The following is a 57,671-nucleotide window of genomic DNA, read 5'->3' on the forward strand; positions in this document are numbered from 1 at the left end:
TGAATCATTCCTACGAAAACTTGGGCCTCTATTTGACCTGCCTATGTCATCATTTAGTCGCGGGGCTTATGCGCAAGACAACTTAATTGCCAATGACGTTCATATCTCACCAGCTATTTGCTTTGAAGTTGCATTTTCTAATCAGGTAAGAGCAAATATCTATCAAGGTGAACACGCCAGTGACTTAATACTCACCGTAAGTAATGACGCTTGGTTTGGTAACTCCCACGGGCCTTGGCAACATTTGCAAATAGCCCAAATGCGAGCCATTGAATTTGCCAAGCCTGTCATCCGTGTCACCAATAATGGCGTTACAGCAGTTATCGATGGATCAGGAATGCTTGTAAAAACACTACCTCAATTTGAAGCGGCCGTTTTAACCCATGACTTAAAGCTAACAACAAGTAATACCCCCTATTATCAATACGGGAACTTACCAGTGTGGTGTGTTATCGTAATCTTCATTGCAATACTGATCTTTAAAAGAAAAACATTACAACTCAAATAGAAGCAACCTAACACGCGCTACTAAATAGCAATATTGGTCGACCAACAATCTCTGTTCCGACCCACTTTTCCCTATTTAATAATACCTTAGTTGCTTAAATTTAATTATCTGGCTATTATTTGAACTAAATTAAATGACTAAAATAAATCGAGTGTAGGGAAGCCAATGTTAACGCCAAAATTAAATTTAGAAAACTTTACGATCCAAGACAATATCGACCATTCTTATATTGTAAATAAAAGTACTCAGCAAAAATATAAACTTGAACTAGCCGATACATTATTTTTACGTTGTATTGACGGTAAAAAAGATATCGACTCAATCAAAGCTGAAATTACCGAACTCCTAGACTTTGAGATTAGCAGTGAACTCGTGTGGAAAGCTCTCGATGCATTATCAGACATTGGTATACTAGAGTCTCGATTAGCGCCTCCTAGTGGTGGACAAGTTGCGTCTCGTCGAGGCTTTTTGACTAAAGTCGCTGCCACCTTAGCCTTCGGGTCCGTTGTTGGTACAGGACAAGTATTTGCCTTTGATGCTTCGCAAGAGGCAGCTGCAAAATCTGACAATGCAGAACAATCGTACAAAGGTAGTTCAGAGCCATCAAGCGCCCAAGAGCAATCGGTAAAAGCAAAAGCGGCTGAAGAAGGTGCGAAAACCTCTCAAGAACAATCAATTAAAGCTAGTTCTGAACAAGATACAAAAGTAAATGATGAGATTTCAAACAAAGAGTCTGCGGTCAAACTTTCTAGTGGAGGTAATGCAATTCCTGTGACGGCCCCTTCTACGACGTCGATATTTGCGCTTGGTTTAACCGCAACTGCATTATTGAAATTTAGACAACGAAGTAAATCTGTAGCAGATAAAGAACAATCCGAAGACTAAAAATTAAGGATCACTTATTTAAGTGATCCTGCTTTTTCAGCTAAGTAATCCACAATTTTACCGGCAACATCTATGCCGCCAATTTCCTGAGCATGCGCATAATAACAAGGAAAATTAGCCTCCAAAACATAGCACCTTCCACTTGGATGTCTAAGAATATCCACACCACCAAACTCATACCCCAAAACACTTACCGCCTTAATTGCTAACGCGTCTATTTCTGTACCTGCACTTTCAAAAACTTCATTTTTATCGGTTGTACCATAGGTTCTAAAGTCACCTTTATCCGGAGGATTGATATAGGCGGCAACAACCTTTTCACCAACGACAACACAACGCCAATGTACGGCATCGGGAATAAAAGAAGACAACAGGGGTGCGGTACCGTTAGCACATACAAAGTCAATGACTGAATATAGCGACTGCGCGCTTTCCAATTTCATTACACCAACACCACCGGAATAGCCCAAAACCTTTAGAATAACTGGATAACCACCAAGTTGTTCAACATAATAGTCTATGCAATCTCGTTGTTTATTGTATAAATAAAAGGTTCTTGGGATTGGAATGTCATTTAATTCAAACAAAGAGGTGGCGTTGTTGCAATTATGAAAAATTCCCAAAGGCGCTTTGTAAAATGTTGCGACACCTGGCTGAAACAAAAATTGTTCAACTTTAGACGCAGCTGAAGACACGGCCGGTCTAAACAGAATATCACCAGGTTCGGCTTTAAGTTCCGGAGTAAAAACAAATATACCTGCATGATGTTCAACATATTCCAAATCACGAACTTTACATGCATCGATAATTATTTGTTTTGAAATGTTTGGTACGCCATCGTCAACTAAATGAAATTTCATAGATTATTAACTCTCTTCCGTTGAATAGTTTTCTAGTAAAAAATGTCGAACAGAACTTGTCTCACTTTTTTCACCATAAAATAAATATATTGCGATTAGCTTTTCTCCGTCTTTCACGGTTTCGGCTTCATGTTCGGACAATAAATCTTCATTTCCATCATCTAGGTAATTAAGCCAAAAAATCAACTTATTACGCTTAGGTACAATTTTTATACCGTCTGACTTAGTGAAAGATGTTGCACCACCTTCTTCAGTGTCGCATAGGAAAAACACCGCCGTAAACAGTAGGTATTCATCGTTCAGTTCATAATGATCACAATGAGGTGGGTGCCCCTGCCCCGGATGATAATGTCGGATCCTTATGCTAGATGTTTTTGCAGACGTTATGCCGGTTTTCTCTTTTATCTTATTTTCAAGATGTGTTAATGGCGGCATAACATCCTTTCTTAATTCAAACGACAAACCTGTTTCGTCTAGCTTTACCGGGACACCTTGCTGCGCTAACCAATGCCTATTTTTTAACTTTAGGGATATTTCGGTCAACACACCTTGATCTAAAAGGTCTTCTATTTCAACAATTAATGGGCTTGATGTCAGCAAAGAGATGTTCAAAATATACCGCCGTTCGATCCTAAAATATCTTTCAATATTACCCATAAGTCGACTTGGATGGCAAATTTATGGGCAATTTAGAAGTAAGGGCAACTACACACAAAAAATATGGTTATTGCCACCGATAATAAAAGTAATAATCCTTTTACACGGTGCGACTATCCACTAAAATAAAAGCAATCGAAAAATGACAGTATGCCTTTAACGTAATACGTAACCACAAATCAATTTTATCTGGACCCATCCCCTTATGTTTAAGAAGTTAGTTAAGCTGTTATTCAGTAACTCTAAGAAAAAAGTAATAGAGAATAATTATTTCTATTTTGAAGATCAAAACAGCAAAACTAACGAAAATTCGACAAGTCAATCTGCGGCACAACCGCTCCCAGTCGCCACAAAACCAATTGAAGTTAAATCGGTAGAAGAGCTGCACCAAAAAGCATTTTATGACTACTTGTTTGGTCAAACGAGCCATGTTGAACAACATGATGAAATGTCATTGTATATTTCTCAGCAAGTTGAAAAATTGCTGAGAAGCCCACAAAGCATACTTAAAAACTTGCCTATTTTACCGCTTTCCTTAAGTACAATTTTAGAACAATTAAACAACGACGATTTTGATACCGAAAAGTTGATAGGCCTAATACAGCAAGAAGCTATCATTGCCGCTAAAGTGATCGAACTGGCCAACTCCTCGTTTTACAACAGAAGCAACAAAGAAATAAAAGATCTTAAAACCGCTTTTATGCTGCTTGGTGCCAACGGCCTAATGGAAGGTGTAATAAATGGGTTTGTGAGTAAGCTTGCGCCTCAATCGCCAATCTATTTCAAACAGTACGGTGCCAAAATTTGGCAACACAGTCTTTCAACCGGCGTGATTGCCAAGGCGCTTTTAAATAAATCACAGTATAAGTCAGAATCTGCACAGGGCTATTTGATTGGACTGATCTGTAATTTGGGTGACATGATCATCTATCAATTACTTATCGAATCCTTTTCTTTTGTTCATCCCGATTGCCAACCAAACTCATACGCATTTAAAGACTTAATGTATAAAAACTCGAAAAAGATCACCTACCATATTGCCAAGCATTGGAACTTTCCGGCTTCAATATTAGATGTACTTGCAGTTCAAACAAAACTAACAAAATCGGCGATGTTGTCTGTTTTGTTCGCAAAAAGGCCCATAGCTTGTTATGTATATGAGGCAAATATCTTGAGCGAGTTAGAATTGATGTTTGAGCACAATGAAATTGACGAAAATGAATTACTTACTGCAAAAAATCAGTTGGTTTTCAGTGCTGAGTCGCATCAATATATAGATAATTTGTTATTAGCTAAATTTAGTGACTAACAAGGTAATTTAACTAAATTACCTGTGGAACTCTTAGCAGCAATATCAAAAATAAAGCATAAAAAAACCCGTCTAAACGTGACGGGTCATTAACTCAATTTTCAAGAAAATAAATAGACATTTATAATTCTAAGCTTCCTGCGAACAGCTAAAGTACCCCATGGAATCCGCCAGGGATATAAGGTATTCCCTTATATTAATTGCCTAATGGTTTCTAATTTAGTTGTTCGTCGTTGCCCATAACCCACAACCATATGTTTTAAAAAACAATCTAGCCAATTTGGTACTTTCGGTAAAATGTCGGCTGATCTTGAGTACAACTAACAATATTAACGTTTTAGTCTGGCCACAGCGTCTTCTAACATTTCCCTTGGGCAGGCAAAGTTAATTCGCGTAAAGTTTTTCCAACCAAAATCTCGGCCCGGTGAAGGACCAACCCCCTTCGACTCCATGTAGGCATGGACATCATCAACACCCAAACCGCTCGCATCAATCCATGCTAAAAACGTTGCTTCGGGTCGAATAAACGTAAAGCCATCTAAGTCATTAATTTCTTTTTCTAAGTAATCCAAATTACCACGTAAATAATCTAATTGCTCTTGATGCCATTCATCACATTGTGTAAAGGCAACTTCAGTAGCGACTAAGCCCATAAACGTCACCCATGGCATAATACCAGCGGCGGCTTGAGTAAACTTACGACGCAAAGAGGCATCTGGAATAATTGCAAATGACGTTCCGAGGCCAGCCACATTAAACGTTTTGCTTGCGGCCATCAAAGTAATAGTGCGTTCGCCAATATCCGGCAACTTACCTGCTGGTATATGGGTTTTGCTTTGATCTAGAATTAAGTCACAGTGAATTTCGTCACTGCAGAGCACGACATCATGTTTAAGACAGATTTGTTCAACTCGTGTTAATTCTTCAGCTGTCATCACCGAACCGGTTGGGTTCATCGGGTTACACATAATAAAGAGTTTAGTTTTTGGATCTGCCGCTTTTTGCTCTAGCTGTTCAAAGTCCAATGTCCACCGACCATCCTGCTCAATTGTTTGGACATCTTCTCTGATAAGTTGATTTAAACCGGGTGCCGCCAACATCGGTGGATAGTTAGGTACTTGCACTAATACTTTGTCGCCAGGCTCACAGTTAGCTTTACAAGCCACATTAAAGGCAGGAACGACACCTGGTGTCCAAACTATCCATTGTGGTTCTATCTGCCAATCGTGTTTATCTGCTAACCATCGAACAACCGCCTGGTTTGCAGGTTCATATTCTACGGGAAGGTGGTAACCGTAAACGCCATGTTCCGTGCGGGCATGAAGCGCATCTATTATTGGCTGGGCGCATTTAAATTCAGAATCGGCAACCCATAATGGCAATATATCCTTGCCCTTGTAGCGTTCCCATTTAAAAGAAAAAGTTGATCTGCGATCAATTAACTGGTCAAAACTCATTTGTGTCCCCTTCTATGTTTGAATTCATTTAGCCATCTAAACTGCTAAATAACAAGGGTAATTTATAGATATTTTAAATATGAAGTATATCCATTTTCTCCACTATCATATTTACCGGCCATTGAAGCTATTTCAAATACATTTCAACAACCGGTATTTATGTTGTAGTCACTAAACGTTAATAAGCGACCCTTTTAAATGATACAACACTGCCTTTGTTTAATGTCACGATAAACAGTTCGCCAAATTGATCTTCAGCAATTTCTATTTTGTCACTCACACCCAACTGCGTAATTAGAGCTGGAGTTGTATTAGAGTGACCTACAACCAAAATATTTTGCCCTGAATGCATGTCAGTTATCAATCGGGCCATTTCGTGCGCAGGTAAAAATAGTTCAGTGATGTCCTTATCTTGCTGATTAGCAACCGCTTTAGCCGTATTGCGAGTGCGTTTAAAAGGTGTTGAGTAAATCACATCTAGATGACTATTTTGTAAATAAGTAGCTAATCGCTTTGCGGTTTCTTCCCCTTTAGCTGATAACTCTGGATCTTTAATTTTAGTAGGTTGCTTTTCTGCATGTCGTGTCAAATAAACTACGGTATTTGGCTTGTCTAAATCACTAGCTGTAATACCTTTTTGGTTTAAGGCATTTCCCAAATTTGTGCAAGACGAGACCACAACTGATAATACAATAGCGACGCTCGTGGACAAAACATGACGAAATATTGATGAGTGTTTAAATAAGTTAATTTTCACTATTTTTTTCCAGTTAATGTTTTTCAGACTTAATCAGTAACGAGTACATGACAGGCACGACAATCAAGGTTAGCACAGTTGCAAAACTTAGCCCAAACATGATAACCACCGCCATACTTTTAAAGAAGTCGTCCCCTAATAAAGGAACCATACCTAATACCGTCGTTATTGCTGCCATCGAAACCGGTCTTACCCGACTTATGGCGGCTTGAATGATGGCCTCTGTTTGTGACATCCCACTGAGTTTTTCTAAATTTATCTGTTCGACTAAAACGATACCATTTTTGATTAACATGCCTGATAAGCTTAATAAGCCTAACAAGCTCATAAAACCAAATGGTATACCGGTCGCTAAAAACCCGATAGTCACGCCAATAATTGCAAGTGGCACCGTTGACCAAATGACAGTGGCTATTTTTAACGAATTGAAAAGTAAAATGGTAATTATGAACATGACCGCAAAACCAAGAGGTAACGCCGAAAATATCGGAGTTTTGGCCTTTTTACTTGCTTCATATTCACCGCCCCAGGTTAGTTCATAACCATTGGGTAATTGTAGCTTTTCTAACTTAGGTTTCACCCGGGCAAATACCTGTGCTGCTGTTTCATCTGACAACAGGTCGTGATCGGCCATTACGGTTAATGTACGTTTCCTATCGCGGCGTTTAATTATTGGATCTTCAAACTCTAAATTAAACTCACTTATAACGTGTGTAATTGGAACATAGCGACGCAGAACTGGGCTATAGATTTGCAACTGTTCTAATCGTTCTATCGTTACCCTTTCTTCCTCTGGCATCCTAATGACAATCGGCAATCGTTCAGTCGCTTCTCGGTAAACACCAACGGTTTTACCGACGTACATCATCTGCAATAAGTTATCGACATCGGTTTTAGTTACGCCCATTTCCCTCGCCGCAACCGCATTAAATTTAGGTCTGATGACCTTAGTCATATTTTTCCAGTCATCTGTAATGTTTTTAGCCCCCGAATCCTGCCATAAAATCTGTTTGGCTTGATCAGATAGAGAACGAAGGATTAGCGGATCTGGTCCAGAAAAACGAGCTTCAATTTTTGCCGCCGTCCCAGGCCCAACATTGACTCTCAATATTTTAAACTCAACATCTGGGTATTCACTTTCTACATACTGTCTGACATTGGCGATTGTCGGGATTAGTGACGGTTTTTGTTTTACACGTACAATCAATTGACCGTAATTGGCGTAATTCATCTCCATATTATAAGTCAGCATAAATCTAGCTGCGCCACGACCCACAGTGGTTGAAACAAACTCAACATCGTCAATACTCATAACATATTGCTCTAATGACTTTCCAACAACGGATGTAGCGCGTATATCGGCACCTTCAGGTAATCGATAATCAAGATAAAAAACAGGTAAATTTGACGAAGGGAAAAAAGCCTGTTTAACAAAGCCAAACCCACCTACTGCAAATACAAACAGCACGAACATCAGCGCCATAGTCGATTTTGGAAATCGTAATGTTAACTTCAGTACGGATTGATATTTTGCATAAAGAACAGATTTGTATGGTTCGTCTTTATGACCATCTTCCGATTTATTATCTTGGTCAATTGGTTCAACAATCTGGTCTTTAAACAGTAAACTGGCAAAAAATGGGGTAATTGTTATCGCAGTTACCCAGCTCAATAATAGAGAGATCAGCAAGACATCAAACAACGATCCTGCAAACTCCCCCGTAGCATCTGGTGATAAACCTATAGGTGCAAAAGCAATAATTGAAATAAATGTCGCGGCTAACAGCGGCCATTTTGTTTGTTTGATAATTAAACTTGCCGCCTGAACTTTAGTTAATCGTTTCTGCATTCCGACTAAAATGCCTTCGACCACCACAATTGCGTTGTCAACTAACATACCTAACGCAATAATCAATGCACCTAAAGATACGCGATGCAACTCAATGCCCATCTGTTGCATAAAGACAAACGTACCTAATACAGTAAGCAGCAATATTCCACCGATAAGTAAGCCCGTTTTAACCCCCATAAACAACAATAAGATAACAATGACAATAACAACGGCCTCTAATAAACTTTGTATAAACCCAGCAACCGACATTTCCACTTCAACGGGTTGATTGTATACGGTGTTTATCTCCATACCGTAAGGCCTATTTTGGTCTAGTTCCTTTAGTTTCTCCTGAACTCGTTCACCAATTTTGACGACATTAGAGCCTGACATAAAAGACAACCCAACATAGATAGCGGGTTTAGAATTATGTCTCACTATGTGATTAGGGGTTTCAACAAAGTCCTTATAGATAGTTGCTATGTCGCTCAATATAATCCGCTTCGAAGAACCAGGAGGGCTGATCACTATATCCCCTAACTCTTCAACAGACGTAAATTCTCCAGTGGGGTGAAATCGAATATCTTCGTTTCCAACTCGAACAAAACCGGCATTGGAAACCACATTTTGCTGCGCCAATATTTGATATAAATACTCAGCGGATAAATCCAACGACACCATTTTATTATGGGAAATTTCTAGAATAACTTGTTCTTGAAGCTTTCCTTCCACTGTGACTTTGCCAACACCTTCCACTAGCACCAGTTCACGGCGAATGTAATCTACGTAGGAGTTAATTTCTTCGTTATTAAATCCATCACCGGTTACCGCCATCAATACACCGTAAACATCACCAAAATCATCTTTAATGATTGGCGTGCCAGATCCCGCAGGTAGTTTCGGAGTAAAATCATTGATCTTACGCCTCAATTCATCCCATATTTGTCTTAATTCAGTTTTACGATAAGTCGACTTCATCTCAACAATTATCTGTGACAGGCCTGACGACGTTATTGACTTCACGTTGTCCACAAAGGGCAACTTTTGAATTTCATTTTCTAGCGGATAGGTGATTTCTTCTTCAACTTGAACCGGGGATGCCCCTGGATATGTGGTGATTACAATTGCTTGCTTTAAAATAAATTCTGGGTCTTCTAATTGCCCCAGTTTAGAATAGGACAATATACCAGCGACCAACAAGATTAATGTAAACAACCAAGATGTGGTCTTTTGTTTGATAAAATAACCAGCGATATCAAATTCAGACTTCATGGCTATAACCCTCGCTCACGAACCCACGGGCGAACTTGCTGTCCAACCGTCAAAAAGTGACTGCCTGCAGCAATAATCTGGTCTCCAATCTGCAATGCAGACGGATCTACTGGCGTTATTTCGGCACCGTATTGAGCAATTTTTGATACATTAATTTCAACTAATGTCGTTTTATTTTGAGCATCTAATTTATAGATAAAATGTTTGTTTTGACCGGCGAATTTATTTGGGATAAATACGGCTTCAATTGGCACTAATAGCGCCGTATTATGTGTATTTAACACTTTATCTAATTCAACAGCCAACTTGCCCGTCATACCTGACAAAAGATTTAAGTCCGCTGGCGCGTCGAGTGAAAACACGACTCGATAAGTTTTAGTCGCTTTGTTCGCTGTAATATCATGTTCTTTGAATGTTACGAGGTAAGATTTTTCCGGTGCTGCATCGAGAAATAACAAAGGTTGATACAATTTCCCGTCTTCGTTTTTTGGTAAATGCACCATGAGTCTTTCAGGAACGTCAATCGATACGTCTACCTGATCACGGCCCTGTAGTTCAATTATCGGCTGTTTAGCCTGAATAAATTCATAATTTTCAATGAACATCTGTGCAACAGTGCCTGAAAAAGGAGCCGTTATCTTTGTATATTGTAAATTGCGTTGCGCAACTTCGAGTTGTGCTTGAGCAATATCAAACTGGGCAGCGGCCTCATCAAAAACTGACGAAGAAACTAACTTATCTTTAAATAGGGATTTTGCTCGACTAAATTGCGATAGGCTTAGGTCGTATTTAGCCTGAGCTTGTTTGACTTGTAATTTAAAGTCCTTGTCATCTAATTCAGCTAACACTTCTCCAAACTGGACATTTTGCCCAGCAACAATATTTAACGCTGCCAACTCACCATTTACTCTAAATGCCAATTGGGCCTTTACTGTAGGCTCAATTGTCGCCGGAAAATAACGTACGGCATTGGCTGAGTGAGGTTTTACAACAGCAACTTTGGCAGGTCGAATGAGTTTAGTTTCTGTTGCTTGCTGTTCATGTTTTTCACCACATCCGGTTAGACTAAAACCTAAGATGCCAATAAAAAAGAATACTAAATGTTGTTGCATAACCTTGCCTGCCTAATAAATTAACGCTCAATGTAAATTGTAAGTTAACCATCAAATAATTGATATTTATTAAAATTTAACTACTATATAAATATTATTTATTAAGTTTTAAACAAATTATAATGAACATTGATCAACTTAAAATACTACAAACGATAGTCCGAACCGGTTCAATAAATGAAGCGGCCAAAAAGCTTTTTAAGACCCAACCCGCATTAAGCATGGCAATAAAACGACTAGAATGCGAAATAGGATTCGAACTTTTTAATCGTAATAAGTATCGACTTGAGTTGAACGAACAAGGCACTATTTTTTATCAACGTAGTCAAAATATATTATCTGAACTGGAACAGCTAAAAAGCCTCAGCGACGCATTTAATCAAGGGATTGAACATGAGTTAACCATTAATATTGAAGGACCAGCGATGCTGCCACGGATATTCGATAGCGTAAAACGGGTACAGGAAAAGTTTCCACATACTCAATTGCAGATCCATACCGAAAAGCTATTACATGGATTAAAAAACTTAGCATCGCAAGACGTTGATTTAACCATCATCCCGTGGATTGACGCATTTAATCTCGAAGGGGAGTTTCAAACTAAGCCTATCGACTCTTTGGCGTTTACGTTTTGTATTCATAAAAAGTTGGCTGCAAATTTTGGCATTAGCGGTATTGATCAGATCACACCTGAAACCCTCAAACATATCCCGCAATTGAGCCCTACTGACATGGCATTTAACCTGTCGGATACGCCATTGTTAAGAAAAATAAGTCATTCAATTGTAAAAGTAGACGACATACATTGTTATATCGAATCACTAAAAGCACAACTTGGTTGGGGGCCTATGATGAGTATTATGGTGCCAACGCAAATAACAGATGATTTTTGGTTGTTTGATTTAGAACCCAAAGATACGCAGGTCAAAGTTGAAGTGCGCGTGGTCAAAAATAAAAACAAAATATTGGGGCCAGTCGCGCAGTTTTTATGGGATAGCTTGTGATTTACGCAACCAAATTAACAAGCAAAAAGGGTTAACGTTTTAGTTAACCCTTTAATACGATTTATAATAATGAGGAGTTACTTATTGGCGGGATCCGCACTGTACCTTCCATTAATATGCGAGCACTGCGGCTCATCGATACTTTTGCTATTTGCCATTTTTTGGTGACATTGTCGAGGTTTGCTTCAGCTCCAACTTTTAACGTTCCCGAAGGGTGCCCAAACGTAACCGATGTATCAGTTGTCGATGATGAGGCCAAATTAACTATTGTCCCGGGAATTGCAGCGGCAGCTCCAATTGCTACTGCGGCGGTGCCCATCATGGCATGGTGTAGCTTACCCATAGATACCGCTCTAACATTTAAATCAATAGCGTCAGCAGATATCGTTTTACCACTGGAAGATACAAATGATTTAGGCCCAGATACAAACGCAATTTTAGGCGTATGCTGACGAACTTCCGCTTCCTTAACGTCTTTAATAAGTCCCATTTGAACTGCACCATATGCGCGAATGGTTTCTAACTTAGCCAAAATTGCATCATCACCATTTATTGCGTCTTGCAGTTCTGTACCGTCAAACCCGAGTTCTTCTGCATTTAAAAATAAAGTCGGAATACCTGCATTTATAAATGTGGTCTGAAACTCTCCAATGTTGGGTACGTTAAGTGTGTCGATTAAATTCCCCGTCGGGAATAAAATTTCGCTTGGGTCTACTGGTTCGACAAAATCAATAACAACTTCTGCTGCTGGAAAAGTAACCCCATCCAATTCGAAGTCCCCTATTTCCAACACTTCACCTTCACACATAGGAACATGTGCGATGATTGTTTTACTAATGTTTTGTTGCCAAATCTTAATTTCAGCAATGCCATTTTTCGGGAGCTTACTCAGGTCAACTAACCCATTTGTTATGGCAAATGCGCCAACGGCAGCGGTTAAATTTCCACAATTACCACTCCAATCGATAAATGGTTTATCGATGGCAACTTGGCCAAATAAATAATCGACATCATGATCAGGTTGCTCACTTTTTGACAAAATAACTGTTTTACTGGTACTCGAAGTTGCACCTCCCATACCGTCAGTATGTTTACCATAAAGGTCAGGGCTGCCAATCACACGTAACAACAAAGCGTCACGATACGCGCCAGGCTGTTGGGCTTGTAGGGGTAATTCGTTTAGATTAAAGAACACCCCTTTGCTCGTGCCACCGCGCATATACGTCGCAAGCACTTTCATTTGTTTGGTTGGCAAAGGCATATCTCGTTGTTCATTCTGCATATTAGCTTACCTCAGAACCTAAAAAATCCTGTGCAAATCGTTGCAACACGCCACCGGCGGTGTATACCAATAATTCATCAGCTGTATCTAATCGACATGTCACCGGTATTGTAATTTGTTCTCCGTCCACTCTAGTAACAGCTAATGATAAGGTAGAACCTGGGTTAATATCGCCTAGGACATCATACGTCTCACTACCGTCGAGCCCGTAAGTATTGCGTGTATCACCCGTTAGGAATTGCAGTGGTAATACGCCCATGCCGACCAAATTGGTTCGATGGATACGTTCAAAACCTTCTGCTAGGATCACTTCAACACCCGCTAATCGAACCCCTTTAGCCGCCCAATCACGAGATGAACCTTGACCATAATCTGCGCCAGCGACAATAATTAGTGGTTGCTTACGTTCCATATAGGTTTCAATTGCTTCCCACATACGGGTATTGGTGCCTTCAGGTTCAATTCGAGCATAACTGCCCTGCATAATTTCACCATCTGAATTTCGACACATTTCGTTTAGTAACTTAGGATTAGCAAATGTCGCTCGTTGCGCGGTTAAATGATCACCTCTGTGCGTTGCATAAGAATTATAGTCTTCCTCAGGCAACCCCATTTTTGTTAGATATTCACCAGCGGCACTTGTTGCCATGATCGCATTTGATGGTGATAAATGGTCGGTCGTAATATTGTCGCCTAATACCGCAAGCGGTCGCATATTCTTTAATGTACGTGGGGCTGCTAACGCACCTTCCCAATATGGTGGTCGACGAATATAAGTGCTTTTTTCGCGCCAGTCATAAAGTGGATTATTGTCTTCACCATAATCTACACGCAGATCAAACATAGGTTCATAAATTGACTTAAACTGCTCTGGCTTAACATGTTTACTAACAATATTGTCAATTTCTTCATCTGTCGGCCAGATATCGGCAAGCTTTATATCGTTACCATTTTTATCGGTCCCTAATACGTCTTGTTCAATATCAAAACGCATTGTGCCAGCAATAGCATAAGCAACAACTAAAGGTGGTGATGCCAAAAACGCTTGTTTTGCGTAAGGGTGAATTCGACCGTCAAAGTTTCGGTTACCCGATAATACGGCTGTTGAGTACAAATCACGTGACACAATTTCTTGCTGGATTTCAGGATCTAATGCGCCACTCATACCATTACATGTCGTACATGCATAAGCTACAATACCAAATCCTAGCTTTTCCATTTCAGGTAATAAACCCGATTCTTCTAAGTATAACTTAGCCACTTTTGAACCTGGCGCAAAGGACGATTTTACCCAAGGTTTACGGATCAATCCGAGTTCATTGGCTTTTTTAGCGACTAAACCGGCGGCTACCACATTACGAGGATTGGACGTATTAGTACAACTCGTTATCGCTGCGATAATAACGGCACCATCAGGCATATTACCTTTCCAGTTGGCTAAATCGGGTTGAATAGTTGACGCCGTGATGCCTCGAGCTTGTAACTCATTCGTTGGCAATCGACGATGAGGATTTGACGGCCCTGCCATATTTCGACCGACTTTTGATAAGTCAAATTCTAGTACCCGTGGATATTCCGCGGCGACCATTTCGTCGGCCCAAAGTCCTGATTGCTTAGCATATGACTCAACGAGTTTTACTTGCTCAGGCTCACGACCGGTTAGTTTTAAATAATCAATAGTTTGCTCATCGATGTAAAACATGCCCGCTGATGCACCATATTCTGGCGTCATATTAGAGATAGTTGCTCTATCTCCAATCGTGAGGTTTTTCGTACCTTCACCAAAAAACTCCAAATAAGTTGATACCACTTTTTGGTTACGTAAAAATTCTGTAAGCGCTAATACAATGTCAGTCGCAGTAATACCTGGTTGACGATTGCCAATAATATTAACCCCAACAATATCTGGCAGTCGCATCATTGAAGGTCGACCTAACATGACATTTTCTGCCTCAAGACCACCTACGCCAATGGCAATTACACCTAATGCATCAACATGTGGTGTATGGCTATCAGTACCTACACATGTATCTGGAAAAGCGACGCCGTCCTTAACTTGAATAACAGGCGACATTTTCTCCAAATTAATTTGGTGCATAATACCGTTCCCAGCAGGGATTACGTCTACGTTTTTAAATGCCGTTTTGGTCCACTCGATAAAATGGAATCTATCTTCATTACGTCTATCTTCTATTGCTCGGTTTTTTTCAAACGCATCAGGTTCAAAACCCGCATGTTCAACCGCGAGCGAATGATCAACAATGAGCTGTGTTGGTACAACTGGGTTTACTTTTGCCGGGTCTCCCCCCATATCAGCAATAGCGTCTCGTAAGCCAGCTAAATCAACTAAAGCGGTCTGTCCTAATATATCGTGACAAACTACACGGGCTGGATACCAAGGAAAATCCAAATCCTGTTTGTTAAACACAATTTGTTCTAAACATGCTGTCAGTTGTGCCTGATCGCATCGACGAACAAGCTGCTCAGCGAGTACTTTTGAGGTATAAGGTAATCTCGCATACGCGCCAGGTGAAATAGCTTCGACAGCAGCTTTAGTGTCGACATATAAAAGATTGGTGGAAGTGAGCGGAGTACAAAATTCAGTGTTCATGCTGACACCTAAAGTTAAATTTATTTAATATATGTTCTGCAGAAACGCAGGGTTAACGCCGTTTTTTGGATGTAATCATTGATTCAACAACAATAACAACAAAGACAAATCAGTAGTGACCCCAGGTCATATTAAAAAGTGACTGGGGGTCACAACTAAAAATAAGCCTTAACCGCGTTCAGCCATTGTTGGAACTGGGCGTAAATCTTCACCCGTATATTCTGCTGAAGGACGGATAATGCGATTATCTGAACGTTGTTCCATAACATGTGCAGCCCAACCCGTTAATCGCGACATAACAAAAATTGGTGTAAACAATTTTGTTGGGATGGCCATAAAGTTATAAGCAGAGGCATGGAAAAAATCGGCATTACAAAATAGCTTTTTCTCGCGCCACATGACTTCTTCACAACGAACAGATACGGGATAGAGAACGGTATCCCCAACATCTGCAGCAAGTTTTTCAGACCAAGTTTTAATGATTTCATTACGAGGATCAGAATCGGCATACACTGCGTGACCAAATCCCATTATTTTTTCTTTACGTTCAAGCATGCCCATCATTTCTGCTTCAGCGTGATCCGCAGAAGTGAACTTTTCAATCATGTCCATCGCAGCTTCATTCGCACCACCATGTAAAGGACCACGCAGGGAACCAATAGCGCCAGTAATACAAGAATGCATATCAGAAAGGGTTGAAGCACAAACTCGAGCCGTAAATGTAGAGGCATTAAATTCGTGTTCAGCATATAAAATGAGTGAAACGTGCATAACTTTTTCATGCAGTTCATTTGGTTTTTCGCCCGTCAACATATGCAAGAAATGTCCGCCGATTGAATTGTCATCGGTCGCAGTTTCAATTCGAACACCGTCGTGGCTAAAACGGTACCAGTAACAAATGATACTTGGGAATAAAGCCAACATACGGTCGGTAACTTCTTGTTGCTGTGAAAAGTCTGCTTCGCCTTCCAAGTTCCCCAACATTGAACAGCCTGTACGTAATACATCCATCGGATGTGCATCGGCCGGAATTCGTTCTAATACTTCTTTTAATGCTTCAGGCAGTGAACGAAGTGACTTTAACTTCGCTTTATAACTTGTTAATTCTTGTTGGTTTGGTAAATGCCCTTTTAAAATTAAATGGGCGACTTCTTCAAATTCACATTTGTCAGCTAAATCTTTTACGTCATATCCAAGATACGTTAAACCTGAGCCCGAAACGCCAACAGTTGAAAGTGCTGTTTTTCCAGCAACTTGACCACGCAAACCTGCGCCACTTAATACCTTCGCCATAAGATGTTCTCCACATTGTAGGGTGTGTAAATATTGTTTATTGCCACTTGATGCGGCTTATTATAAATAATTTAATTTGTGTTCTATTTGTTCGAAATTGCTACTTGTTTTTACCTTCTGCAAATAATGCATCGAGCTTTTGTTCATATTCGTGATAACTAAGGTAATCGTACAATTCCATTCTAGTTTGCATTTGGTCAATAACCGCTTTTTGATCGCCGTTATCCAAAATTGACTTGTAAACATTTTCCGCCGCTTTATTCATCGCTCGAAACGCACTTAATGGATAAAGCACCATAGCCACCCCCCAATCACTTAGTTGGTCGCGATTCCACAATTCTGTTTTGCCAAATTCAGTAATATTAGCGAGAATAGGAACGCTCAGCGCGCTTGAAAATGCCCGATAATGTTCTTCCGTTTGGATAGCCTCAGCAAAGATCCCGTCAGCCCCGGCCTCAACATAGGCTTTTGCACGTTCAATCGCTGCATCTATTCCCTCTTGAGCAAATGAGTCTGTTCTCGCCATAATGAAAAAGTCAGGATCCGTTCTTGCGTCCACTGCCGCTTTAATACGGTCAACCATTTCAGAAGTTGGTACGATCTCTTTATTTGGCCTATGACCACAACGTTTTTGAGCGACTTGGTCTTCCATATGTACTGCAGCCGCGCCGGCTTTTTCCATATCTCTTACCGTTTTAGCAATATTAAATGCGCCTCCCCATCCTGTATCAATATCTACCATAAGGGGTAGATCACAGGCAGACGTAATACGCTGAACATCAACCAGTACGTCGTTAAGCGATGTCATGCCTAGATCGGGTAAACCATAAGATGCATTTGCAACGCCACCACCAGACAAATAAATTGCTTTATGACCAATTTCTTTTGCCATCATGGCCGAATACGCATTAATAGTACCTACAATTTGCAATGGTTTAGCGTCAACCAAAGCTTGACGAAATTTTTTACCTGGACTCATAAGTTCTCTCGCTGTGTGATTTAATTATTATTAAGATTGCGACAATTTGTCAGCAATATTATTTTTTGAATAGGTGATGTGTCTTCTCATCAACATTTCCGCTAATTCTGCATCTCGGTTTTTAATTGCCATCGCTATGTACTTGTGTTCGTCAAAGGCTGTTGTTACCCGAGGCCCCGCCATTCCAAATTGAACCCTATACATTCGTACTAAATGGTAAATGCCTTCCACTAATATCGTGATCAATTGCTGATTTTTACTGCCCAAGATTATTCGATAATGAAAATCAACATCACCAGCTTCCTGATAATAAGATTCGCCGGGCTTAACAGTTGCAAAATGGGACTCAAGGAGTTGATTTAGATCAGCGATTTCTTGTTGAGTCATGTTTTGAGCTGCAAGTCTTGCAGCCATGCCTTCTAGTGATTCTCTTACTTGATAAAGCTCTATCAATCCATGTTCAGACAATTCAACAACTCTGGCACCAACGTTTGCTTTACGTTCAACTAAATGGCATGTAACCAAGCGATTAATTGCTTCTCGGATCACTGCGCGACTAACTTCATAGGTTGTCGACAATTCAGCTTCATTTAATTTAGATCCATGCTTAATTGATCCTTCCACTATCGCGTTACGTAGTAAGTAGAATATCTTATCTGAGCTGGTTATTGGTTGATCTGAAATCATGTGTGCTCGTCAATAATTACATCAAGTGTCGACAATCTAGTGGAGTTTTAATGAAAGATCAACTAAAAATAGCAATATTGTCGACAATGAGTAAATAAAAGATAAAATGCACGACACTGTGGATAAGCTGGGTAAAACCGGTGCAAAAGGTCTGCACAGTCTGTTTAGTAAACATACAAGTTGTTGATTTGCCCTCGATTAAAAAATATTCATTTAGGGCTTTATTTTAAGAATTTGTTGATCTAGACTGTCTCAACTCACCACATAAAGCTATGTTCTTTGAACCTTTATGTGAACCACTTTAGGTAGTGGTAACTGTTAGCGCACGGCTCTGTAGAGAGCCATTCCCCTAGCCCTGAGCAGGAATCGTTCAGGGCTTTTTTTTGCCTGCGATTTGATATATTCCATTTCGCATGGGTTTTGAATCCGTTTAGATACTAATAGTAGGTAGCTTATAAGTTAGTTGTAGAAAACAACTGCTTAAAATTATTTGTAGTAACGCTTGCCACTTCTTCAATTGGCACGTTCTTAAGTTTTGCAATAAATTCAGCAACGTGCCTAACATATGCAGGTTGATTTTGTTTACCTCGATAAGGAACTGGCGCAAGATAAGGTGAGTCAGTTTCTATAAGCAATCTATCTAGTGGCATTTTTCTAACCACATCTTGCAATTCAACTGCATTTTTGAACGTTACGATACCTGAAATTGAAATGTAAAAGTCTAAATCCATTGCTGCTTTCGCCATATCCCAGGACTCAGTAAAGCAATGCAATACGCCACGACATTCATTTGCTTTATTCGCTTTTAGGATGTCAATCGTGTCGGTACGTGCATCTCTAGTATGAACAATTACCGGTTTGCCCAGCTGACGACCAACTTCAATGTGGTGTACAAAACTTGCCTGCTGCTCTTTTATCGAATCTTTTGAGTAATAATAATCTAACCCAGTTTCGCCCACGGCGACGACACGTGGTGCATCCGCTAATTTACGTAAATCACTTAATGCATAATTTTTGTCTTCGCCAACATGACAAGGGTGAACTCCACAGGAGAAAAATACATTTTCTCTATGCTCTGCCGTTGCAACCATAGTTGGAAATTGATCCATTGAAATAGCAACACATAACATATGTGATACTTGGTTTGCCGCCGCATTATCAAATAATTGATCAAATTCAATTTTTTCTTTTTGTAAATCAATGCGATCAAGATGGCAATGCGAGTCGATTAATTGCAAAGTCATGTTATACCTTGGTAAAAATAAAATTAGCTTAATTATCCCAAATCAAACCGCAGAAACATAGCCATTTGACAAATTACTTTATATTGTAAGCGTAAATGGCCTTTCACTGTGTATTGCTGACTTAATCGCTATCGAATTAATACCGAATACCAAAAGTAGAGCCTCGCTCACGTCAGCCTCATTTTTTAATTATTTATCAATCATCTGAAGTGATCCAATACCTTTAGCAATTCGTATCAATAGACTTAAATTGGAAACGGATATTTTCCATTTGAGAACAAAAACTTTCTTTACAGACCGAGCGGTCGGTATTATGATCGAGTTCGTTGGAAGACATCCAAAATGAATGATAAAACACATCAATACGAGTCGAGGTCGAAATGTTAAAAAACTTAATTATTGCAGTAGCCATATTGGCTACCTTCTCCGCTGCAGCGGTTTCTAAAGATAACAACCCATTAAGTGGTAACGAGTATGTGCTAGAAAATACAAAAAAGTTAGCGCAAATTGACAGACAAGGGTCGCCTTACTTACTTGTTCAACAACTTGGTGAGACTTTGTTTGAATCAGTTACTCATATCAAAAGCATCAATGCTGACGAGTCAGCTGTAAGTACTGTTTCGATGCAAGACCTCGTTGAAGAACAATTAATGCCTTTCATAGACGTTACGTTTGCTTCATACAAAATTTTGGGGACACAACTAAAAAAATCGACAAAAGAAGAACGTGAAATGTTTGTCAATGCAATGCAACGATCACTAATTCAAACCTATTCTGGTGCTTTATCGCAATATACAAATCAAACAGTCGTTTATGAGCAAGATAAAAACGTTGATGGGAAAAAATCGGTAAATGTAAAAGCTGAATTAATGTCTGATAACGGCCCCACGTTAAGTATGATATTTAAACTTCGAAAAGGCCGTCAATCTGGTGAATGGAAAGCATATGACCTAATTGTTGAAGGCATCAGCTTAGTAGACTCTAAACGCGCAGAGTTATCTACGCCAATCCGTCAAAATGGCATTGAATATGTCGTAAATACGGTTTTAAACTGATTTAATTCGCGCTCTGCTAATTGCCCAATATATAGAATTCGACCTCATATATTGGGTATTTTATTTTATACAGCCTTCCCCTTCTATTTTTCAACCATAAAAACTCAATGTCACATGAGTCACTTTCCCTGCAAAAATTTAGTGTATTCTCTCACCGCTGACTAAGCTCTGAACCAACTAGATAGTTATGAGTATTTATAAGTCTTGGGCGCTCACTGACAACTCAGCAAAAAAAAGTGATAAGTCGGAAGTATTTCACAATGCGTCCATGCTTATTTTTATTGATCGTAATTTAATTGAATACATATTGATTCTTTGTATCCAAACCTCTAACACTTTAGGTCAAACAATATGAATTGCAGAATTGATTTATTAATCTGTTAAAATCTTTTTATGAATCGCAAATTCTCTGGTTTCACGTATTTGATTTTGATCTTTAATTGCCTTAATCATTTTAATTTTTTGCAGGTATTCCAGTGGCATATTTAATTCAGCCGCGCCAATTAGTACATGATTTAAATACCAGTCATAAGGTTTTAACTTATCGGCAGTCGTGAGGCCATAATACATTTGGGCAGTAACAAGCTCGCCATTTTCTCCGGTCACTTCGACACTTTTTATCCCATAACTGTGTCCAAGGCTTTCAGCCTTATCTAAAATGTTTTTTTCTGCGTCTTCTATTTCGTATAAAGCACCAAACACAACATCACTTGGATTATCAGTGAATAAGGCGTCGCACTTACCTGAACCGTCTGTGCTTCGCATATTAAACATGAGTTTATGCTTAGTTAATTTAAAAGTACCTAAACGCTTTGCACTTGGCGTTCTTCTTTGAATTCGGCTTAATGCCATATTGGAACCATACGCGTAATATAACAATTCATTCTCTCGGTTTTTGGAACTTGCTTATTCCATAGTTAATAACATGTTACGTCCAACCAGTAAATTAAACTAATTTAGATAAATCAAAATAGTTAGTGATTGTTAGCAGCAAGATTTTTGGTTTTCTATAAAAACAAGGCTTAAGGTAGGGCTGAACAACTTGCAGGGACGGTTTTACACGTTAATCCGAGGATCTAGATTTCAACTCGATCTAAAATCAAAACTGAATGCAACTGACAAATATGTTGAGCTTTCAGTCTAATTTAACAATATGCGTTAGCCTTCATACTTTTTGCCTAAAGCACGCATAATGTCACGCCAAGTTAAAATTCCTAATACCCTATTATCAGACGTAACGACAGGTAGACAGGAAACACTATTTTGATTAAATAATAATACTGCATCTTTAACTGTAGAGTCTTCGGTCAATACAACTAAATTACGACTCATAATCTGATGAGCACGTTTGTTTAATGCCGCCAACTCTTTAGTCGTCACAGCGACAGTATCGATATTTGGACTTAACGTTTTCAGTAAATCGCGATCTGATATAACGCCAACCAACTTACGGTGATCAACAACCAGAATGTGATGAAACGATTCTTCTTCAAATATCTTTTTAATAACGCTTAAGGATTCATCCAAGTGAACCGTTACAACTTCACTAGTCATTAATCGAGTGATTTTCATGATACTCCTTGACTCTAATCGCCGCCTTCTTGTGTCGACAGGAACCAACACCGGCTAAATCTACTTCATTATAATATTCAGTTGTTTATATATGCCAAATATTTTTCTTTTTAAGCCATAAAATAATGCTGGTAATAGCATAAATTCCACAAAGAATAAGATCAAACTCAACTTAAGCACATTGAGCCTGATCTAATAACAACGACCCTAATCTAACTCAAATGGCGGATAAGCTCATTAGGTGACATTTTCATTAAACTACGTGTGCTCAACGCACCTACTGTTGCCACAAATCCAGCGCCAATTGCAGGCCCTATCAACCAAAGCTCCCAATGCAGTGACCAGCTCATTTCAAAAATCCGCCATTGCAATAAAAACAAACTAAAGTCCGCCACTGTTGCGGCAATGATCCCAGCTATCGCGCCTAAACTTAAAAATTCTATTATTATCGCAGATTGAATTAGACTGCCTTTCGCACCTAATATTCTAAAAATAACAGTTTCGCGGCGTCGTTCGTCAAGTGAACTTTGCACCTGAGCTAACAACACTAACGTTGCGGCAAAAACCACCACTATTAACACGATCCGGATTGCAACAGCTACCTGCGCTATAGTCTGTTGGATTTGATTTAACATCGCCTCTACGTCAATAACACTTAGGGTTGGGTAGTCATGTAATAAATCATTCAACCACAACTTCTTCTCTGTTGGTAAGTAGAAAGAAGTAATGAAAGTCGCAGGAAAATCACTCAACACATCATGACTAAATATCATAAAGAAATTAGGCTGAAAGCTATTCCAATCAACTTCCCGAATACTGGTAACCTGTGCCGAGACTTCTCGCGCACCAATCAAGAATGTTAGGTTATCACCAAGTTTAATCTGCATTCGCTCAGCAACACCTTCTTCGACGGAAACCTGTGGGCCCTTTCCTTCTGGCATCCATTCGCCCGAAAGAAGTACGTTGTTTTTAGCCATTTCGTCCGAAAATGTAAGATTTAACTCACGACCTATGCCATTTCGTTGTTTTTGCTCCGATTCTTCATTTTCAGTTTGCTCACCACTCCCGTTGTTTTGTGATTTTGGAATCGATTCTGTTGCGGCTTGAGCTTGTTGCGTATTATTTTCGGTCTCACTACCGTCACGTAATTTAGAGCCGGTTTCCTCTTGTTTCTTTTGTACCAGTTTTTCGTCATTAATATGCGTCAGTCGACCACGAATAATTGGGTAATACTGTTCAGGTTCTAACCCTTGATTACTTAATTCTTGTTTCACATCATCAAGTTCGTGTTGAGCAATGTTAATGACAAAATGATTTGGTGTACCTTCGGGCAATTGCTCCTGCCACTCTTGAATAATTGAGTTTTCAAGAGAATACAAAATTAAGATAAGCATAATCGCCAACGTAAACCCTATCATCTGAGCAGCATTTTCTTTTACTCTGCGCTTTAACGATGCAAGCGCAATTTTTACTGCGCTGCCGCCGACGCTATTACCTATTTTTCTGGAAAAATAAAGCATTAAACGTGTAAACACTAAGATCAACACAACGAGTATAATTCCTGCCACACCTATGATTAGTGTGATTTGAATATTTTGACTGTAGATCCAAACCAGCAATATTGTCGTGAGAGCCATTAGTATTCGAGCAGAAATACTCGTTGCAATATCATCACCCAGATTACGTCTTAAAACCCGTAATGGCGGAACAGAAAACAACTTTAAAAGCGACGGTATTGAAAACATAAAGGCACATACTAAGCCAGTAATCATTGCCATAATAACCGGTTTTAAGCCAATTGACGGCAATTCATCAGGTAAATAAGCGGCCATCGCACTTACCGCACCTTGCTGCATAATAGCGCCAAAAATTATCCCAATTGCAACACTCGACACCGCGATTAAAACTAATTGAAACAAATAGATTACTTTGACTTGATTTAAGCTTGCGCCTAAAGTTTTAACGATGGCGATTGAGTCCAAATGACGTTGGCTATATAGTTTAGTCGCCACTGCTACGGCGGTGGCCGCTAATAAAACTCCTAGAACGCCTGCTAGCATTAAAAAACTTTCTGCCCGTTCTAACGATGCCGTTATATTGGACGCACCTTCTTTAACATTTCGGAAACGTTGATTTTCTTTTAAGTTATCTTTTATCCAAACATCAAAGTCAGATAAATCAGCTTCATCTCCTGCAAACAGATTTACATAGGAAATTCGACTTCCCGGTTGTATAACTTTTGTTGCAGGGACATCTTCTATGTTCATGATGATCCGAGTACCGCTGCTAAATACCTCAAATGGCGCATCAGGTTCAGCGTCAATGACCCCCGTAACCTGTAAGGTTAATTCACCGACATCTACTTTTAGTGTTGATGACATGTTTTTAAGTGCCGCTGGGTCGAGGTTTAATGCATAAAACAATCGTTTTGTTAGCCACGCTTCTCCTGTTTTAGGACCGTGTTTCTCTATCTTATTGTTTGTTGATAGGTCCGTTGTAACAAACAACTGACCGCGCAATGGATAAGTTGGAGATACCGCTTTAATAACAGCAATATTCATTTGGTCACCGGCAAACGCCATCGACGAAAAATAAATGTGCTGATCAGTAGCGAGATTGAGTTCAGTTGCTTTAGTAATAAATTGGTCACCCATTGGATGGGCACTGCTTAAATCACGATCCGCGGCAAGAAAAGCGGCACTTTTACTCATTATAGCTTTGTCGACTCTATCGGTGACACTAGATAAGGCCATCACAGACGACACTGCTAACACGATAGACAGACCAATGATTGTTAATTCGCCCCGACCAAATTCGCGAGTAAATAAACGCCAGGCAATCGCAAACCAATAATTAATAGGGGCCGATGTTCGGGTATTTACTGTGTCATTAGAATGCATTGGCAATTGCCTCTGATATATCTAAATCCAACGTGCCATCTGCAAGCTCATCGCTAGGATCTTTGTCTGGTGCCGTTTCTTCAACAAGAGTTCCTCCAATTAAAGAAACCGTGCGTTGACAGCGTTTTGCTAATTCAGGGTTATGGGTCACTAAAATTAAAGTCGTTTCTGCTGTTTGATTCAATTCAAATAATAAGTTTTCAACTAACTTGCCATTGTCGGAATCCAGATTGGCCGATGGTTCATCGGCAAATAACAATTTAGGTTTGGTAATAAACGCCCGGGCAATCGCAACACGTTGCTGCTCGCCACCTGACAGTTGATTTGGAAAATGCGTTAGCCTGTGATCTAATCCAACTTTCTGCAGCCATCGTTCTGCTTCTGATTTTGCGCTTGCACGCATTTCAGCATCATCTGACAACTCCGCTGGCAACATGACATTTTCGAGTGCTGTAAGGCTTGGCACAAGCAAAAACTGTTGAAAGATAAATCCAACATCCTTTCGTCTAACACCGGCTCGTTGCTCTTCATCTAGTTGGTGAAATGGTTGACCGTAAAAAAACATTTCCCCCTTGGTCGGTAAATCCAATCCAGCCAAAATACCAAGTAGTGTCGACTTGCCAGAGCCTGATGCCCCAACAATCGCTATGCTTTCTCCGCAGTTAACCGTCAAATTAATATTCTTTAATATTTCTAACTTTTTGTCAGAATCGGTTGCGGATGTCGCGCTTGGCAGAGATACTTGTTTTTCGATATTGTTTGCATTTATTGCAGATAAGTTTTGTTTGTTCATAATTTTGGGTTCTCTTAATGCCAAGAAATAGTAATACTAAACAGTTTGACGTAATTAACCTATTAAGATCAAAGTTGTTTTATAAAAAAATGATTATTAAATGTAACAGACTGTTAGTGCCCTTGTTATGCCTTTTTTCATTTTGTTTAGATGCAAGTCAAATTAAAGTCGTAATGTACGGTGATAGTATTAGTGCCGGATATGGCATGACGATCGAAGAAAGCTGGCCTTATTTACTAAATGAAACGTTTATCGTTGAAGGATCTGAGATTAATTTGATCAACGAAAGTATTAGTGGTGAGACAACTGGTGGGGGTTTGGCCCGAATTGAAAATGTGCTTAAAAGGCATCAATTGGTACAGGACGACTGGCTCATTATTGAACTCGGTGGTAACGATGGGTTGAGGGGTTTTCCAACAACAACGATAAAACGTAATTTGACCCAAATGATCACAAAACTAAAAGCAAATAACGTCAACATCGCAATTATGCAAATAAAAATACCGCCCAATTATGGTAAACGTTACACAACAATGTTTGAAGGTTTATACCCTGCCCTCGCTGAACAGTTTGATATTCCAATCATGCCGTTTTTTATGGATTCGATTGCCATTAATCCGAGCTACATGCTGCAAGATGGAATTCATCCAAATAAAAGTGCTCAGGTCATTATTAGAGACATAATGAAACCAGCAATAGAAAAATTGATAACAGATAATTAGTGTAAATACGAAGTCAGGCACAGATTAAGGAAAACCAATGCGAATTGTGCGAAAAATCAAAGCTTTTAAGTTTTACAATGTCGGAATTATAACCATAAGAAGTCTATTGTTTTTATTCTGTATTGGTTTCGGTAAAGTTAATGCGGAACCTCTGACGATAGTGACGGAATTATCTCCCCCATATCAAACATTGGAACAAAACCATATTGGTGGGTATGCCACTGAACAAGTTCGTGCTTTTATGCTTAAAGCGAATTTATCGTATGAGATTGAAATGTACCCCTGGGCTCGCGCGTTCCGCCAAGCTTTAAATAAACCAAACACACTCATCTACGCAATAGCAAAAACCCCAGAACGTCTTGATAAGTTTCATTGGTTTATTAAAGTTTATGAATTTCGACCTTATTTAGTCGGGCATGATGACAAGGCATTGTTGCAAGTAAAAAGTCTGCAGCAAGTGAAAGAATATAGTATTGCGGTACAAAGGCACGATTATGCCCATGAATATTTATCGTCAATTGGGTTTGAAGAAGGAAAAAATCTTATTCTTACGAATTCCATTGTTGATTCTTGGCACTTGTTAAAAAACAAAAAAGTGGATTTTGTAGTAGAAGAATTTGAATATGATCCAATTTCAGAATCAGGTGAAGAGTTTAAATATAAAAAGTACATACCATTAAAAAGTTTATGGCAATCAACGTATTTAGCTGCAAATAAAAATCTAGACAAAGATGTTTTGGAAAAAATGATGTCAACAATGAAAGAATTCGAACAAACGAGATAGAAAGAGATGGGTAATAAATAGAAATGAAATGGTACTCCCAAGGGGATTCGAACCCCTGTTACCGCCGTGAAAGGGCAGTGTCCTAGGCCTCTAGACGATGGGAGCACTAGGTGTATTTCATTATTTTAAAGTGGTACTCCCAAGGGGATTCGAACCCCTGTTACCGCCGTGAAAGGGCAGTGTCCTAGGCCTCTAGACGATGGGAGCACTAAGACTTTAAAAACATAAAACGCTAATTGTTGGTACTCCCAAGGGGATTCGAACCCCTGTTACCGCCGTGAAAGGGCAGTGTCCTAGGCCTCTAGACGATGGGAGCACAGGACAATTAGTATAGCAGTAAGTAAATGGTACTCCCAAGGGGATTCGAACCCCTGTTACCGCCGTGAAAGGGCAGTGTCCTAGGCCTCTAGACGATGGGAGCACTAAGACTTACTTAAACGAAAATTGGTGGAGCTAAGCGGGATCGAACCGCGGACCTCAACACTGCCAGTGTTGCGCTCTCCCAGCTGAGCTATAGCCCCGCTTTTCGCGATGAATTTAAGACAATCTGTGCCTCAAACTCGGGGCGCATTCTATGCACTCACTTTAAATGAGTCAACCATTATTTGAATAAAACTTTGTATTATTAGCGTAAGTGATTAATTTTTTGGCAAGTTGCTTAAAAAACGATTATATGTGACTAAAATATCCGCATTAGCAACAAAAAAGCCAACTTAACGTTGGCTTTTAATCTGTTTAACTAAAGTTTAAGAATTTGCTTCTCTTTGTGCAATAAAGTCCAAAGCCATATCAATTCTTTTGATGACCTTCTCTTTTGGCAACAACTCAAGTGTGACGTCTAATGATGGTGAATTACCGCTACCGGTTGTCGCAACACGTAGTGGCATCCCAACTTTACCCATGCCAACGTCCAGTTGTTCCGCGGTACCGTTAATTGCAGCTTGTATAGACTCAGCATCCCACGAGGTTAAATCCTGGAGCTTTTGTTTAGCCACTTGCAATGCTTCCTTCGCTACTGGGCGTAAATGTTTCTTAGCGGCCTTTTCGTCAAACTCAGAAAAATCCTGATAGAAATAAGCGCTTATTTCTGCAAGTTCTTTAAGAGTTTTAACCCTTTCCGCCTGAATTTCTACGATAGCTTCTAATTTAGGACCATTTGCAACATCTACATTCTGGTTTTCAAAATGCCAAGCTAAGTGTTTAGCAACTTCTGTCGCAGGCAACAATTTCATGTATTGTTGGTTCATCCAATTTAATTTTTCGGTATTGAACCCAGAGGCCGACTTATTAATTGACGCAATATCAAAGTGAGTAAATAGCTCATCAAGAGTAAATACTTCCTGATCACCATGAGACCAACCTAAACGCACCAAATAATTTATTAGAGCCTGTGGTAAATAGCCGTCATCACGATACTGCATAACCCCTACTGCACCGTGTCGCTTTGATAATTTCTTACCGTCATCACCTAAAATCATCGAACAATGAGCGTAAGTTGGCACTGTCGCACCAAAGGCTTCAAATATATTGATTTGCTTAGCGGTATTTATTAAATGATCTTCGCCTCGAACCACATGAGTCATTTCCATTTGCCAATCGTCGATGACAACACAGAAATTATAGGTTGGACTACCATCAGTACGTTGAATGATCATGTCATCCATTTCGTCGTTCGATATTTCCATCTCGCCACGGATAACGTCAGTCCACTTTACACTGCCTTCTTTAGGGTTTCTAAAACGAACAACATAAGGTGCATCCTGAGCAGCATCTGTTGAGCCATGAGAACAATGACCGTCATAACCAGTGCGTTGGCCATTTGCTTCTTGTTCTTCACGTAAGGCATCTAAACGTTCTTTAGAGCAATAACATTTATACGCTTTATCCTGTTCAATTAATTTTTGAACAAATTCCTTATATAAGTCAAAACGCTTGGTTTGATAAAAAATCTCGCCATCGTTTTCCATCCCTAACCACTTCATACCATCTAAAATGGCTTGAACCGCTTCAGGAGTTGAACGCTCCAAATCGGTATCTTCAATACGAAGGATAAATTTTCCACCGCTTTTTTTGGCATATAACCAAGAATATAAAGCAGTACGAGCACCACCAACGTGCAAATAGCCAGTCGGGCTAGGGGCAAAACGAGTCACAACAGTCATGTTTGTTTCCAATAAAATGTATTCTTGAATAATTGCGGGCTATTCTATAAAAAAGTCAGCCTTATAGACAGTGCGAATTAAAAGGAGTGGTAAATGAATTATTGGCTATTTAAATCGGAACCCGATGAATATGGTATTGAACACCTCAAAAACGAGCCACAACAAATTGGTCGCTGGGATGGCATTCGCAATTATCAGGCACGTAATCTGTTGCGAGATGACGCAAAAATTGGTGATGGCGTATTATTTTATCACTCCAGTTGCAAACAGGTTGGTATTGCTGGTATCGCTGAAATTGTGTCGCCCCCCTACCCTGACCCATTACAATTTGACCCGGAATCAAAGTATTTTGATCCTAAATCAACCAAAGAAAACCCACGTTGGGTCTGTTTAGACATTAAATATGTCCGACACAACAAAAAATTTATTCCTTTAACTCAAATAAAAACAACAAAATTATTAGAAAAAATGGTTTTGGTTAACCGCAGTAGACTCTCAATTCAGCCAGTAACATATGATGAGTGGCAAATTATCAACCAACTTGCGATGAATATTTAACCTCAAAATTGCAATTATCGCCCTTTTTGCTCAAGAAACCATCGAAAGGTCAAAAACATTAAAATTATAGTTGACTCTTTTTAGTCGCTACTTATAATACGCCCCACTTAAACGACACAGCGCGTTTAAGAGATAATGCTGGGCGGTTAGCTCAGCTGGGAGAGCATCGCCCTTACAAGGCGAGGGTCACTGGTTCGAGCCCAGTACCGCCCACCAATTTTTTTTATTGGTTCAGCATTATCTACAGATTTTAAATGGGCGGTTAGCTCAGTTGGGAGAGCATCGCCCTTACAAGGCGAGGGTCACTGGTTCGAGCCCAGTACCGCCCACCATTTAAAATCATATCTCTCTGGTAAAGTGGGCGGTTAGCTCAGCTGGGAGAGCATCGCCCTTACAAGGCGAGGGTCACTGGTTCGAGCCCAGTACCGCCCACCACTTTACTGTCGCATAAGAGTTATTAGTCACTTCGGTTTAATTCATTCTATAAAACGATTCATCTTCTAATAAGCTTCTATTTCTTTTTTCGATCTAAATTCATCCTATTTAACCGCTTAGTCTCTTTTTCGACTAATTTAACGATAAAACGATTGTTGTTACCCCCTCATCACAGGCAAAACATCCCTTTCTATCGCTCATCAAACAAACTTTTATTGCGAATATACTTCTGCATATAATGGTAAGTAATTGGCCTTAACAACCAACTTTTAATCGATAACCATAGTCGCTTTGACGGGCTAATATTTTCAAACATAACCCCTTCGTGTAACCACAAAGACTTGCCAACATGTCGATAAATAAAAGGCAACGGTGGTAAAAACGTGACAATATCAACGTCACAGCATATTCGGTAGGTCTTATGATGAAGACTGTAATTGCGATAGAATAACTGCCCGCCGCAGGAAGGCTGGCCAAAAGTGACTACGCGTTTTACTTTTACATTAGGAAGTTGATAGAAGCGGTCTGCAAACAAAACTGCAAGAGAACCGCCCGTCGAATGCCCCGTAAACGTTACCCTCTTGCCCTCTTTCATAAGTGGTATTAATACGTTTTGGATCCGTATACCTAGTGGTAACTTTTCTGAAGAATCGCTTACAAAACTGGGCTGTTTTAGTAAATTATGCATTCCCCAATGAATATCAAATTTTCTATTTTGATCACGATACCTTTTTTTAAATGCACATAGATTAAATAGCCAATCATACACATTGTGAGATCCGCGAAAGACAACTACCACTTCCTTTTTGTGTTTTTGCCAGACGATTCGGACACATGATTTGTGAAACCTATCTAAAATTTCGACCTGCTCAAAATGACCAAAGTCGGCGATAAGCTCACTATCTTTTAAATAAGCAAGTTGACACAATATTGCGTACTTTTCGTATGCATAACGTTTAAGTCGTTTCAACCCGTGTCCTATATAAGCACTAATACATGCATTAAAATTTGTCTAAATATAATTGCCTCGGACTATATTGTGTTTTTGTTAAGCTTTTATGAAAATGCTCTGGTTGTAAAAAAAGTAAAATAATCAATACGTTTTTGACACGACAATATCGTGCCCTATCCTTTAATTAATCTCATCTGTGATGCACAGTACGCGCAACTAAGCTCATAAATAAAAAAAGACATTTTCTATGAATACGTCCTTAACTGAAGAACAACAACTAATCCAAGATACTGCTCGGCAGTTTGCAGAACAAGAACTTGCTCCTGTGGCGGCAAAACATGATATTGCAACTGATCAAACGTTGTTTTTAAGTAATCTAAAACAACTTGCCGAACTCGGATTTATGGGACTTAACACAAATGCCGATTATGGCGGAACAGAAGCAGGCACTGTTGCTTTTAGCTTGGCAATTACTGAACTTGCAAAAAGTTGCGCTGCGACAGCGGTAACCACATCTGTCACTAACATGGTTGCAGAAGTCATCCAAGCAGTCGGCAATAAGCAACAAAAACAACACTATTTACCTAAAATATGTTCAGGCGAATATCCAGCAGCAGGGTTCTGTTTAACCGAATCAGGTGCAGGCAGCGATCCTTCCTCTATGCGCACATCGGCTGTTAAAGACGGCGACGACTATATTCTAAATGGCTCAAAAATATTTATTACAAGTGCAGAGTTTGCTGGGGTATTTGTCGTTTGGGCCGTCACTGATAAAGACGCGCCAAACGGCAAGGGTATTTCGTGTTTTCTTGTCGAAAGACAAACTCCCGGCGTCATCATTGGGCCAGCAGAGCACAAAATGGGGCAAAAAGCGTCACCTACCAATGAAGTGATCTTTGAAAACTGTCGTGTGCCTTCCTCTGCATTAATGGGAAAAGAAAATCATGGTTTTAAAGTGGCTGTTACAGAGTTATCTGGAGGCCGAATTGGCATCGGTTCGTTAGCGCTTGGTATTGGTTTGGCGGCGATGGATGTAGCGCGAAGTTATATAGCAGAACGCAAACAATTCGGTCAAACCTTAGATAAATTTCAAGGATTGCAATGGATGTTAGCTGACCGTTATACCGACTTGGAAGCCGCCCGTATGTTGTTAATGAACGCAGCAAGTTTAAAAGAACGTGGTAAACCATTTGCAAAAGAGGCTTCTATGGCAAAACTATTTGCCTCTGAAAAAGCAAATTCAGCCTGTTATGACGCTCTGCAAATGTTAGGTGGTTACGGCTACATTAAAGAGTATCCATTAGAACGATTTGCCCGAGATGTTCGAATTACCTCAATATATGAAGGTACGTCAGAAATACAACGTATTGTCATTGCCCGCGAACTATTAAAAGAACTAAATTAGAGGCCTGTTATGGATCATAAAAATAAAGTAGCCGTTATTACTGGCGGCGCATCAGGGTTAGGAAAAGCAACATGTGAGCAACTTGTTAAATTGGGTTTAAAAGTTGCTATTTTTGATTTAAATGAAGAACAAGCAAAACTGACCGTAGAATCTTTAGGTCAAGAGAACGCGATTTATTGCCTTGTTGATGTAACTGATGAATTATCAACCCAAAGTGCGTTTAAAAAAGTCCTAAATCATTATGGCGCTATCCATGTTTGTGTTAACTGCGCCGGTATTGCTCCAGCTGCAAAAGTACTTGACCGAGATGGTACTGCTATGGCCTTAAGTAAATTTACGACGGCCATAAATATTAATTTAATTGGCACATTTAACGTTGCGAAGTTAGCGGCAGAATACATGGCTAAAAATGAGCCACTGAATGACTCTCTCGAACGCGGTGTAATAATTAATACGGCGTCAGTAGCAGGCTATGAAGGGCAAATGGGACAAAGTGCTTATGCTGCAAGTAAAGGCGCAATCATCGCGCTTAGTTTACCGATGGCGCGTGATTTAGCTCGTTCAGGTATTAGAGTGAATGCAATCGCCCCTGGTATCATGGGAACACCGATGTTGTTAGGTATGCCAGACAATGTGCAGGAAAGTTTAGTCAATAATATCCAATTTCCGAAACGCATGGGTTACCCAGCAGAATTTGGTGACTTAGTAGGACATATTATTGCGAATGCTTATATTAACGGTGAAACCATTAGACTAGATGGCGCGATAAGAATGCAACCTCGCTAAAGAGGTTGCACTTTTACCAAATCAGAGTCGTTTAATAAAACTTAACAGGGGCTTTTTAGCTGTTAGGCATAAAAATCTAAGTGGCGACGACCTTCGTTGTCACGATAGACGCCCTTGCCCTTGGAATTTGTCTCAGTTTCATCTTTTTCTTCCGGCTCGACTTCTAACGTATCATCATCTTTAGACGCCGCATGCTGATGTTGATTTTTAGGATCGTCTTCACTAATTTCACGTGACTTACTATCTTTATATGTTGGGTTTATTGCATAATGATTTTTTTTATCCGGCTCATTTGGAATAGGACGCGTCAACACGCTATATAAAAAATCTACCATATCTCAGCTCCTTTAATTTTATATTGTCACAATTTTGACATTTAAATCGGAATATAGTTCACTTATTAACCATTTATCGACAGTTATTCAATTTAGTTGAGTTTTTGATATTTTTTTTATAAAAAGTCGGTTGCATTTTCCTCAAAATGAGCATAATTTGAATAATAACTCTAAATCAGAGCAAAAAATAAAAAGAAGCGAACCTGAAAATGACTACAACAATTTGGCATCATCATCATTTACCAACGAAATAGTTTTCAGCTGATTTCGCTGGAGATTATTGTAATAGTCTCCTAAGCACAGCATTGCAAACCCCGGAGGCTACACCTTCGGGGTTTTTTACATTTTAACGATTTAAATAAAAATATTTTGGGACACCAACATGACTGACAAATCTAGACTCCGTATAGCAGTACAAAAAAAAGGCCGATTGAGTGACGAATCACTGAAATTACTTAAAGCAATTGGCGTAAAATTGTCGATCCGAGATAGATTGCTCATCGCTCATTCAACCAACCTACCTATCGACTTATTACTTGTCCGTGATGATGATATTCCAGGTTTGGTGATGGATGGTATTGCTGACCTCGGATTCATTGGTGAAAACGAGCTTGAAGAAAAAATGTTAGAACGTGAAGCTGCAAATGAACCGGCTGATTACAAACTACTTAAACGTCTCGAATACGGCGGATGTCGTTTATCAATTGCTGTTCCAAACGAATTTGAATACGAAGGCCTTTCATCATTTGAAGGCACAAGTATCGCAACAACTTACCCGCAGCTTCTAAAACGATTTTTACAAAAAAATAACATCGCAGCGCAGCCAGTAATGTTAACGGGTTCAGTAGAAGTAGCCCCTCGTGCTGGTATCGCCGACGCAATATGTGACCTCGTTTCTACCGGTGCAACTCTAGATGCTAATGGATTATACGAAGCGATTGAAATATTTAAATCAAAAGCAGTTTTGATCCAAAAACAAGAAACCTTGTCTGCTGATAAACAACAATTGATCGATACTTTACTGCCGCGCATCAACGGCGTTATGCAAGCGAAAGAATCAAAATACATCATGTTACACGCGCCAAAAAACAAGTTAGAGCAAGTTAAGGCTTTATTACCAGGTGTTGAAAACCCAACTGTTTTACCTTTATCTGGGAATGACGACCAAGTGGCTATTCACGTTGTTAGTAAAGAAAATCTATTCTGGGAAACGATGGAAAACCTAAAAGATTTAGGCTGTACGTCGATTTTAGTTATGCCAATTGAAAAAATGATGGGCTAATTTATGATTACATGGCAGTCACTGTCGTCGTCGCAGCAATTACAGGTGTTAGAACGCCCTGTAATTGCAGGTCGCCAAGGGTTAACTTCGACAGTACAGGACATTATAAAACAAGTACGAACTCAAGGCGACGCAGCGTTATTGGCGTTGGCAGAAAAGTTTGATGGCATTACCTTGCCACAGCTTAAATTGACTGACCAACAAAAACAAAAAACGCTGACCTTATTATCACCAGAAGCAAAAGCAGCAATTGATTTAGCTTACAACAACATTAAGCAATTTCACCAAGCACAAGTGGCGCAAGATATTAGTATCACGACTAGTGAAGGTGTGAATTGTCAGCTAATCAATCGCCCTATTGCTGCGGTCGGACTATATGTTCCAGGTGGCAGCGCGCCACTTCCATCAACGGTTTTAATGTTAGGTGTCCCGTCGCAAATATCAGGTTGTAAACGGGTGGTTTTGTTTACTCCAGCGGACACAAGACCAGAAAATTACGGCAGTATTACACCAGAAATATTGTACGCGGCGGAAATTTGTGGTGTCAATGAAATCTATTTATCAGGCGGCGCACAGGCGATTGCTGCAATGGCTTATGGAACGGAGTCAGTCAAAAAAGTAGATAAGATTTTTGGTCCAGGTAATAGTTTTGTTACAGAAGCAAAACAGCAAGTGAGTTTAGACCCTGCTGGTGCGGCAATCGATATGCCAGCTGGCCCGTCAGAGGTCCTTGTGATTGCCGATAAAAATGCTAACCCAGAATTTATCGCAGCAGACTTGTTGTCTCAGGCTGAACACGGTCCTGACTCGCAAGTTATTTTAGTCGCAGATGACGTGAACGTAATTAACGAAACTGCAGCGGCAATCGAACGACAACTTGCCGTTTTGACAAGAGCCGACATTGCCCGAAAAGCACTAGCTAATAGTCAGCTTATTTTAACTGAATCACTTGATCAAAGCATTGAGATCAGCAATAGATATGCACCTGAACACTTAATAGTTCAAACAGATAATGCGACGGAATTATTACCACTGCTCGACAATGCCGCGTCTATCTTTTTAGGGGCCTACACACCTGAAAGTGCTGGTGATTATGCGAGTGGCACTAATCATGTATTGCCAACATATGGCTATTCTAAAGTACTTAGCTCGTTAAACCTGGCAGATTTTAATCGTAAATTCACCGTGCAAACGGTCACTGAGACAGGTATTAAAAATATCGGTCCAGCTATTATGACATTAGCGAATGCTGAAGGTCTTGATGCCCATAGAAACGCCGTAAAAGTGCGACTAGATGCATTAACTGCAGGAGCGGACAATGACAACTAATATTGATAACTTAGTTAGTGAACTGATTCGCCCAGAGTTGAAGACTCTAAAACCTTATGAGTCAGCTAGACGTTTGTTCTCAATGGCAAATGCCGGTGAAGTCGATACCGTTTGGCTAAATGCTAACGAAAATCCTTCAGTCCCAGAGATCTCAATAAACCCAGCCCTCTATAACCGTTATCCAGATTTTCAGCCTGAGCCGCTAATTGCCGCTTATGCTGAATACGCTGGGGTTGAAACCAATCAAGTATTATCAACACGTGGCGCGGACGAAAGCATCGAATTATTGATACGTACATTTTGTCGTGCCGATGGCACTGACTCGATTGTCATTTGCCCACCGACGTACGGTATGTATGCCATAAGTGCCGAAACGCACGGAGCATTAATCAAAAAAGTACCGCTAACTCCTGAGATGCAATTGGATTTACCGGCGGTTTATCAGAACTTAGAAAATACCAATATTGTTTTTGTTTGTAGTCCAAACAATCCGACCGGCAATATTATCAATCGTAATGACTTTATTGCGTTGCTTGATGAGTGCAAAAATAAATGCCTTGTAGTAGCAGATGAAGCCTACATTGAGTTTTGTCCTGAAGCGACGATGGTCGATTTACTGGTGACTTATCCAAATCTTGTTATCACACGTACGTTATCAAAAGCCTTTGGCCTAGCAGGATTACGTTGTGGTTTCACTTTGGCGGATCCAAGCGTAATTGATGCATTAAAAAAAGTTATTGCACCATATCCAGTCCCTGCTCCGGTTGCCCAAATCGCAACAGATGCTTTGTCAACAAAAGGGTTAAGCTGGATGACTGAGCAAGTCACACACTTAAATAAATTACGTGACGGTTTTATTGCCCACGCCCAGCAATGGCAACTGGTCAGTCACGTGTACCCCTCTCAAACTAATTTTGTGCTATTAAAACTCAATGCCAAACTCGATGCTGCTGAGGTATTAAATACCTTCGTTGAAAAAGGCATATTGCTGCGTAATCAATCGAAGCAATTGATGTTAGAGAACACATTACGCGTCACAATCGGCAACGAAAGCCAAATGACCGCCGTATTAAACCAATTTTTACAGGTAGAAAAAACACTATGAGCAATCAACAACGCATTTTATTTATCGACCGTGACGGTACATTAGTTGAAGAACCTTTAGTTGATAAACAACTCGATACGTTAGAAAAACTTGTTTTTGAGCCTATGGTGTTGCCTGTTTTAACGCGCTTACAAAATAAAGGTTACAAGCTTGTAATGGTTTCAAACCAAGACGGTTTGGGCACAGATGCCTTTCCACAAGAAGACTTTGACTTACCGCACGATAAAATGATGCACATTTTTGTGTCTCAAGGTGTGGTATTTCAAGATGTCTTGATCTGTCCTCATTTTGACCACCAAGATTGCAGCTGTCGTAAGCCCAAACTGGGTTTAGTAAAAGATTATTTGCAGCAAGGCAAAGTCGATTTTACTGACAGCTTTGTCATTGGAGATCGTGAAACTGATATCCAACTTGCAGAAAACATGGGTATCAAAGGCATTAAATACGACCGTGAAACTAACAACTGGTTAGCTATAGAAGCGGCGTTAACAACCCAACAACGTATCGCTGAAGTCGTAAGAACAACCTCTGAAACTGACATTCGTGTTGCGGTTAACTTAGATTCGACAGCCAAGTCTGTGATCGAAACTGGCATGGGATTTTTTGACCATATGCTAGATCAAATCGCGACTCACGGTGGTTTCCACTTAAATCTGACTACAGATGGCGATCTTCATATCGATGACCACCACAGCGTTGAGGATACGGCACTTGCTCTTGGTCAAGCGCTGAAAGAAGCCTTAGGTGATAAACGTGGAATTGGTCGTTTTGGATTTGCATTGCCAATGGATGAATGTAAAGCAGAAGCAATTTTAGATATTTCAGGTCGTCCGCATCTAGTGTTTAAAGCTGAGTTTACCCAAGAGCGAGTTGGTGAAATGTCGACCCAAATGGTTGAACACTTCTTTTATTCTTTAGCGCAATCTATGGGGTTAACATTACACCTGTCGACAACGAAAGGAAATGCCCATCATCAAGTAGAAAGCCTATTTAAAGTATTTGGGCGTGCGCTAAGAGCAGCCCTTAAAGTAGAAGGTGATGTACTGCCCAGCTCAAAAGGAGCACTTTAATGGCCGAGCAAAAAATTGTCATTATTGACACTGGCTGTGCCAATATTTCATCGGTGAAATTTGCTTTAGGGCGACTTTCAAACAACGTAGTTGTGAGTGATGATAAAGCCGTTATCAAACAAGCTGACAAGGTATTATTACCGGGTGTCGGTTCGGCATCTGCGGCGATGGCTTCAATTGCACAAAAGGAACTTATTGAATTTATTCAAGAGTTACAACAACCTGTCTTAGGTATTTGTTTAGGTATGCAATTGATGACGACGCAATCGGAAGAAATTCCTGGAAGCCATATTGTTGAAAATAAAATCGACAATATCGCCTGTTTAGATTTAATTCCAACCACTGTTTCTCGAATGAAAACGGGAAATCTGGTCCTGCCTCACATGGGCTGGAACCAAATTAATGTGGAAGGTGATAACCCTCTTTTCGCTAATATTGCCGATGGCAGCTATTTCTATTTTGTGCATAGTTTTTGTGCGCCTATTAGCGACTATACATTAGCAAGTTGTAATTACGGACAAGCGTTTTCCGCCGCGATTGGCAAAGACAATTTTTATGGTGTGCAATTCCACCCTGAACGAAGCGGCACTGCAGGTGCACAACTACTTAAAAACTTTATTGAGATGTAAACATGATCATTCCAGCAATTGACTTAATTGAAGGTTCCGTTGTCCGCCTATATCAAGGTGACTACGACCAGAAAACCGAATACAAAATTGACCCAATCGAACTTGTTGAAGATTATGCCCGTCAAGGCTCAACTTGGTTACACATCGTCGACCTTACTGGCGCAAAAGACACTGCTAAACGTCAATTGTCACTCATCAAAAAAATGGTCGACACTGGTAAAATGAAGTTTCAGACCGGCGGTGGTATTCGTACCGAAGACGACGTAAAGCATTTGTTAGACGTAGGTATTAGTCGAGTTGTTATTGGTTCTTTGGCTGCAAAAGAGCCTGAGTTAGTTAAATCATGGATGCAAAAGTACGGTCCAGAACAAATCGTATTGGCGCTTGATATTAATATCAATGCAAAAGGCGAAAAAATGATAGCCACGCACGGCTGGCAAGAAGACTCAGGTGTTGAGCTAGAAGCTCTTGTGGACGATTTTTTGACTGTCGGCCTAAAGCATGTGCTTTGTACTGACATAAGCAAAGACGGGACGTTACAAGGCCCAAATCAGGCACTTTATACAGAATTAGCAGCTCAATATCCGCAAATTAGTTGGCAAGCTTCGGGTGGCATCAGCTGTATCGGTGACATTACCGCTTTAAAACCGGTACTGCGAGACTCTGGAATATCGAATGCAACGCCTTCAGGGGTTATTTTAGGGCGTTCTTTATTGGAAGGTAAATTTACTGTTGAAGAAGCTATTTCAGCTTGGCAACAGTAACCCCATGACAACATGGTTTCTCTCTTATCATATTAAGTACAGTTAGTTGATTCGAGCTAAGTGTGTGCTAAGGGAGTGACCATGTTATTAAAAACAACATTTTTTCCCCTGTTTTTATTCCCCCTATTAACTTCACTTTAGGTCGTCGCCGATTAATTGCTATATTTTCACATGTTGTGTTTACGCTGACGGTTTCGAACAAAAAACATTAAGATTAGTTTCAGCTATTTTGGACGTTAAAGTACGGGCACACTAACAGGGCGTAGTCGATATTTAGCTGTAAGGAAAAAGCACAAATTGAGAAAAGATAAATTTGCGGCATTAGATGTTTGGTAAGGCGACTAAGTTTATTGTTGCCGCCCTATTTCCAAACATCACGATAAATTGGTATGCCTCTCGTTAAAGAGTCACCGACTCGCGTTCTGTTTTTAATCCAAATAATTTCTTCAAAACAATTGCTGCGGGGCAAATTCCAGTAAAACTAGATTGAATTAAATTGACGCCAACAAAAACCGTAAGCCAAACAAATAAAGGCGAAACCAAATTTGTTAAAACTACGGATAATAGGATCATAAAACCTGCAAATATGTTAATTGCCTTTTCAACAGTCATTTTCAAAACCTTATATTAGTAAACTCTAATAAACGACTTTACATTAGTATTAGCTAATATACAAGAAGCACTGGGCATAAAAAAACCAGCCCTCGGCTGGTTTTCATAACAATATTTAGTTAAACGCTTAATAATGAACTATTTGATATAAGCTTCACGTTTACCTGAAGTAGAAATATAACGCTCTCTAAGTTTGTCCTGTCTTGAATCAGTGGATGTTTCGTTACCTTCAATCCATAACATTTCGACTTTAGATGAAATTTCAAATGGGTCGCCGCTCCATAAAACCAAATTTGCAGGTTGCCCTACTTCTACAGTGCCTCCTTTAAAACCAAATATTGACGCTGGATTTTTGGTTAAGGCCGCAAGTGCGCCTTGAACCGACATACCGTATGATATTGCATTACCGGCTTCAAAACGTAGATTTTTTATCAAGTGTGAATCGCTATTTGCAAATATAACCTTAACACCCGCTAAGTCTAATTCCCCGGCATTCTTTAGGGAACTATCTAATGAATCAAAATCACCTGGCAGATTATCAACGCCGCCAATAATTACGGTTACATTTGCTTTTGCGAGTTGTTGTTTAACTTTTACAGCCCCGCTCGCGCCAGCAATAGCGAGTTTAATACCATACTTTTCTTTCAATTTAATCAACTGCAAAATATCGCTAGGTCGTGACGCATAAGCAATCAATGGTATTTCTTTCGCTAATACCCGGTTAATGGCCGTTTCATCAACTGTCGGCTCTTTACCGTCATCCTTGCTATCATCCTTAGCCATTTTTTTAACTTGAGCGTCAAACGTGGCCGCTAATTCATTAAAATTAGACGCTCGTGAATCACTAGATGAACCTCCAAAATAAGCTACTACAGACGAGCCAACAGTTTCAACCGAATCGAACTTCGATGATAATTCAACGTTAAAGGTTAGTCCTGAAAACAGCTCACTGTTATAACCAGGTGTAACAACGGAATGAGTTATCCCCCCTTTACGTGCAAATGGAATTAGCGACGTTTCAGGGTTAAATGCAGTTGACGCATCAAATCCAGCGCCGCCCTTCTTAGGCTTCTCATCTCGTGATGTTTTCACTGCACCCACTTCAATTAGTCCCAATTGATTGAGTGACGCGATAAAGCCTGGTGTTAATATTCGACCTTGGCCATCAACTGTGCGGTCGACCTCCAAACTTGGTGGGTTAAAAGCGACAATTTTGCCATCTTCTAAAACGACATTAACTCCAACTAAGATACCTTTATCTGTACCGGTATAAACAGTTGTATTGGTGATTGCGACCATTTCGCTGAAAGCAGAAAAGCTCATCAACATTGCCGTGATCACTGAAATTTTGTTCATTAATTTACGTTTGTTCATGACGCTTCTCCTATTGTTGACCTAACATGAAATCGCTAACTGCTTGATATTTTTCATCATGGAGATCAAACACTTTGTCACCATCAACAAATACTTTTTCTGCTTTCGCGTAGACACTAAATGGGTTTTTATTCCAAATAACAACATCGGCCTGTTTACCACTTTCCAATGTTCCTGTTTGGTCATCAATTCCTAACGACTTAGCTGCATTCGCTGTTATCCAAGTAATCGCTTTAGCTTCGTCAATGTCAAAACCTTGCTCTTTTGCACGATACATAACTTTTGCCGCTTCTTGGTTCAGACGTTGAATCGTCGTATCAGAATCTGAATGAATAATCGCACAAGAGTTTTTAAATGAATCAACTACCGCCGCATTTTCTGGGATCATGTCGTAGGCTTCCATCTTGAATCCCCACCAGTCTGGCCACATCGCCGCACAAAGGTTGTTTTCTGCAAGCAAGCCTCCTATTTTGTAGGCTTCAATTGCGTGGTGGAATGTACCCGCGCTATAACCAAACTCTTTTGACATATCGACCATCATAGCCATTTCTTCTGCTTTATAGCAGTGGTTATGGATCTTAATGTCGCCTTCGAGTACCCCTTGAAGTGTGTCCATTTGAATGTTGCGAGCTGGCGCTTCAGGATTTAGTCCCGCTTCATAATCGCGTTCATATTTATCCCATGAACGTTTATATTCAACTGCCTCTGCAAATGCCATTCGATAACCCGCCATGTTCCCCATACGAGTCATAGGAGCGTCTTTGCGGCTACCATAGACACGTTTAGGGTTTTCACCACAAGCCATTTTAAGGCCATAAGGTGCATCAGGGAATTTCATCGCTTGCATCGTTGGTGCTGGCACATTTTTTAATGTAACGCCTCGGCCACCAATTAAGTTTCCTGAACCTGGTAAGATTTGAAGGGATGTAATGCCACCAGCACGCGCTGCGTTAAAGCCAGGGTCCTGAGGCCAAATTGAATGTTCAACCCAAACTTCGGCGGTAACAGGGTTAGTCATTTCATTGCCATCTTGATGAGACTCGACACTAGGGCTCGGATAGGCCCCTAAATGTGAATGTACATCAATAATGCCAGGGGTTACCCATTTGCCACGACCATTAACAATTGTTGCACTTCCGTGCTCAATATTTTCACCAACTGCTGAGATTTTACCATCTTCGATTAAAACGTCTGCGTTATCAAATCGTTCGCCAGTGCCCGTTAAAACAGTTGCACCTTTGATCAGAATCGTTAATTTGGATTTAACTTGATAAGTACTTGGATATGGATTTGGATTTATTTCAACTTTTGGGTCCTGTGGTGCATTACCGGTACACCCTGCAACAACCGCAAGTGCGGCGGCAGTAAAGCCAAATGCGATTCTACGCATAACTTCATTCCTCTAAATGGTTGTCTCACTGACATGTGTATTAACAATAATCAAAAATTTTGACATAAGCTACAAGCGCTTTACGTTAATTTGCAGGTTTTAAAGGAAATGTTGTTAAATTCACGGCGTAATTTGGGATTGACAGGTATTTTTTAGAGCCTTTGGCAATAAAAGTCGTTTTAATTGCGTAAAAGCACCATTTCCAGGATTATCATCGTTCACAAGATAAACATAACCATTGTCCATTACTATCCCTTCTGCATTAAATAATGCTGGGTAACTATTTTTGGAAATATTGGTCTGCAGATGTTGTTCAGATATATTAACCGTTTTATTAAATACTATTTGCTCAGAGTCCAATTGAATCGACGCCAATACTAATTTAGACCTCTTATTTTGTTTCTCACAAATCGGATCGTTTTTATAACAAAATGACGTAATAATCGCACATTGATCATAAATATGTGTCGCATCACTTATCCTAAACCCATGCTGACTCATTTCGATATCTTGTTGTTCCCCAAATTTATTTAAAGAAATCGCAGGGCGACTCGAAAGTTCAGGTAACAATAGCAATTTTTGGCCGTCCCCCTGCCATAACATAGCTTCATATCCAAAATTGGTAGACTCTTTAATGGTTTTTCCCTGGGGTTGAAGAAACGGTAATGGTTTACTAAATGGTTTAACAACGCCTAGTTGTAACGTTTGCTTTGCGTCATCAAAATCGAGAACCGCACGATATATTTGATGAAATTGAGCATCACCGTCGTTGCCATTGTGTTCATGACTTAAAAATAGGTAGTTTTTATTGTCGCTAAATCCGATAACAATACCTTCCCAGCTAGGCTTTTTAGGAAGATCACCTGTCAACATGATTGACTTCAGCTGTAAAATCTCCGCATTTTCCTCAAATACTGAATCGACATGCTTTTTTGAAACATAAAACAACTTGTGATTTTCCTGTGACACAAATAAAAACATTGAACTCAATTTTGTCATCCCAGATATTTGATGAATTGCGGCACCTGACTCATCGCGTATTAATACACTTTTGTCTGCAGCATCTACCGATGTGATTGACAAAATCGTAACCAAAACTACAAATACTCGTCTATTTATAAGTTTTGACAAATTGTTAAACCTGTTAAAAAACATACTTTTCACATTTAGTCTTTTTTCTATGGATAAGTTATATCGCATTTTAGTTAAACTTCAATGACATAAATAAAAAGTACAGCTTAAATTCTAAAATAATAGATTATTTTTGAGACAAGTTGGTATCTAATCGAAAGGATATATCGTGCAATTTCACTGACCTTTTAAAGGGTTAACTGAGGCGTGACAGGCCGTGCTTTTCACAAGAGCCAAACCAACTGAACTACCGCTCCGCAGCAAGTAGATTTTCATTATTGAACTGGGTAGTTATCAAATGGCGCAAAAGATACTTAACATAAATTTAGAAATAATGGGTGAGACATGTCGTGAGTTCAATATGGTTAACTCGGGAGATACAGGTAAATTATGGAATTGAATATACATCTGCTCTTATAAAACCTGGGGCGGAACGGACGAGGCTCATGCTTTATAAACAAAGAGTGCGACCCCCGGCGTGACAGGCCGATGCTTTTATTAAGAGTCTAACCAACTGAACTACCGCTCCGCAGCACATCGATTTTCATTATCAAACTGGGTAGTTATCAAATGGCGCAAAAGTTACTTAACATAAATTTAGAAATAATGGGTGAGACATGTCGTGAGTTCAATATGGTTAACTCGGGAGATACAGGTAAATTATGGAATTGAATATACATCTTGAATGGCGGAACGGACGAGACTCGAACTCGCGACCCCCGGCGTGACAGGCCGGTATTCTAACCAACTGAACTACCGCTCCGCAGCAAGTAGATTTTCATTATCAAACTGGGTAGTTATCAAATGGCGGAAAGGACAACACTCAAACTCGTTGACCCCAGTCGTGACTGGCCGTGCTTTTCACAAGAGCCGAACCAACTGAACTACCGCTCCGCAGCAAGTAGATTTAAGTTTCTAAGCAAAATATAATCTCACAAAGTGAGATGGCGGAACGGACGAGACTCGAACTCGCGACCCCCGGCGTGACAGGCCGGTATTCTAACCAACTGAACTACCGCTCCGCAGCTGTAGATTTAACTCACAAACAAGAAATAATTGCAGTTGAAATCAACTATCTCCTTTATTCATCAAAGGACAAATGCCTTCATTTGAATAGTCATTTAGCTATAATGTTAAGTGGCGGAACGGACGAGACTCGAACTCGCGACCCCCGGCGTGACAGGCCGGTATTCTAACCAACTGAACTACCGCTCCAGTCTTAACACTAAATCATATCAAAGTAATTGGCGGAACGGACGAGACTCGAACTCGCGACCCCCGGCGTGACAGGCCGGTATTCTAACCAACTGAACTACCGCTCCAGTTACTTCGATACATGTTGCTAAACAACGGCGCGAATATTAAAGTTTGAATCAGACCCCGTCAACAACTTTTTTCATAAATACGTTTTTTTGGTCACTTTCTAGTCTTCTGGCAAGCTAAGGTCTAAAATATCATCAGAACTGTCCAAGTCTAGGCTGTTTTTATCGACCTTTTCTTTATTTTCTTTTTTCCCTGCAGACTTATCACCGCCGGATTTTTTAAGTTTTATTAATTTAATTAAGTTCATAGGGTTTGGAAATGCCTTATTTAAGACAACAACCCAAATAATTATAAATCCAATAACCAATATAATCAGATTAATCAATATCACAAGGCCGATTGAAAGCTCTGGTTCTACTTCAACGGGAACAACCTCAACCGCTTTTTCAGACAACAGTTGTTCTTGCGACATCTCAGGTAAAATTTCAGCCTCGATTTCGGGGCCAGTTGTGACTATCTCATAAACAGGTAACTTAAGTTTAAAGTCGCGCCCAGACAAATCATTTCCAAAAACCTCAGTCGTTATTTTAAACGTACCAAATTCACTTTGAAAAATTTCTAACTCTCTTATGTGTTGCTCTGACAAACTAAAAGTTTGAGTTTCACCATTTGGAAATTCGATCAGGCCTTGAAACATCAATTTATCAGCTTCAATATACATAGGGTCAGCTTCAATCGTTACATAGTGGTATCGTTCGTTAGGGCCGGCTAATTTAACTTTATAGGATATTGGACTAGGTAGGACCGTAATAGGCTCATGTTCAATTTCACGTCCAAATAGTTCGGCTTCTAGTGTGTATTTAGGCATCCAAGTGCCAGTGACAACATCTATATAGTATGAAAGCGTAAAGACGCCGTCATTTGGCTTTTCGTCTAGCCCTTTGCCATCATCAAAAAATTCACCTAATCGATATAAATCGGCACCAAAGTTTTCTTGGTCTAAGTCATTAGTCGAATAAAGCGCTGAACGCACACGGACAACACTTCTAAAACCACTTTCGCTTATTATTTCTTGCGCATTAACTATCTTTGCTTCCGCTTTTAACACTTCATATTGGAAAATAAGGTCTGGTAATTTATCAACAATTAATTCAACTTCAGATAAGACTAAAACTTTACTGTCTTTTTCGATCATTCCAAGCGCTTGCCAAGGCCCAGCAATTGGATTTTTAATTCTTATTAAGTCAAAGTTAACGTCGGCATGCCACTCAAGGTTAATGCCATCGGCATCGCGAGTATAAAGTTTTGAACCATCAGGGCGGACAAGAACAATTGGTTTTGAACCGTGTTTTCGGAAAAACAACATTAGCAATTCATCAACTTCATAATCAACGCGAAATCGATTATTGAGTAATTTTACTTGGTTGCTGCCTTCAAAATTCTTAAGAAAAGCCAATTTTGGTACTGGATTGACTTGTTTTCCGTCAACTGGAATAGAAACCGGATTAACATTTACCGCATTGGCAAATGAGGATACAAATAAAAAAAGTGAAAAAATTATTGTTGTTGTGAATTTCGCCACAAACATGCTCCGTTTTTCTCTACAAGGTCGAGGCGGCTTTCATGTGCCTCTATTTCATTTTGTTCGGCAAATACAACTTTTAAATTACGTTGTTTGACCGTCGAATTTTCGATATTACTTAATCCCGCTGATTTTAGCTGTTGCGCCAAATCTAAATCGCCCTGCCCACCCGTCATTCTAAGGAAAACATCGGCTAAGATCTCAGAATCCAGCAAGGCGCCGTGCATCGTACGGTGTGTATTATCTATTTCATAACGACGACACAAGGCATCAAGATTATTCTTTTGGCCAGGGTGCTTATCGCGGGCCATAACTAGTGTATCGACAATTCCACAGAAATCTGCAGTTTGAGTCCAATCTTGCCACAACTTACCAAATTCGTTATCCATATGACCTATGTCAAATGGCGCATTATGGATGACTAACTCGCCACCGCGAATATAATCAAAAAACTCATCTGCGATATCTTTAAATAGTGGCTTGCCTTGAAGGAATTCATTTGTAATACCATGTACACCAATGGCTTCGTCTTCAATTGCACGACATGGGTCAATATAAACATGGAAGTTATTCCCTGTTAATCGTCTATTGATCATTTCCACACAACCAATTTCAATGATCCTATGACCCGCTTTCGGGTCGATACCTGTGGTTTCTGTATCGAGAATTATTTGTCGTTTTGCCATGAATCGTTTTTATTATTAATGTGATGTGGGTAGAGTATACTCCCTCTTCAGATTGAAAATCATCTTATTGGAGCTTTCATTTAATGAAATCTGTGAAAATTTATACCGACGGTTCTTGTTTAGGTAACCCCGGACCGGGTGGGTATGGGGCGTTAATGCTTTATAACGACCACAAAAAAGAATTAAGCCAAGGATACAAACTGACCACAAACAACCGCATGGAGTTGTTAGCTGTCATTAAAGCATTAGAAGCGTTAACGCAAAAATGCCAAGTATCTATTACCACCGACAGTAACTATGTTAAAGACGGTATTACTAAGTGGATAATTAATTGGAAAAAAAACGGTTGGAAAACCGCGGCGAAGCAACCTGTCAAAAATGTCGACCTTTGGAAGTTGCTTGACGAGCAAGTCGCACGTCATGACATAAAGTGGTTTTGGGTAAAAGGCCATTCAGGTCACCCAGAAAACGAACGTGTTGATGACTTAGCAAGAGACGCAGCAGAGTCTGGTGACTTTTTAGTTGATGCTGGTTTTAAAAAGTAACATCGTAGTATTAAACGAAAAAAGAGGAACCTAGGTTCCTCTTTTTAATTCTAAAGTAAATGTTTTACTAAAATCTATTTCGCTTTTTTAGCGTCTGCAATCTTGCCACGCCAAATCGCTGGGCCGGTTTCATGTACGTTGTTGCCGGTAGAATCTACTGCAACAGATACTGGCATATCTTCTACTTCAAACTCATAAATAGCTTCCATACCTAAATCTTCAAATGCCACAACGCGTGATTTTTTGATTGCTTTAGATACTAAATAAGCCGCGCCGCCGACAGCCATTAAGTAAACCGCTTTTTGTTTAGCGATAGAGTCAACTGTTGCTGGACCTCGTTCCGATTTACCAATCATGCCAATAAGGCCAGTTTGCTCTAACATCATGTCAGTAAATTTGTCCATGCGTGTTGCTGTCGTTGGGCCAGCTGGGCCAACGACTTCGTCGCCAACCGCGTCAACAGGACCTACGTAATAAATAAAACGATTGGTGAAATCAACACCTTCCGGCAAACCTTCACCTCGGTCTAACATGTCTTTAATGCGCTTATGAGCAGCATCACGACCCGTTAGTATTTTACCGCTTAATAGTACTGTTTCACCTGCTTTCCAGTCAGCGATATCAGCTTTTGTGCAATTATCGATGTTAACTCGACGCACATTTTCACCAAGCTCCCATGTAACTTTTGGCCAATCTTCTAATTTTGGTGGCTGTAAATTTGCAGGACCAGAACCATCTAAGAAAAAGTGAGCATGACGAGTCGCAGCGCAGTTTGGAATAAGCACTACTGGTTTAGATGCCGCATGAGTCGGGCAAGACTTAATTTTAATATCAACAACGGTAGTTAAACCACCAAGCCCCTGAGCGCCTATACCTAAATCATTAACAGCATTGTAGATGTCGATGCGAAGTTGTTCGTCCGTTGTTTCAGCGCCTTTTTCCATTAGTGCAGGCATATCAACAGGGTCCATTAAAGACTCTTTCGCCATTACAGCCGCTTTCTCTGCCGTACCGCCAATACCTATTCCTAACATCCCTGGAGGACACCAACCTGCCCCCATAGTTGGTACAGTTTTTTTGATCCATTCAACAATATCGTCAGACGGATTTAACATCGCCATTTTAGATTTGTTTTCACTACCGCCGCCCTTCGCTGCAATCATCACTTCAATCTTATCGCCCGCAACTAAATCGATATGGACAACAGAAGGGGTATTGTCTTTGGTATTTTTACGTGCCCCAGCTGGGTCGGCAACAATTGACGCTCTTAGTGGATTATCTGAATTTAAATATGCCTGACGTGTACCTTCATCAACCATTTCTTGAACGGTTAACGCCGTATTATCCCACTTAACGTCCATACCCACTTTAACAAAACAAGTTACGATACCCGTATCTTGGCATATCGGACGACGTCCCTCTGCAGACATTCTTGAGTTTATTAAAATTTGTGCCATAGCGTCTTTAGCGGCCGGGTTTTGTTCCCGGTTATAGGCGTCTTCAACTGCTTTAACGTAGTCAAGTGGATGATAGTAGGAAATGTATTGCAGAGCATCGGCGATACTTTCAATAAAATCGGCTTGGCGGATTACCGTCATAATGACCTCTATTTTGTTTTGTATATTGGAAACAACTTATAAATTATAGTTGTTAATTTATGCTGTGTGTCATTTGTTTGTTCATCTTCGTTGACAAAAATCTCAAATGAGGAGATTAAAACCTAATTTACTTCCTAGTGTCGATGTAAATTAACTGAAATTTAGACACGAGGATGATACTCTTCCGAAAAACGTAAGCCAACAATTTAACAACGCAAATTTGTTGAAATTAGTAACTTTTTCGCTTAGTTAATAACCAGATAGTTTAATTGGACGTAAAAATATGTTTGTCAAACAGCTCCCAGTTTCCCCTTCGGAGTTAACCAATTTGCTGCAATCTCTACAACATAATAGTGGAACTGCATTTTTAGACTCGGCCTCGAGTGACCACAACAATAGCAATTTTTCTGTTTTTGCATGGGCGCCTCGATTTACACTTGTGGCCGACTTAAAAACAACCAGCATCTTTGAAAACAACCAGTTAATCGGAACAAGTTCTGCTGACCCACTAAGTTTAGTTAATCAATATTTGCAAACTATTCCACATGTAGACTCTAAATTGCCCTTCACTGGCGGCGCGATTGGTTATTGGGATTACGAACTTGGCGGTCGATATGAATCCTTACCTGCACCTAAAAACACGGATATATCGATGCCAAACATGCACGTTGGCATTTACGATCAAATCTTATTGTTTAAACCTAATTACACTGAAGTCTATTTTATTAGTCATCGCGAAAACGCTTCTGAAACATTCACTCAGCTTAATGACGTAAGCAAACAACCTAATTTGTTTGATAAGCCATTTAAATTAACCAGTCAGTGGCGGTCAAACATGACAAGAGCTGAATACGAAACCAAATTTGATAAGGTACAAGAATATTTATTATCGGGTGATTGTTACCAAATTAACTTGGCACAACGTTTTAAAGCTTCCTATCTTGGCGACGAATGGAACGCCTATTTAAGTTTACGAGAGAAAAACGCTGCGCCATTTTCGAGTTTTATTCGAATCGACCAAGGCGCAATTTTAAGCGTTTCACCAGAGCGTTTTTTACAGGTTTGTAACAATAAAATTGAAACGAAACCCATTAAAGGCACTCGCCCTCGTTCTAAGGACAAACAACGAGACATTGCAAATGCAAACGAACTCGCAGTCGCCGAAAAAGACCGAGCAGAAAATTTAATGATTGTTGATTTATTGCGAAATGACTTAAGTAAAGTCGCGGTTCCCGGCAGTGTTTTAGTACCGCAATTATTTGCGATAGAAAGTTTTCCTGCAGTGCATCATTTAGTCAGCACAGTAACAGCGTCGATCCGCCCACCGTTCACTGCAATTGATTTGTTACGCGGTGCGTTTCCCGGAGGTTCCATTACAGGTGCACCTAAAATAAGAGCGATGGAGATCATTCATGAATTGGAACCTGATCCTCGAAGTGTGTATTGTGGCGCAATTGGGTATATCAAACCAAACGGCGACATGGACACAAATATCACCATCCGAACTTTAGTATGTAATCAACAACATATTTACTGTTGGGCCGGAGGTGGCCTTGTTGCTGACTCCATTTGTGACTCCGAATATCAAGAAACACTTGATAAGGTAAATCGCATTTTGCCAATTTTGGCCGCTATGTAACGGTTAATGAACAAGGTTATCAATCGAGTAAATTAGTAGGATAATTATGTCACCAGAGCATTTTTCAAGCCGATTTAGTTTGTTTCAAATAGATAGTCGTGACGCCCGTTACGAGGGGTTTTATACACCCAACCAAAGTTCAAAAGAGGCCGCTGTGTTAGTCCCTGTTGTAATAAGACCAACTGGGTTACACCTATTGTTTACGCAACGTGCAGAACATATGAGACAACACCCTGGCCAAATTAGTTTCCCTGGAGGTCGTATAGAGCATGACGACCCTAGCTTTTTGGCGGCTGCACTACGAGAAACAGAAGAAGAAATTGGGATCCCAGCGGCTCAAGTAAAACCGATTGGCTGGTTACCAAGTTTGCATTCCATCTCTAACTACACAATCCATCCATTAGTTGGATTTATCGATACTTCGACAAATTTAAATCTAAACCCCGACGAAGTCGCCCATAGCTTTGAAGTTCCATTAGAGCATTTTAGAAGTCGCAAAAACCATTCAACCATAAGACCTACAAGAAAAAATAAAACTCAGGTTGTGCATTTCATGCCGTACAAGAACAAATTAATTTGGGGCGTTACTGCGACCATTATAGATAAACTGGTCCTACATCTCGGATAAATTAATCTCATGTGTATCATGATGTGAAAGCTTACAATCTAGGATACAATTACAACGTCTTTTTTAACGAGTTGTTAATTTTATGCTTAGTGTTTTTGATATGTTTAGTATTGGTATCGGTCCGTCAAGTTCACATACTGTAGGCCCAATGCGCGCAGCAAGAGAATTTGTGCTTTCGTTATCAATTAATAACCAAATGGCAAACGTCACCCATATTAAAACAGAATTATTTGGTTCTTTAGGCCAAACAGGTATTGGTCACGGTTCGGGTAAAGCGGTTATTTTGGGGTTGTTAGGTGAAGAGCCTGAATCAATTGACCCAAATACGGTTGCAGAAAAACTATCGGAAATTGAAACAACGCAAACAATTAATTTAAATGGTCAACACTTAGCGAACTTCCCACGCAAAGACGCAATTGTATTTCATCGCAGAAAAACCCTGCCTTTACATTCTAATGGCATGACCTTAAAAGCATTTAACAAAAATGAGTTGGTCGCAGAGCAAACCTTCTATTCTATTGGCGGTGGCTTCATCGTAAAACATGAAGATTTTGCCCAACAAAAAGCGGCGGCCACAACCCAATTAGATACACTTGTCGTGCCTTATGAGTTTTCGACAGGTAAGCAATTATTAGAATTGTGTTTAGAACACGGCCTTTCAATTCCTGCGCTAATGATGGCTAACGAGGCTGTGAGTCAGCCAAAATCCGACGTTAAAGCTAAATTAGTTGAGCTTTGGAATGTGATGTCCGCGTGTATCGACAGAGGCATTGAAACTGAAGGTATTTTACCTGGCGGCCTAAAAGTAAAACGCCGTGCCCCTTCCCTTTACCGAAAGTTAAGCTCAGAGCAAAGTAATGATCCTCTTACCGTTATGGACTGGGTTAACCTGTTTGCTATGGCGGTTAATGAAGAAAACGCCGACGGTGGCCGAGTTGTAACAGCCCCAACTAACGGTGCAGCAGGTATAATTCCTGCTGTTGCTATGTATTATCACAAATTTGTAAAACCACTAAATGAAGAACTAATCGTCCGATATTTATTAACCGCCGGTGCCATTGGGATCTTATATAAAAAGAACGCGTCAATATCGGGTGCAGAAGTTGGATGCCAAGGGGAAGTTGGTGTTGCTTGTTCAATGGCAGCTGGCGCACTGGCTGAAATTCAAGGTGCGAGTGTTGAACAAGTTGAAAACGCGGCAGAGATTGGTATGGAGCATAACCTAGGTTTAACCTGCGACCCCGTTGGCGGCTTAGTTCAGGTTCCATGTATCGAACGTAATGCGATGGGAGCAATTAAAGCAATTAATGCTGCTCGCTTGGCACTGCGCGGAACTGGCGGTCAAAAAGTTTCTTTAGATAAAGTGATAAAAACCATGTGGGATACGGGCAACGACATGAAATCTAAATACAAAGAAACCGCTCGCGGTGGTTTGGCTGTAAACATAACAGAATGTTAATTAGCAGTTCATTTCAGTTAACGCATTTAATTAACTAAAATTTATGCTGATAATTATCGAGCTGTTCGATCTGTCACCCATAGTACATCTTGTTCGCTATAAACTCTCCATCAGAGCTATAGCGAACATTAAAAAACCAACCGCGTAGAATTAGCGGAATAACTCAGCGTCGACAACGTTATTAAATTCTAATCGTCTACTTCTTATTAAATTCCGCTACATAACTCATGATATTAATATAACTGTCAGTCCAATATTGTTCTTTGTGGCTTGCTAAATAAGCTACTAACTGACGGTGTGCTTCAGTCGATACGGATAAATGATCGCCGCCAATTCCGTGAAAAATAAAGGTCACCGCTCCCCCTTTGGCCTGCTGGCCTTTAACGTATTCAATTAGCTGCTGACCGCTAACCCCGTGAGGCATATAAACTTTATCGTATATTTTTCCATACTTGTTCTGCCACTTTATTGCGACAAAGTCGTCTTGAAGTGCTTCAACATAATTGCCATTGTCTGTCACAATGTCGCCACAGGGTGGCGTGTAAGTTCGTTTGGTTTTACCATCAATGCTAAAAAGTATTGCATTGGCCATTCTTACTTCTTCCCAAATTGCTTGGTTAGATGTGGTATCCAAATTTCTATGTTCTGGCACCCACGATCGACCTTCTTCATTCTTTCGACATGGATGAAAAATAGTATGGTTACCGAGTTCATGGCCGTCCTTAGCAATTTGTCGCCACTCTTCTAAACGTGTTTGAACTGTAGAGTTCGATAACGTCAGAAAAAAGGAACCGTGAATATTGTATTTATTTAATACCGGAATGGCGTTATCTAATTGTGAATTGAGCGCGTCATCGTAAGACAGGTTCACCGCAAGCTTTGCGTTATTTGGCCAAATGATTTCTGAAGCATTTGTCGTTAAGGAGATAGAAAACAGGCTAAACAATACAAAAGCCATTTTAGATTTCAAAATTAATATCATAAGCGTCAATAGTTAAAAAGTTGAAGAGTCTATACTAGGCGGCTCATTTTAAATTTCCAATTTTTTCTCGTTATGTTAACTGGTATAATCTTTCTTTTTCATAGTTTGTAATTTCATCATGTCGCTTCGAAGTCAGTTTCCATTTTTCCAACAGGGCCCCATTGTTTATTTAGACAGTGCAGCCACGACTCAGAAACCACAAAGCGTTATAGACTCAATAACCCGTTATTACCAACATGAAAACACCACAGTCCATCGCAGTGCCTTTTCTCAAGCAAGTGCTTTAACCGACAAATACGAATCAATCCGAGCCAATGTCGCCAGTTTTATAGGCTCCACACACGCCCAAAATATAATTTGGACTAAAGGGACAACGGACAGTATTAATTTAGCCGCCATGGCTTGGGGCAATCAGAATATATCATCAGACGACCTAATCGTTGTTTTAGGCAGTGAACATCACGCTAATTTCGTTCCATGGCAACAACTCGCTAAACTCAAAAATGCCCATTTTAAAGTGGTTAATGTATTACCAAACGGTGATATTGACCTTTCCCATTTTGAGTCTCTCATGCTGCTACAGCCTAAACTGGTTGCGATTCAACATTGTTCAAATGCGCTAGGGAATATTTACCCGGTTAAGCAACTTGTAGAGCGGGCTAAAAAGTCAGGGGCAACAACACTGGTCGACGGAGCTCAAGCTATAGCCCATGTGCAAGTCAATGTCGAAGATATTGGTTGTGACTTTTATGCATTTTCTGGTCACAAAATGTATGGGCCAACGGGCATCGGTGTTTTATATGTCAACAACAGGATAAAACACCAATTAACGCCTGTTCAATTTGGTGGTGAAATGATCAGCCATGTATCAATTGAAAAAACAGAGTTTCGGCCATTCCCCCATTTCCTAGAAACAGGAACGCCAAATATAGCGGGCATAATCGGTTTAGGTGCAGCCCTTGAATTTATCCAGTCAAAGATGTTTTTTGAAGCATCAAAATCGTCTGCGTCGCTTTACCAATACTTAATAAATCAACTACATGATATTGGAACCGTTAGAGTCTTGGGCAATACCAACAAAAACATCGGTGTTGTTTCTTTTGTTGTAGAAGACGAATCGGCTAGTGATATAGGCGCTCTGCTTAATGAACAACATATCGCGGTGCGCTGCGGGCATCATTGTGCTATGCCATTAATGACAGCATTAGGCATATCAGGTACTGTCCGTGTATCGCTTGGTTGTTACAATAATAAAGGTGACATTGATTTATTTATAACCGCCTTAAATAAATCACTTTCCCTACTTACACTTTAAAGCTGGAACAAATGACTTTTCTACACCTCGCCAAACAATTTTCTATTTCACCTCAAAAAATAGAACAAACACTTAATTCCACCACAAGCTGGGAAACTCGCTATCGGGCGCTCATGTTATTGGGAAAAGCACTACCCGCTTTTCCTGAACACGCCAAACGGGATGAAAATAGAGTATTAGGATGCGAAAGCAATGTTTGGTTATATGCATACTTAGAAGACGACAAGTACTATTTTGCGATTGGCTCCGATGCCAAAATAGTTAAAGGCCTTATTGCTATTTTATTAAGTAAGATTAACGGGCAAAGCCAAAAAGACATTATTGAATTTGACTTACAACAGTATTTGACTGATTTAAAAATATTTGGCCAACTAAGCAGTTCTAGAACAAATGGGCTTAATGCGATCCGCAATAGAGTTGTAGACTACTTGTCTAACTAAATAAAGACCGATTTAGTAAATTCTTATCTCTAAAAAGCCGCGTTAATAAGCGGCTTTTTAGTGACATTGTTTTAACGTTATTGGGTTATTTCTTCTTAGATAACCGAACTAAACCTAACAAAGCGGTTGAGAGTATAAATAACGAACTAGGTTCAGGTACTTCTTCAAATGCAGATGTGCCATTTTTTTCATTTGAAAACTCCCAACTTAACAATTTGTGATTTGTATAAGCGCCGCCAGTAGCCGAGGTGAAACCAGCATAAACATGATCAGTACCTAAAATAGCAGCTAAGTCAGCGGTATGTGTTAAAGCGGCAGTACCAGGTAAGATATCTTGATCGTTAAAAAAGACATCAATAACTTTACTGGTATTGTCATAATTCAACCACGCATACCAAGTAATATTAGGGCTATCTAAGTTACTCAAACCAAGTGCATCTGTTGTTACTAATGCAGCCGAGTTAATATTGCCATTAAAGTTTATGCCAATATGGGAATCACTGCTTCCGTCACCAGCGCCATTGTTATAATTATCAAATTCCAGGCCAAAGCTATTGCTAATACCTTGATACCCTATCCCTCCGCCACTTGTGCCAGCTTGATTACTTGAACTTTGCAAAGTGAAGACCATGCCGTCTGCA

At 40.0% G+C, this 57,671-nt stretch carries 50 protein-coding genes and 12 tRNA genes (2 of these 62 cut by a window edge); 25 read left to right on the plus strand and 37 right to left on the minus strand.

What is annotated here, in order from left to right; genetic code table 11:
• Together lnt and KO525_RS01590 are read left to right on the plus strand one after the other, a co-directional pair.
• A protein-coding gene (gene lnt, locus KO525_RS01585) for an apolipoprotein N-acyltransferase (protein ID WP_215962040.1) crosses the window boundary here: on the plus strand, positions 1–508 show its 3' end. The gene continues 1,124 nt to the left of window position 1, outside the view; the window shows 508 of its 1,632 coding nt (coding positions 1,125–1,632); its start codon lies off the left edge, out of view; it ends in the stop codon at positions 506–508.
• A 165-nt stretch (positions 509–673) separates the two neighbouring features.
• Positions 674–1,393: a hypothetical protein gene (locus KO525_RS01590; RefSeq protein ID WP_215962041.1), complete on the plus strand. Its 720-nt coding sequence runs from the start codon at positions 674–676 to the stop codon at positions 1,391–1,393.
• A 14-nt stretch (positions 1,394–1,407) separates the two neighbouring features.
• Here KO525_RS01590 and KO525_RS01595 read toward each other — a convergent pair whose 3' ends face one another.
• Positions 1,408–2,253: a RimK family alpha-L-glutamate ligase gene (locus tag KO525_RS01595; RefSeq protein WP_215962042.1), complete on the minus strand. Its 846-nt coding sequence runs from the start codon at positions 2,251–2,253 to the stop codon at positions 1,408–1,410.
• 6 nt (positions 2,254–2,259) lie between these two features.
• Positions 2,260–2,865 carry a 2OG-Fe(II) oxygenase gene (locus tag KO525_RS01600; protein ID WP_215962043.1) on the minus strand — a complete coding sequence of 202 codons (606 nt, stop codon included), beginning with the start codon at positions 2,863–2,865 and terminating at the stop codon, positions 2,260–2,262.
• A 250-nt stretch (positions 2,866–3,115) separates the two neighbouring features.
• On the opposite strand from KO525_RS01600, the gene KO525_RS01605 reads away from it, so the two are divergent.
• Positions 3,116–4,219: an HDOD domain-containing protein gene (locus KO525_RS01605; RefSeq protein ID WP_215962044.1), complete on the plus strand. Its 1,104-nt coding sequence runs from the start codon at positions 3,116–3,118 to the stop codon at positions 4,217–4,219.
• A gap of 329 nt (positions 4,220–4,548) precedes the next feature.
• Here KO525_RS01605 and KO525_RS01610 read toward each other — a convergent pair whose 3' ends face one another.
• The 4 genes from KO525_RS01610 to KO525_RS01625 all read right to left on the minus strand — a co-directional run bounded on the left by KO525_RS01610 (position 4,549) and on the right by KO525_RS01625 (position 10,648).
• Positions 4,549–5,676, minus strand: a complete 1,128-nt coding sequence (locus KO525_RS01610; RefSeq protein WP_215962045.1) for a MalY/PatB family protein — start codon at positions 5,674–5,676, stop codon at positions 4,549–4,551.
• Between the two features lie 178 nt (positions 5,677–5,854).
• Positions 5,855–6,433, minus strand: a complete 579-nt coding sequence (locus tag KO525_RS01615) for a histidine phosphatase family protein (protein WP_215962046.1) — start codon at positions 6,431–6,433, stop codon at positions 5,855–5,857.
• 13 nt (positions 6,434–6,446) lie between these two features.
• The gene (locus tag KO525_RS01620; RefSeq protein ID WP_215962047.1) at positions 6,447–9,536 is read right to left on the minus strand and encodes an efflux RND transporter permease subunit; all 3,090 of its coding nucleotides are present in this window, start codon (positions 9,534–9,536) and stop codon (positions 6,447–6,449) included.
• 2 nt (positions 9,537–9,538) lie between these two features.
• On the minus strand, positions 9,539–10,648 hold the full coding sequence (locus KO525_RS01625; protein ID WP_215962048.1) for an efflux RND transporter periplasmic adaptor subunit: 1,110 nt from the start codon (positions 10,646–10,648) through the stop codon (positions 9,539–9,541).
• A gap of 122 nt (positions 10,649–10,770) precedes the next feature.
• Here KO525_RS01625 and KO525_RS01630 point away from each other — a divergent pair, with 122 nt between their 5' ends.
• A complete protein-coding gene (locus KO525_RS01630) occupies positions 10,771–11,652 on the plus strand; it encodes a LysR family transcriptional regulator (RefSeq protein ID WP_215962049.1) in 882 nt (293 codons plus the stop codon).
• Positions 11,653–11,713: 61 nt separating this feature from the next.
• On the opposite strand, the gene prpF is transcribed toward KO525_RS01630, so the two are convergent.
• The 6 genes from prpF to KO525_RS01660 all read right to left on the minus strand — a co-directional run bounded on the left by prpF (position 11,714) and on the right by KO525_RS01660 (position 19,748).
• Positions 11,714–12,934: a 2-methylaconitate cis-trans isomerase PrpF gene (gene prpF / locus KO525_RS01635; RefSeq protein ID WP_252736662.1), complete on the minus strand. Its 1,221-nt coding sequence runs from the start codon at positions 12,932–12,934 to the stop codon at positions 11,714–11,716.
• A 1-nt stretch (position 12,935) separates the two neighbouring features.
• A complete protein-coding gene (gene acnD, locus KO525_RS01640) occupies positions 12,936–15,545 on the minus strand; it encodes a Fe/S-dependent 2-methylisocitrate dehydratase AcnD (protein WP_215962050.1) in 2,610 nt (869 codons plus the stop codon).
• A 168-nt stretch (positions 15,546–15,713) separates the two neighbouring features.
• Entirely contained in the window at positions 15,714–16,838 is a 1,125-nt protein-coding gene (prpC, locus tag KO525_RS01645; protein WP_215962051.1) for a 2-methylcitrate synthase, read from the minus strand.
• Between the two features lie 100 nt (positions 16,839–16,938).
• Entirely contained in the window at positions 16,939–17,817 is an 879-nt protein-coding gene (gene prpB / locus KO525_RS01650) for a methylisocitrate lyase (protein ID WP_215962052.1), read from the minus strand.
• A 30-nt stretch (positions 17,818–17,847) separates the two neighbouring features.
• On the minus strand, positions 17,848–18,504 hold the full coding sequence (locus KO525_RS01655; protein WP_215962053.1) for a GntR family transcriptional regulator: 657 nt from the start codon (positions 18,502–18,504) through the stop codon (positions 17,848–17,850).
• Between the two features lie 452 nt (positions 18,505–18,956).
• Entirely contained in the window at positions 18,957–19,748 is a 792-nt protein-coding gene (locus tag KO525_RS01660; RefSeq protein ID WP_215962054.1) for a TatD family hydrolase, read from the minus strand.
• 380 nt (positions 19,749–20,128) lie between these two features.
• Here KO525_RS01660 and KO525_RS01665 point away from each other — a divergent pair, with 380 nt between their 5' ends.
• Complete coding sequence (locus tag KO525_RS01665; RefSeq protein WP_215962055.1) at positions 20,129–20,803, plus strand: phospholipid-binding protein MlaC; 675 nt, start codon at positions 20,129–20,131, stop codon at positions 20,801–20,803.
• A gap of 372 nt (positions 20,804–21,175) precedes the next feature.
• Here the strand turns inward: KO525_RS01665 and KO525_RS01670 are convergent, their stop codons facing one another.
• From KO525_RS01670 to KO525_RS01685, 4 genes are all read right to left on the minus strand, one after another.
• Positions 21,176–21,682, minus strand: coding sequence for a gamma-glutamylcyclotransferase family protein (locus tag KO525_RS01670; protein WP_215962056.1), 507 nt, complete (start codon positions 21,680–21,682; stop codon positions 21,176–21,178).
• A gap of 279 nt (positions 21,683–21,961) precedes the next feature.
• On the minus strand, positions 21,962–22,375 hold the full coding sequence (locus KO525_RS01675; RefSeq protein ID WP_215962057.1) for a CBS domain-containing protein: 414 nt from the start codon (positions 22,373–22,375) through the stop codon (positions 21,962–21,964).
• Between the two features lie 212 nt (positions 22,376–22,587).
• Positions 22,588–25,275 carry an ABC transporter permease gene (locus tag KO525_RS01680; RefSeq protein WP_215962058.1) on the minus strand — a complete coding sequence of 896 codons (2,688 nt, stop codon included), beginning with the start codon at positions 25,273–25,275 and terminating at the stop codon, positions 22,588–22,590.
• Positions 25,265–26,068 (minus strand): ABC transporter ATP-binding protein, encoded by an 804-nt coding sequence (locus tag KO525_RS01685; RefSeq protein WP_215962059.1) that lies wholly within the window; start codon positions 26,066–26,068, stop codon positions 25,265–25,267. Before KO525_RS01685 ends, KO525_RS01680 begins: the two co-directional genes overlap by 11 nt.
• 173 nt (positions 26,069–26,241) lie before the next feature.
• Here KO525_RS01685 and KO525_RS01690 point away from each other — a divergent pair, with 173 nt between their 5' ends.
• Together KO525_RS01690 and KO525_RS01695 are read left to right on the plus strand one after the other, a co-directional pair.
• Positions 26,242–26,790: an arylesterase gene (locus KO525_RS01690; protein WP_252738698.1), complete on the plus strand. Its 549-nt coding sequence runs from the start codon at positions 26,242–26,244 to the stop codon at positions 26,788–26,790.
• Positions 26,791–26,827: 37 nt separating this feature from the next.
• On the plus strand, positions 26,828–27,574 hold the full coding sequence (locus KO525_RS01695) for a transporter substrate-binding domain-containing protein (protein WP_215962060.1): 747 nt from the start codon (positions 26,828–26,830) through the stop codon (positions 27,572–27,574).
• Positions 27,575–27,603: 29 nt separating this feature from the next.
• Here KO525_RS01695 and KO525_RS01700 read toward each other — a convergent pair.
• The 6 genes from KO525_RS01700 to gltX form a co-directional block, all read right to left on the minus strand.
• Positions 27,604–27,679 (minus strand) — tRNA-Glu (locus KO525_RS01700).
• Between the two features lie 26 nt (positions 27,680–27,705).
• Positions 27,706–27,781 (minus strand) — tRNA-Glu (locus KO525_RS01705).
• 33 nt (positions 27,782–27,814) lie between these two features.
• A tRNA-Glu gene (locus tag KO525_RS01710) sits at positions 27,815–27,890 on the minus strand.
• A 29-nt stretch (positions 27,891–27,919) separates the two neighbouring features.
• Positions 27,920–27,995: transfer RNA gene (locus KO525_RS01715), tRNA-Glu, on the minus strand.
• 24 nt (positions 27,996–28,019) lie between these two features.
• Positions 28,020–28,095 (minus strand) — tRNA-Ala (locus KO525_RS01720).
• Between the two features lie 225 nt (positions 28,096–28,320).
• On the minus strand, positions 28,321–29,736 hold the full coding sequence (gltX, locus tag KO525_RS01725) for a glutamate--tRNA ligase (RefSeq protein WP_215962061.1): 1,416 nt from the start codon (positions 29,734–29,736) through the stop codon (positions 28,321–28,323).
• Between the two features lie 93 nt (positions 29,737–29,829).
• Between gltX and KO525_RS01730 the strand changes: the two genes are divergently transcribed.
• The 4 genes from KO525_RS01730 (at position 29,830) to KO525_RS01745 (ending at position 30,729) form a co-directional block, all read left to right on the plus strand.
• Complete coding sequence (locus KO525_RS01730) at positions 29,830–30,294, plus strand: EVE domain-containing protein (protein ID WP_215962062.1); 465 nt, start codon at positions 29,830–29,832, stop codon at positions 30,292–30,294.
• Positions 30,295–30,434: 140 nt separating this feature from the next.
• A tRNA-Val gene (locus tag KO525_RS01735) sits at positions 30,435–30,510 on the plus strand.
• A gap of 40 nt (positions 30,511–30,550) precedes the next feature.
• Positions 30,551–30,626, plus strand: a tRNA-Val gene (locus KO525_RS01740).
• Between the two features lie 27 nt (positions 30,627–30,653).
• Positions 30,654–30,729 (plus strand) — tRNA-Val (locus tag KO525_RS01745).
• Between the two features lie 190 nt (positions 30,730–30,919).
• On the opposite strand, the gene KO525_RS01750 is transcribed toward KO525_RS01745, so the two are convergent.
• A complete protein-coding gene (locus KO525_RS01750; protein ID WP_215962063.1) occupies positions 30,920–31,699 on the minus strand; it encodes a lipase in 780 nt (259 codons plus the stop codon).
• 229 nt (positions 31,700–31,928) lie between these two features.
• On the opposite strand from KO525_RS01750, the gene KO525_RS01755 reads away from it, so the two are divergent.
• Both KO525_RS01755 and KO525_RS01760 read left to right on the plus strand, forming a co-directional pair.
• Complete coding sequence (locus tag KO525_RS01755; protein WP_215962064.1) at positions 31,929–33,086, plus strand: acyl-CoA dehydrogenase family protein; 1,158 nt, start codon at positions 31,929–31,931, stop codon at positions 33,084–33,086.
• Positions 33,087–33,095: 9 nt separating this feature from the next.
• Positions 33,096–33,872, plus strand: a complete 777-nt coding sequence (locus KO525_RS01760; protein WP_215962065.1) for an SDR family NAD(P)-dependent oxidoreductase — start codon at positions 33,096–33,098, stop codon at positions 33,870–33,872.
• A gap of 62 nt (positions 33,873–33,934) precedes the next feature.
• Here KO525_RS01760 and KO525_RS01765 read toward each other — a convergent pair whose 3' ends face one another.
• Complete coding sequence (locus KO525_RS01765) at positions 33,935–34,207, minus strand: hypothetical protein (protein ID WP_215962066.1); 273 nt, start codon at positions 34,205–34,207, stop codon at positions 33,935–33,937.
• Between the two features lie 382 nt (positions 34,208–34,589).
• On the opposite strand from KO525_RS01765, the gene hisG reads away from it, so the two are divergent.
• From hisG to hisA, 6 genes are read left to right on the plus strand one after another with little or no spacing between them, the layout of a single operon-like run.
• On the plus strand, positions 34,590–35,489 hold the full coding sequence (hisG, locus tag KO525_RS01770) for an ATP phosphoribosyltransferase (RefSeq protein ID WP_215962067.1): 900 nt from the start codon (positions 34,590–34,592) through the stop codon (positions 35,487–35,489).
• Positions 35,490–35,492: 3 nt separating this feature from the next.
• The gene (hisD, locus tag KO525_RS01775; RefSeq protein ID WP_215962068.1) at positions 35,493–36,818 is read left to right on the plus strand and encodes a histidinol dehydrogenase; all 1,326 of its coding nucleotides are present in this window, start codon (positions 35,493–35,495) and stop codon (positions 36,816–36,818) included.
• On the plus strand, positions 36,808–37,923 hold the full coding sequence (hisC, locus tag KO525_RS01780) for a histidinol-phosphate transaminase (RefSeq protein WP_252736780.1): 1,116 nt from the start codon (positions 36,808–36,810) through the stop codon (positions 37,921–37,923). The genes hisD and hisC overlap by 11 nt, the downstream gene beginning before the upstream one ends.
• Entirely contained in the window at positions 37,920–38,993 is a 1,074-nt protein-coding gene (gene hisB, locus KO525_RS01785; RefSeq protein ID WP_215962069.1) for a bifunctional histidinol-phosphatase/imidazoleglycerol-phosphate dehydratase HisB, read from the plus strand. Before hisC ends, hisB begins: the two co-directional genes overlap by 4 nt.
• A complete protein-coding gene (hisH, locus tag KO525_RS01790) occupies positions 38,993–39,622 on the plus strand; it encodes an imidazole glycerol phosphate synthase subunit HisH (protein WP_215962070.1) in 630 nt (209 codons plus the stop codon). The genes hisB and hisH overlap by 1 nt, the downstream gene beginning before the upstream one ends.
• Positions 39,623–39,624: 2 nt before the next feature.
• Positions 39,625–40,386, plus strand: coding sequence for a 1-(5-phosphoribosyl)-5-[(5-phosphoribosylamino)methylideneamino]imidazole-4-carboxamide isomerase (gene hisA / locus KO525_RS01795; RefSeq protein WP_215962071.1), 762 nt, complete (start codon positions 39,625–39,627; stop codon positions 40,384–40,386).
• A gap of 399 nt (positions 40,387–40,785) precedes the next feature.
• Here hisA and KO525_RS01800 read toward each other — a convergent pair whose 3' ends face one another.
• From KO525_RS01800 to dnaQ, 10 genes are all read right to left on the minus strand, one after another.
• Complete coding sequence (locus KO525_RS01800) at positions 40,786–40,998, minus strand: DUF2892 domain-containing protein (RefSeq protein WP_215962072.1); 213 nt, start codon at positions 40,996–40,998, stop codon at positions 40,786–40,788.
• 138 nt (positions 40,999–41,136) lie between these two features.
• A complete protein-coding gene (locus KO525_RS01805; RefSeq protein ID WP_252736779.1) occupies positions 41,137–42,372 on the minus strand; it encodes an amidohydrolase family protein in 1,236 nt (411 codons plus the stop codon).
• A 10-nt stretch (positions 42,373–42,382) separates the two neighbouring features.
• A complete protein-coding gene (locus KO525_RS01810; protein WP_215962073.1) occupies positions 42,383–43,762 on the minus strand; it encodes an amidohydrolase in 1,380 nt (459 codons plus the stop codon).
• Between the two features lie 120 nt (positions 43,763–43,882).
• Positions 43,883–44,845 (minus strand): hypothetical protein, encoded by a 963-nt coding sequence (locus KO525_RS01815; RefSeq protein WP_215962074.1) that lies wholly within the window; start codon positions 44,843–44,845, stop codon positions 43,883–43,885.
• 734 nt (positions 44,846–45,579) lie between these two features.
• Positions 45,580–45,656: transfer RNA gene (locus KO525_RS01820), tRNA-Asp, on the minus strand.
• 182 nt (positions 45,657–45,838) lie between these two features.
• Positions 45,839–45,915, minus strand: a tRNA-Asp gene (locus KO525_RS01825).
• Positions 45,916–46,031: 116 nt separating this feature from the next.
• Positions 46,032–46,108, minus strand: a tRNA-Asp gene (locus tag KO525_RS01830).
• Positions 46,109–46,138: 30 nt separating this feature from the next.
• Positions 46,139–46,215 (minus strand) — tRNA-Asp (locus KO525_RS01835).
• 101 nt (positions 46,216–46,316) lie between these two features.
• Entirely contained in the window at positions 46,317–47,738 is a 1,422-nt protein-coding gene (locus tag KO525_RS01840) for a TIGR03503 family protein (protein WP_215962075.1), read from the minus strand.
• Positions 47,714–48,424 (minus strand): DNA polymerase III subunit epsilon, encoded by a 711-nt coding sequence (dnaQ, locus tag KO525_RS01845; RefSeq protein ID WP_215962076.1) that lies wholly within the window; start codon positions 48,422–48,424, stop codon positions 47,714–47,716. Before dnaQ ends, KO525_RS01840 begins: the two co-directional genes overlap by 25 nt.
• Positions 48,425–48,507: 83 nt before the next feature.
• Here dnaQ and rnhA point away from each other — a divergent pair, with 83 nt between their 5' ends.
• Positions 48,508–48,969, plus strand: coding sequence for a ribonuclease HI (gene rnhA, locus KO525_RS01850; RefSeq protein ID WP_215962077.1), 462 nt, complete (start codon positions 48,508–48,510; stop codon positions 48,967–48,969).
• A gap of 74 nt (positions 48,970–49,043) precedes the next feature.
• On the opposite strand, the gene KO525_RS01855 is transcribed toward rnhA, so the two are convergent.
• A complete protein-coding gene (locus KO525_RS01855) occupies positions 49,044–50,567 on the minus strand; it encodes a fumarate hydratase (protein WP_215962078.1) in 1,524 nt (507 codons plus the stop codon).
• 283 nt (positions 50,568–50,850) lie between these two features.
• Here KO525_RS01855 and pabB point away from each other — a divergent pair, with 283 nt between their 5' ends.
• The 3 genes from pabB (at position 50,851) to KO525_RS01870 (ending at position 54,293) form a co-directional block, all read left to right on the plus strand.
• Positions 50,851–52,206, plus strand: a complete 1,356-nt coding sequence (gene pabB, locus KO525_RS01860) for an aminodeoxychorismate synthase component I (protein WP_215962079.1) — start codon at positions 50,851–50,853, stop codon at positions 52,204–52,206.
• Between the two features lie 46 nt (positions 52,207–52,252).
• Positions 52,253–52,834: a CoA pyrophosphatase gene (locus KO525_RS01865; protein WP_215962080.1), complete on the plus strand. Its 582-nt coding sequence runs from the start codon at positions 52,253–52,255 to the stop codon at positions 52,832–52,834.
• Between the two features lie 82 nt (positions 52,835–52,916).
• On the plus strand, positions 52,917–54,293 hold the full coding sequence (locus KO525_RS01870; protein WP_215962081.1) for an L-serine ammonia-lyase: 1,377 nt from the start codon (positions 52,917–52,919) through the stop codon (positions 54,291–54,293).
• A gap of 196 nt (positions 54,294–54,489) precedes the next feature.
• On the opposite strand, the gene KO525_RS01875 is transcribed toward KO525_RS01870, so the two are convergent.
• Entirely contained in the window at positions 54,490–55,251 is a 762-nt protein-coding gene (locus tag KO525_RS01875; protein ID WP_215962082.1) for a polysaccharide deacetylase family protein, read from the minus strand.
• Positions 55,252–55,393: 142 nt separating this feature from the next.
• Here KO525_RS01875 and KO525_RS01880 point away from each other — a divergent pair, with 142 nt between their 5' ends.
• Positions 55,394–56,590 (plus strand): cysteine desulfurase, encoded by a 1,197-nt coding sequence (locus KO525_RS01880; RefSeq protein ID WP_215962083.1) that lies wholly within the window; start codon positions 55,394–55,396, stop codon positions 56,588–56,590.
• An 11-nt stretch (positions 56,591–56,601) separates the two neighbouring features.
• Positions 56,602–57,030, plus strand: a complete 429-nt coding sequence (locus tag KO525_RS01885) for a SufE family protein (protein WP_215962084.1) — start codon at positions 56,602–56,604, stop codon at positions 57,028–57,030.
• 85 nt (positions 57,031–57,115) lie between these two features.
• Here the strand turns inward: KO525_RS01885 and KO525_RS01890 are convergent, their stop codons facing one another.
• Positions 57,116–57,671 carry the 3' portion of an L-type lectin-domain containing protein gene (locus KO525_RS01890; RefSeq protein ID WP_215962085.1) on the minus strand. The gene runs 266 nt beyond the window's last position, so the window shows 556 of its 822 coding nt (coding positions 267–822); the start codon falls outside the window, past its right edge; its stop codon occupies positions 57,116–57,118.

Source organism: Psychrosphaera sp. B3R10, assembly GCF_018861025.1.
Taxonomy (GTDB): Bacteria; Pseudomonadota; Gammaproteobacteria; order Enterobacterales; family Alteromonadaceae; genus Psychrosphaera; species Psychrosphaera algicola.

Excerpts from the sequence above, each read along its gene's own strand:
- KO525_RS01590 (WP_215962041.1), top strand. The coding sequence starts at position 674 with ATGTTAACGCCAAAATTAAATTTAGAAAACTTTACGATCCAAGACAAT.
- KO525_RS01595 (WP_215962042.1), bottom strand. The coding sequence starts at position 2,253 with ATGAAATTTCATTTAGTTGACGATGGCGTACCAAACATTTCAAAACAA.
- KO525_RS01605 (WP_215962044.1), top strand. The coding sequence starts at position 3,116 with ATGTTTAAGAAGTTAGTTAAGCTGTTATTCAGTAACTCTAAGAAAAAA.
- KO525_RS01610 (WP_215962045.1), bottom strand. The coding sequence starts at position 5,676 with ATGAGTTTTGACCAGTTAATTGATCGCAGATCAACTTTTTCTTTTAAA.
- KO525_RS01620 (WP_215962047.1), bottom strand. The coding sequence starts at position 9,536 with ATGAAGTCTGAATTTGATATCGCTGGTTATTTTATCAAACAAAAGACC.
- KO525_RS01625 (WP_215962048.1), bottom strand. The coding sequence starts at position 10,648 with ATGCAACAACATTTAGTATTCTTTTTTATTGGCATCTTAGGTTTTAGT.
- KO525_RS01630 (WP_215962049.1), top strand. The coding sequence starts at position 10,771 with ATGAACATTGATCAACTTAAAATACTACAAACGATAGTCCGAACCGGT.
- prpF (WP_252736662.1), bottom strand. The coding sequence starts at position 12,934 with ATGCAGAATGAACAACGAGATATGCCTTTGCCAACCAAACAAATGAAA.
- acnD (WP_215962050.1), bottom strand. The coding sequence starts at position 15,545 with ATGAACACTGAATTTTGTACTCCGCTCACTTCCACCAATCTTTTATAT.
- prpC (WP_215962051.1), bottom strand. The coding sequence starts at position 16,838 with ATGGCGAAGGTATTAAGTGGCGCAGGTTTGCGTGGTCAAGTTGCTGGA.
- prpB (WP_215962052.1), bottom strand. The coding sequence starts at position 17,817 with ATGAGTCCAGGTAAAAAATTTCGTCAAGCTTTGGTTGACGCTAAACCA.
- KO525_RS01655 (WP_215962053.1), bottom strand. The coding sequence starts at position 18,504 with ATGATTTCAGATCAACCAATAACCAGCTCAGATAAGATATTCTACTTA.
- KO525_RS01660 (WP_215962054.1), bottom strand. The coding sequence starts at position 19,748 with ATGACTTTGCAATTAATCGACTCGCATTGCCATCTTGATCGCATTGAT.
- KO525_RS01665 (WP_215962055.1), top strand. The coding sequence starts at position 20,129 with ATGTTAAAAAACTTAATTATTGCAGTAGCCATATTGGCTACCTTCTCC.
- KO525_RS01675 (WP_215962057.1), bottom strand. The coding sequence starts at position 22,375 with ATGAAAATCACTCGATTAATGACTAGTGAAGTTGTAACGGTTCACTTG.
- KO525_RS01680 (WP_215962058.1), bottom strand. The coding sequence starts at position 25,275 with ATGCATTCTAATGACACAGTAAATACCCGAACATCGGCCCCTATTAAT.
- KO525_RS01685 (WP_215962059.1), bottom strand. The coding sequence starts at position 26,068 with ATGAACAAACAAAACTTATCTGCAATAAATGCAAACAATATCGAAAAA.
- KO525_RS01690 (WP_252738698.1), top strand. The coding sequence starts at position 26,242 with ATGTACGGTGATAGTATTAGTGCCGGATATGGCATGACGATCGAAGAA.
- KO525_RS01695 (WP_215962060.1), top strand. The coding sequence starts at position 26,828 with ATGCGAATTGTGCGAAAAATCAAAGCTTTTAAGTTTTACAATGTCGGA.
- gltX (WP_215962061.1), bottom strand. The coding sequence starts at position 29,736 with ATGACTGTTGTGACTCGTTTTGCCCCTAGCCCGACTGGCTATTTGCAC.
- KO525_RS01730 (WP_215962062.1), top strand. The coding sequence starts at position 29,830 with ATGAATTATTGGCTATTTAAATCGGAACCCGATGAATATGGTATTGAA.
- KO525_RS01755 (WP_215962064.1), top strand. The coding sequence starts at position 31,929 with ATGAATACGTCCTTAACTGAAGAACAACAACTAATCCAAGATACTGCT.
- KO525_RS01760 (WP_215962065.1), top strand. The coding sequence starts at position 33,096 with ATGGATCATAAAAATAAAGTAGCCGTTATTACTGGCGGCGCATCAGGG.
- KO525_RS01765 (WP_215962066.1), bottom strand. The coding sequence starts at position 34,207 with ATGGTAGATTTTTTATATAGCGTGTTGACGCGTCCTATTCCAAATGAG.
- hisG (WP_215962067.1), top strand. The coding sequence starts at position 34,590 with ATGACTGACAAATCTAGACTCCGTATAGCAGTACAAAAAAAAGGCCGA.
- hisD (WP_215962068.1), top strand. The coding sequence starts at position 35,493 with ATGATTACATGGCAGTCACTGTCGTCGTCGCAGCAATTACAGGTGTTA.
- hisC (WP_252736780.1), top strand. The coding sequence starts at position 36,808 with ATGACAACTAATATTGATAACTTAGTTAGTGAACTGATTCGCCCAGAG.
- hisB (WP_215962069.1), top strand. The coding sequence starts at position 37,920 with ATGAGCAATCAACAACGCATTTTATTTATCGACCGTGACGGTACATTA.
- hisH (WP_215962070.1), top strand. The coding sequence starts at position 38,993 with ATGGCCGAGCAAAAAATTGTCATTATTGACACTGGCTGTGCCAATATT.
- hisA (WP_215962071.1), top strand. The coding sequence starts at position 39,625 with ATGATCATTCCAGCAATTGACTTAATTGAAGGTTCCGTTGTCCGCCTA.
- KO525_RS01800 (WP_215962072.1), bottom strand. The coding sequence starts at position 40,998 with ATGACTGTTGAAAAGGCAATTAACATATTTGCAGGTTTTATGATCCTA.
- KO525_RS01805 (WP_252736779.1), bottom strand. The coding sequence starts at position 42,372 with ATGAACAAACGTAAATTAATGAACAAAATTTCAGTGATCACGGCAATG.
- KO525_RS01810 (WP_215962073.1), bottom strand. The coding sequence starts at position 43,762 with ATGCGTAGAATCGCATTTGGCTTTACTGCCGCCGCACTTGCGGTTGTT.
- dnaQ (WP_215962076.1), bottom strand. The coding sequence starts at position 48,424 with ATGGCAAAACGACAAATAATTCTCGATACAGAAACCACAGGTATCGAC.
- rnhA (WP_215962077.1), top strand. The coding sequence starts at position 48,508 with ATGAAATCTGTGAAAATTTATACCGACGGTTCTTGTTTAGGTAACCCC.
- KO525_RS01855 (WP_215962078.1), bottom strand. The coding sequence starts at position 50,567 with ATGACGGTAATCCGCCAAGCCGATTTTATTGAAAGTATCGCCGATGCT.
- pabB (WP_215962079.1), top strand. The coding sequence starts at position 50,851 with ATGTTTGTCAAACAGCTCCCAGTTTCCCCTTCGGAGTTAACCAATTTG.
- KO525_RS01865 (WP_215962080.1), top strand. The coding sequence starts at position 52,253 with ATGTCACCAGAGCATTTTTCAAGCCGATTTAGTTTGTTTCAAATAGAT.
- KO525_RS01870 (WP_215962081.1), top strand. The coding sequence starts at position 52,917 with ATGCTTAGTGTTTTTGATATGTTTAGTATTGGTATCGGTCCGTCAAGT.
- KO525_RS01875 (WP_215962082.1), bottom strand. The coding sequence starts at position 55,251 with ATGGCTTTTGTATTGTTTAGCCTGTTTTCTATCTCCTTAACGACAAAT.
- KO525_RS01880 (WP_215962083.1), top strand. The coding sequence starts at position 55,394 with ATGTCGCTTCGAAGTCAGTTTCCATTTTTCCAACAGGGCCCCATTGTT.
- KO525_RS01885 (WP_215962084.1), top strand. The coding sequence starts at position 56,602 with ATGACTTTTCTACACCTCGCCAAACAATTTTCTATTTCACCTCAAAAA.